This is a genomic window from Nitrospira sp. (assembly GCA_016873435.1).
GTDB lineage: Bacteria > Nitrospirota > Nitrospiria > Nitrospirales > Nitrospiraceae > VGXF01.
In genome coordinates, this window is record VGXF01000011.1 from 1 (window position 1) to 55,859 (window position 55,859).

General features: G+C 61.6%; 56 protein-coding genes, 3 tRNA genes and 1 pseudogene (1 of these 60 running past the window's edge). 28 read left to right on the forward strand and 32 right to left on the reverse strand.

All coding sequences use genetic code 11. The features are described from left to right. The first annotated feature begins 70 nt into the window (after nt 1-70). From rlmN to larE, 4 genes are all read left to right on the forward strand, one after another. Nucleotides 71-1,168, forward strand: a complete 1,098-nt coding sequence (rlmN, locus tag FJ248_07100; GenBank protein MBM4120648.1) for a 23S rRNA (adenine(2503)-C(2))-methyltransferase RlmN — start codon at nt 71-73, stop codon at nt 1,166-1,168. A 34-nt stretch (nt 1,169-1,202) separates the two neighbouring features. Next, complete coding sequence (locus FJ248_07105) at nt 1,203-2,540, forward strand: insulinase family protein (GenBank protein MBM4120649.1); 1,338 nt, start codon at nt 1,203-1,205, stop codon at nt 2,538-2,540. Continuing rightward, on the forward strand, nt 2,540-3,862 hold the full coding sequence (locus FJ248_07110) for an insulinase family protein (protein MBM4120650.1): 1,323 nt from the start codon (nt 2,540-2,542) through the stop codon (nt 3,860-3,862). The genes FJ248_07105 and FJ248_07110 overlap by 1 nt, the downstream gene beginning before the upstream one ends. 137 nt (nt 3,863-3,999) lie before the next feature. Next, nucleotides 4,000-4,758 carry an ATP-dependent sacrificial sulfur transferase LarE gene (larE, locus tag FJ248_07115; protein MBM4120651.1) on the forward strand — a complete coding sequence of 253 codons (759 nt, stop codon included), beginning with the start codon at nt 4,000-4,002 and terminating at the stop codon, nt 4,756-4,758. A gap of 86 nt (nt 4,759-4,844) precedes the next feature. On the opposite strand, the gene atpF is transcribed toward larE, so the two are convergent. From atpF to FJ248_07135, 4 genes are all read right to left on the reverse strand, one after another. Next, the gene (gene atpF, locus FJ248_07120) at nt 4,845-5,357 is read right to left on the reverse strand and encodes a F0F1 ATP synthase subunit B (GenBank protein MBM4120652.1); all 513 of its coding nucleotides are present in this window, start codon (nt 5,355-5,357) and stop codon (nt 4,845-4,847) included. A 25-nt stretch (nt 5,358-5,382) separates the two neighbouring features. After that, a complete protein-coding gene (gene atpE / locus FJ248_07125; protein MBM4120653.1) occupies nt 5,383-5,613 on the reverse strand; it encodes an ATP synthase F0 subunit C in 231 nt (76 codons plus the stop codon). Between the two features lie 100 nt (nt 5,614-5,713). Next, nucleotides 5,714-6,463: a F0F1 ATP synthase subunit A gene (locus FJ248_07130; GenBank protein ID MBM4120654.1), complete on the reverse strand. Its 750-nt coding sequence runs from the start codon at nt 6,461-6,463 to the stop codon at nt 5,714-5,716. A gap of 45 nt (nt 6,464-6,508) precedes the next feature. After that, nucleotides 6,509-6,769, reverse strand: a complete 261-nt coding sequence (locus FJ248_07135; GenBank protein ID MBM4120655.1) for a hypothetical protein — start codon at nt 6,767-6,769, stop codon at nt 6,509-6,511. A gap of 235 nt (nt 6,770-7,004) precedes the next feature. Here FJ248_07135 and FJ248_07140 point away from each other — a divergent pair, with 235 nt between their 5' ends. Next, nucleotides 7,005-8,507, forward strand: coding sequence for an anthranilate synthase component I family protein (locus FJ248_07140; GenBank protein MBM4120656.1), 1,503 nt, complete (start codon nt 7,005-7,007; stop codon nt 8,505-8,507). A 106-nt stretch (nt 8,508-8,613) separates the two neighbouring features. Then, nucleotides 8,614-9,474, forward strand: a complete 861-nt coding sequence (locus tag FJ248_07145; protein MBM4120657.1) for a branched-chain amino acid aminotransferase — start codon at nt 8,614-8,616, stop codon at nt 9,472-9,474. Between the two features lie 186 nt (nt 9,475-9,660). Here the strand turns inward: FJ248_07145 and nadB are convergent, their stop codons facing one another. Both nadB and FJ248_07155 read right to left on the reverse strand, forming a co-directional pair. Further along, on the reverse strand, nt 9,661-11,283 hold the full coding sequence (gene nadB / locus FJ248_07150; GenBank protein MBM4120658.1) for an L-aspartate oxidase: 1,623 nt from the start codon (nt 11,281-11,283) through the stop codon (nt 9,661-9,663). Continuing rightward, nucleotides 11,283-11,765, reverse strand: coding sequence for a hypothetical protein (locus FJ248_07155; protein ID MBM4120659.1), 483 nt, complete (start codon nt 11,763-11,765; stop codon nt 11,283-11,285). The genes nadB and FJ248_07155 overlap by 1 nt, the downstream gene beginning before the upstream one ends. A gap of 202 nt (nt 11,766-11,967) precedes the next feature. On the opposite strand from FJ248_07155, the gene FJ248_07160 reads away from it, so the two are divergent. Next, nucleotides 11,968-12,069 carry an AURKAIP1/COX24 domain-containing protein gene (locus FJ248_07160; protein ID MBM4120660.1) on the forward strand — a complete coding sequence of 34 codons (102 nt, stop codon included), beginning with the start codon at nt 11,968-11,970 and terminating at the stop codon, nt 12,067-12,069. Nucleotides 12,070-12,071: 2 nt separating this feature from the next. Here the strand turns inward: FJ248_07160 and FJ248_07165 are convergent, their stop codons facing one another. After that, entirely contained in the window at nt 12,072-12,371 is a 300-nt protein-coding gene (locus FJ248_07165; GenBank protein MBM4120661.1) for a hypothetical protein, read from the reverse strand. A 64-nt stretch (nt 12,372-12,435) separates the two neighbouring features. Between FJ248_07165 and FJ248_07170 the strand changes: the two genes are divergently transcribed. Continuing rightward, on the forward strand, nt 12,436-14,181 hold the full coding sequence (locus FJ248_07170) for an ABC transporter ATP-binding protein (GenBank protein MBM4120662.1): 1,746 nt from the start codon (nt 12,436-12,438) through the stop codon (nt 14,179-14,181). Between the two features lie 52 nt (nt 14,182-14,233). Here FJ248_07170 and FJ248_07175 read toward each other — a convergent pair whose 3' ends face one another. From FJ248_07175 to FJ248_07190, 4 genes are all read right to left on the reverse strand, one after another. Further along, on the reverse strand, nt 14,234-14,890 hold the full coding sequence (locus FJ248_07175; protein MBM4120663.1) for a hypothetical protein: 657 nt from the start codon (nt 14,888-14,890) through the stop codon (nt 14,234-14,236). 159 nt (nt 14,891-15,049) lie between these two features. Next, nucleotides 15,050-15,688: a septum formation protein Maf gene (gene maf, locus FJ248_07180; GenBank protein MBM4120664.1), complete on the reverse strand. Its 639-nt coding sequence runs from the start codon at nt 15,686-15,688 to the stop codon at nt 15,050-15,052. Then, nucleotides 15,688-16,857, reverse strand: coding sequence for a tRNA-dihydrouridine synthase (locus tag FJ248_07185; protein MBM4120665.1), 1,170 nt, complete (start codon nt 16,855-16,857; stop codon nt 15,688-15,690). Before FJ248_07185 ends, maf begins: the two co-directional genes overlap by 1 nt. Continuing rightward, nucleotides 16,841-18,319 carry a DUF692 domain-containing protein gene (locus tag FJ248_07190; GenBank protein ID MBM4120666.1) on the reverse strand — a complete coding sequence of 493 codons (1,479 nt, stop codon included), beginning with the start codon at nt 18,317-18,319 and terminating at the stop codon, nt 16,841-16,843. Before FJ248_07190 ends, FJ248_07185 begins: the two co-directional genes overlap by 17 nt. Before the next feature lie 108 nt (nt 18,320-18,427). Here FJ248_07190 and FJ248_07195 point away from each other — a divergent pair, with 108 nt between their 5' ends. The 3 genes and pseudogenes from FJ248_07195 (at nt 18,428) to FJ248_07205 (ending at nt 21,288) form a co-directional block, all read left to right on the forward strand. Then, the gene (locus FJ248_07195; protein ID MBM4120667.1) at nt 18,428-19,504 is read left to right on the forward strand and encodes an LOG family protein; all 1,077 of its coding nucleotides are present in this window, start codon (nt 18,428-18,430) and stop codon (nt 19,502-19,504) included. A 233-nt stretch (nt 19,505-19,737) separates the two neighbouring features. Then, a pseudogene (locus tag FJ248_07200) lies at nt 19,738-20,415 on the forward strand (phosphoesterase). A 150-nt stretch (nt 20,416-20,565) separates the two neighbouring features. Beyond that, on the forward strand, nt 20,566-21,288 hold the full coding sequence (locus FJ248_07205; protein ID MBM4120668.1) for a rhomboid family intramembrane serine protease: 723 nt from the start codon (nt 20,566-20,568) through the stop codon (nt 21,286-21,288). 75 nt (nt 21,289-21,363) lie between these two features. Here FJ248_07205 and FJ248_07210 read toward each other — a convergent pair whose 3' ends face one another. Both FJ248_07210 and purE read right to left on the reverse strand, forming a co-directional pair. After that, entirely contained in the window at nt 21,364-22,542 is a 1,179-nt protein-coding gene (locus tag FJ248_07210; protein MBM4120669.1) for a 5-(carboxyamino)imidazole ribonucleotide synthase, read from the reverse strand. A gap of 26 nt (nt 22,543-22,568) precedes the next feature. Further along, nucleotides 22,569-23,084 (reverse strand): 5-(carboxyamino)imidazole ribonucleotide mutase, encoded by a 516-nt coding sequence (purE, locus tag FJ248_07215; GenBank protein MBM4120670.1) that lies wholly within the window; start codon nt 23,082-23,084, stop codon nt 22,569-22,571. Between the two features lie 278 nt (nt 23,085-23,362). Here purE and FJ248_07220 point away from each other — a divergent pair, with 278 nt between their 5' ends. The 4 genes from FJ248_07220 (at nt 23,363) to FJ248_07235 (ending at nt 29,090) form a co-directional block, all read left to right on the forward strand. Beyond that, a complete protein-coding gene (locus FJ248_07220) occupies nt 23,363-24,805 on the forward strand; it encodes an HlyD family efflux transporter periplasmic adaptor subunit (protein MBM4120671.1) in 1,443 nt (480 codons plus the stop codon). Between the two features lie 105 nt (nt 24,806-24,910). Continuing rightward, nucleotides 24,911-26,422 carry a TolC family protein gene (locus tag FJ248_07225; protein ID MBM4120672.1) on the forward strand — a complete coding sequence of 504 codons (1,512 nt, stop codon included), beginning with the start codon at nt 24,911-24,913 and terminating at the stop codon, nt 26,420-26,422. Nucleotides 26,423-26,529: 107 nt separating this feature from the next. Continuing rightward, entirely contained in the window at nt 26,530-28,206 is a 1,677-nt protein-coding gene (locus tag FJ248_07230; GenBank protein ID MBM4120673.1) for an ATP-binding cassette domain-containing protein, read from the forward strand. Nucleotides 28,207-28,289: 83 nt separating this feature from the next. Further along, nucleotides 28,290-29,090: a hypothetical protein gene (locus FJ248_07235; protein ID MBM4120674.1), complete on the forward strand. Its 801-nt coding sequence runs from the start codon at nt 28,290-28,292 to the stop codon at nt 29,088-29,090. 34 nt (nt 29,091-29,124) lie between these two features. Here FJ248_07235 and FJ248_07240 read toward each other — a convergent pair whose 3' ends face one another. The 9 genes from FJ248_07240 to FJ248_07280 all read right to left on the reverse strand — a co-directional run bounded on the left by FJ248_07240 (nt 29,125) and on the right by FJ248_07280 (nt 36,102). Further along, on the reverse strand, nt 29,125-29,697 hold the full coding sequence (locus FJ248_07240; GenBank protein MBM4120675.1) for an LEA type 2 family protein: 573 nt from the start codon (nt 29,695-29,697) through the stop codon (nt 29,125-29,127). Continuing rightward, complete coding sequence (locus FJ248_07245; GenBank protein MBM4120676.1) at nt 29,616-30,326, reverse strand: pseudouridine synthase; 711 nt, start codon at nt 30,324-30,326, stop codon at nt 29,616-29,618. Before FJ248_07245 ends, FJ248_07240 begins: the two co-directional genes overlap by 82 nt. A gap of 123 nt (nt 30,327-30,449) precedes the next feature. Continuing rightward, nucleotides 30,450-31,406 (reverse strand): agmatinase, encoded by a 957-nt coding sequence (gene speB / locus FJ248_07250; GenBank protein ID MBM4120677.1) that lies wholly within the window; start codon nt 31,404-31,406, stop codon nt 30,450-30,452. 4 nt (nt 31,407-31,410) lie between these two features. Then, nucleotides 31,411-31,983 carry an arginine decarboxylase, pyruvoyl-dependent gene (locus tag FJ248_07255; protein ID MBM4120678.1) on the reverse strand — a complete coding sequence of 191 codons (573 nt, stop codon included), beginning with the start codon at nt 31,981-31,983 and terminating at the stop codon, nt 31,411-31,413. Between the two features lie 176 nt (nt 31,984-32,159). After that, on the reverse strand, nt 32,160-33,590 hold the full coding sequence (locus tag FJ248_07260) for an aldehyde dehydrogenase family protein (protein MBM4120679.1): 1,431 nt from the start codon (nt 33,588-33,590) through the stop codon (nt 32,160-32,162). A 25-nt stretch (nt 33,591-33,615) separates the two neighbouring features. Beyond that, complete coding sequence (locus FJ248_07265) at nt 33,616-33,894, reverse strand: hypothetical protein (protein MBM4120680.1); 279 nt, start codon at nt 33,892-33,894, stop codon at nt 33,616-33,618. A gap of 61 nt (nt 33,895-33,955) precedes the next feature. After that, nucleotides 33,956-34,693: a hypothetical protein gene (locus FJ248_07270; GenBank protein ID MBM4120681.1), complete on the reverse strand. Its 738-nt coding sequence runs from the start codon at nt 34,691-34,693 to the stop codon at nt 33,956-33,958. Between the two features lie 25 nt (nt 34,694-34,718). Next, entirely contained in the window at nt 34,719-35,822 is a 1,104-nt protein-coding gene (locus FJ248_07275; GenBank protein MBM4120682.1) for a deoxyhypusine synthase, read from the reverse strand. A gap of 202 nt (nt 35,823-36,024) precedes the next feature. Further along, nucleotides 36,025-36,102, reverse strand: a tRNA-Glu gene (locus tag FJ248_07280). Between the two features lie 121 nt (nt 36,103-36,223). Between FJ248_07280 and FJ248_07285 the strand changes: the two genes are divergently transcribed. Beyond that, complete coding sequence (locus tag FJ248_07285; protein ID MBM4120683.1) at nt 36,224-37,915, forward strand: glutamine--tRNA ligase/YqeY domain fusion protein; 1,692 nt, start codon at nt 36,224-36,226, stop codon at nt 37,913-37,915. Here FJ248_07285 and FJ248_07290 read toward each other — a convergent pair whose 3' ends face one another. After that, complete coding sequence (locus FJ248_07290) at nt 37,916-38,383, reverse strand: hypothetical protein (protein ID MBM4120684.1); 468 nt, start codon at nt 38,381-38,383, stop codon at nt 37,916-37,918. Between the two features lie 47 nt (nt 38,384-38,430). Between FJ248_07290 and ttcA the strand changes: the two genes are divergently transcribed. Beyond that, nucleotides 38,431-39,294: a tRNA 2-thiocytidine(32) synthetase TtcA gene (ttcA, locus tag FJ248_07295; GenBank protein MBM4120685.1), complete on the forward strand. Its 864-nt coding sequence runs from the start codon at nt 38,431-38,433 to the stop codon at nt 39,292-39,294. 1 nt (nt 39,295) lies between these two features. Here ttcA and msrA read toward each other — a convergent pair whose 3' ends face one another. The 5 genes from msrA to FJ248_07320 all read right to left on the reverse strand — a co-directional run bounded on the left by msrA (nt 39,296) and on the right by FJ248_07320 (nt 42,297). After that, entirely contained in the window at nt 39,296-39,892 is a 597-nt protein-coding gene (gene msrA, locus FJ248_07300) for a peptide-methionine (S)-S-oxide reductase MsrA (protein ID MBM4120686.1), read from the reverse strand. Between the two features lie 54 nt (nt 39,893-39,946). Further along, nucleotides 39,947-40,020 (reverse strand) — tRNA-Gln (locus FJ248_07305). Nucleotides 40,021-40,167: 147 nt separating this feature from the next. After that, nucleotides 40,168-40,241: transfer RNA gene (locus tag FJ248_07310), tRNA-Gln, on the reverse strand. Nucleotides 40,242-40,277: 36 nt separating this feature from the next. After that, nucleotides 40,278-41,744, reverse strand: coding sequence for a glutamate--tRNA ligase (gene gltX / locus FJ248_07315; protein ID MBM4120687.1), 1,467 nt, complete (start codon nt 41,742-41,744; stop codon nt 40,278-40,280). Between the two features lie 136 nt (nt 41,745-41,880). Continuing rightward, complete coding sequence (locus FJ248_07320; GenBank protein ID MBM4120688.1) at nt 41,881-42,297, reverse strand: 2Fe-2S iron-sulfur cluster binding domain-containing protein; 417 nt, start codon at nt 42,295-42,297, stop codon at nt 41,881-41,883. A gap of 205 nt (nt 42,298-42,502) precedes the next feature. Between FJ248_07320 and FJ248_07325 the strand changes: the two genes are divergently transcribed. From FJ248_07325 to iscX, 7 genes are all read left to right on the forward strand, one after another. Continuing rightward, nucleotides 42,503-42,988, forward strand: a complete 486-nt coding sequence (locus tag FJ248_07325; protein ID MBM4120689.1) for an Rrf2 family transcriptional regulator — start codon at nt 42,503-42,505, stop codon at nt 42,986-42,988. Further along, nucleotides 42,985-44,202 carry an IscS subfamily cysteine desulfurase gene (locus FJ248_07330; protein MBM4120690.1) on the forward strand — a complete coding sequence of 406 codons (1,218 nt, stop codon included), beginning with the start codon at nt 42,985-42,987 and terminating at the stop codon, nt 44,200-44,202. The genes FJ248_07325 and FJ248_07330 overlap by 4 nt, the downstream gene beginning before the upstream one ends. Nucleotides 44,203-44,274: 72 nt before the next feature. Next, nucleotides 44,275-44,658, forward strand: a complete 384-nt coding sequence (gene iscU, locus FJ248_07335) for a Fe-S cluster assembly scaffold IscU (protein MBM4120691.1) — start codon at nt 44,275-44,277, stop codon at nt 44,656-44,658. 11 nt (nt 44,659-44,669) lie between these two features. Continuing rightward, the gene (locus FJ248_07340; GenBank protein ID MBM4120692.1) at nt 44,670-45,023 is read left to right on the forward strand and encodes an iron-sulfur cluster assembly accessory protein; all 354 of its coding nucleotides are present in this window, start codon (nt 44,670-44,672) and stop codon (nt 45,021-45,023) included. Between the two features lie 15 nt (nt 45,024-45,038). Beyond that, a complete protein-coding gene (gene hscB / locus FJ248_07345) occupies nt 45,039-45,845 on the forward strand; it encodes a Fe-S protein assembly co-chaperone HscB (protein MBM4120693.1) in 807 nt (268 codons plus the stop codon). Further along, nucleotides 45,826-47,646, forward strand: a complete 1,821-nt coding sequence (gene dnaK, locus FJ248_07350) for a molecular chaperone DnaK (GenBank protein MBM4120694.1) — start codon at nt 45,826-45,828, stop codon at nt 47,644-47,646. Before hscB ends, dnaK begins: the two co-directional genes overlap by 20 nt. A 9-nt stretch (nt 47,647-47,655) precedes the next feature. Next, nucleotides 47,656-47,868: a Fe-S cluster assembly protein IscX gene (gene iscX, locus FJ248_07355; GenBank protein ID MBM4120695.1), complete on the forward strand. Its 213-nt coding sequence runs from the start codon at nt 47,656-47,658 to the stop codon at nt 47,866-47,868. Here iscX and FJ248_07360 read toward each other — a convergent pair. Continuing rightward, nucleotides 47,865-50,318 carry a PBP1A family penicillin-binding protein gene (locus FJ248_07360; protein MBM4120696.1) on the reverse strand — a complete coding sequence of 818 codons (2,454 nt, stop codon included), beginning with the start codon at nt 50,316-50,318 and terminating at the stop codon, nt 47,865-47,867. The genes iscX and FJ248_07360 overlap by 4 nt on opposite strands. 253 nt (nt 50,319-50,571) lie before the next feature. Here FJ248_07360 and typA point away from each other — a divergent pair, with 253 nt between their 5' ends. From typA to FJ248_07380, 4 genes are all read left to right on the forward strand, one after another. Further along, nucleotides 50,572-52,434, forward strand: a complete 1,863-nt coding sequence (gene typA, locus FJ248_07365) for a translational GTPase TypA (GenBank protein MBM4120697.1) — start codon at nt 50,572-50,574, stop codon at nt 52,432-52,434. Between the two features lie 19 nt (nt 52,435-52,453). Beyond that, a complete protein-coding gene (locus FJ248_07370; GenBank protein MBM4120698.1) occupies nt 52,454-53,200 on the forward strand; it encodes a hypothetical protein in 747 nt (248 codons plus the stop codon). A gap of 138 nt (nt 53,201-53,338) precedes the next feature. Then, nucleotides 53,339-53,809: a redoxin domain-containing protein gene (locus FJ248_07375; protein MBM4120699.1), complete on the forward strand. Its 471-nt coding sequence runs from the start codon at nt 53,339-53,341 to the stop codon at nt 53,807-53,809. Nucleotides 53,810-53,867: 58 nt separating this feature from the next. Continuing rightward, entirely contained in the window at nt 53,868-54,203 is a 336-nt protein-coding gene (locus FJ248_07380) for a thioredoxin family protein (GenBank protein ID MBM4120700.1), read from the forward strand. On the opposite strand, the gene FJ248_07385 is transcribed toward FJ248_07380, so the two are convergent. The 3 genes from FJ248_07385 to FJ248_07395 form a co-directional block, all read right to left on the reverse strand. Continuing rightward, on the reverse strand, nt 54,200-54,982 hold the full coding sequence (locus tag FJ248_07385; protein MBM4120701.1) for a 6-pyruvoyl tetrahydropterin synthase: 783 nt from the start codon (nt 54,980-54,982) through the stop codon (nt 54,200-54,202). The genes FJ248_07380 and FJ248_07385 overlap by 4 nt on opposite strands. A 204-nt stretch (nt 54,983-55,186) precedes the next feature. Next, complete coding sequence (gene erpA / locus FJ248_07390; GenBank protein ID MBM4120702.1) at nt 55,187-55,507, reverse strand: iron-sulfur cluster insertion protein ErpA; 321 nt, start codon at nt 55,505-55,507, stop codon at nt 55,187-55,189. Between the two features lie 158 nt (nt 55,508-55,665). Continuing rightward, nucleotides 55,666-55,859, reverse strand: partial view of a redoxin domain-containing protein gene (locus FJ248_07395; protein ID MBM4120703.1) — the end only. The gene runs 409 nt beyond the window's last position; only the last 194 of its 603 coding nucleotides appear in the window; its start codon lies beyond the right edge, outside the window; the stop codon is at nt 55,666-55,668.

Sequence of the window (55,859 nt, forward strand, 5' to 3'; positions counted from 1 at the left end):
TGCCCCAACAGGGAGACGGCCCCCCGGCAGCGGGGTGGCAGTCCCCCCAACCCTGTGTTAGGCTTCGCCCATGACCCGCCCGACCCGCCCCCGTGTGGCATCCACCGACACGCACGTCGATCTGCTCGTGCTCGATCAGTCGGCGCTCGAACAACTAGTGCAGGAATGGGGCTGGCCGAAATTCCGCGCACAGCAAATCCTGCGCTGGCTCTACCAGGAGCGGGCTACCCAGATTGCGCGCATGACGGACCTCTCCAAAGCTGAGCGCGCACAGCTCGAATCCACCGCGTCGATCGGCCGGCTGTCCGACGTCGAGGTGCTCCGCTCGAGCGACGGCACTAGAAAATTTCTCCTGCGCCTCGCCGACGGACTCACGATCGAAAGCGTGCTGATTCCCGACGCCGACCGGCTGACCCTCTGTCTCTCCACCCAGGTCGGCTGCACGCTGGATTGCGGTTTCTGCCTTACCGGAATGATGGGTTTGAAACGGAATCTCGCGGCGCACGAAATCGTCGAGCAGGCGCTCGCGGTGCAGGACCGGCTGGAATCCGGCGAACGACTCACGAACATTGTCCTCATGGGCATGGGGGAACCCCTCGCCAACATCGAGGCTGTTGCGGATGCGATCACACGCCTGACCAACATGCGCTGGGGCCTCGGTCTTTCAGCGCGACGCATCACCCTGTCCACCGCTGGCCTCGCCACGCGGCTGCAGGACGTTGCCGAACTCGGGGTGAACCTTGCCGTCTCGCTCAACGCCACCACTGAGGCACAGCGCGACCGCCTCATGCCGGCCGTGAACAAGCTGCACCCGCTCAAACGTCTATTGGCCGCCTGCCGGAGCTATCCCCTCCCGCCGCACCGGAAGCTCACGTTCGAATATGTGCTGCTGGCCGGCGAAAACGACGCAGAAGAAGACGCCAAACGGCTGGTGAAACTGCTGCGCGGCATCCGCTGCAAGGTCAATCTGATTCCCTTCAACCCCTTCCCTGGCAGTCCGTTCAAACGGCCGGCCGACCGTACCGTGCTGCGCTTTCAATCCGTGCTGCGGCAGGCCGGTTTCGATGCCCTCATACGAAAGAGCAAGGGCCGCGACGTACTCGGGGCCTGCGGTCAGTTGGGAGAATTGATCCAGCCGGCCCGCCGGAGCAGCTTGACACTTGTATAACTGATTGTTAGGGTGACGCATGCGTACTAATCGGATGTCTTTCGCGATCATTTCCCTTCTCACTGTCATTGGGCTCCTGAGCAGCAGCCCGTCCGCCTTCGCGCTGGAGGTCCAGGAGCATCTCCTCGCCAACGGCATGAAGGTGCTGCTGGTCGAATCCCCCAAAGCCCCGGTCGTCACCGTCCAGATCTGGTACAAGGTTGGCTCGCGCAACGAAGTTATGGGCCGCGCCGGGCTTTCGCATATGCTCGAGCATATGATGTTTAAGGGTACGCCCAAGTATCCAAAAGGAGAGTTCTCACGGCTCGTCAAGAAAAACGGCGGCCACGACAACGCCTTCACCGGCCAGGACTTCACCGCCTATTTTGAAAATCTCGCTGCCGACCGCGTCGAACTCGCGCTGGAATTGGAAGCGGACCGGCTGCGCGGCCTGCTCCTCGATGAGAAAGAATTTCAACTTGAGCGCGAAGTGGTAAAAGAGGAGCGACGCCTGCGGTCTGAGGACGATCCGCAGTCCTACCTGGCCGAGTCGCTGTTTGCACAGGCGTTTCAGATGCATCCCTATCACTGGCCCATCATCGGCTGGTTTCCCGATCTCAACGCGATGACGCGGGCGGATCTCAAAAAGCACTACGACACTTACTATGTTCCGAACAACGCCACGCTGATCGTCGTCGGCGATTTCATATCCGCGAAGCTGCTGCCGTTGATTAAGCACCATTTCGAAGCGATCCCAAAACGGCCGCTGCCACCGCAGGCCGCCGTGACCGAGCTAGAGCAGAAGGGTGAGCGCCGCTTTGTTGTCAAACGCGACGCGCAACTGCCTTTCGTCATGATCGGCTACAAGGTGCCTAATTACTCAAACGACGACGCCTACGCCCTGACGATTCTGGAATCCATCCTCTCGCACGGCAAGAGTTCACGGCTGTATCGCAATCTGGTGTATGAGCAGAAACTGGCGCTGGCCATTGGCGCCGACTACAGCCTGCTCCAGACCGATCCCGGCCTCCTCTATGTCTTCGGCACGGCGGCGCCGGGGCAGACACCTGAGCAGGTCGAGCGCGCCGTCTACGCCGAGATCGAGAAGCTGCAGCAGGCGCCGCCCACCGAGCAGGAATTGCAGCGTGCCCAAAATCAGGTGGAAGCCACCCACATTTTTGGGCAGGACTCCAACTTTCGGCAGGCGATGCTGATGGGCCAGGCGGAAACCACCGGCGCCGGCTGGAAGCAGATCGAGCTCTTTGTAAAAAAACTGCGTGACGTGAAGACGGAAGACGTCCAGCGCGTCGCCAAGAAGTATCTCGTCGAAGATACGCGGACCGTCGGCATTTTGATCCCCACGCCGATGAGCCGCATGGCGGAGGCAAACTGATGCGCCACGTGCTTGCCCTTCTTCTGCTGTTCATGATTCCGGCTGCGCCAGGCCACGCCGCAGATATCAAACCGCACCGTTTCGTGATGCCGAACGGCCTGACTGTCCTCGTCGTCGAGCAGCACGCGCTGCCGATGGTGCACCTCCAGGCGCTCGTCAAAACCGGCTCGGGACAAGACCAGCCGGACAAGGCCGGGCTGGCCAATCTCGTCGCCAGCCTGCTGGACGAGGGCACGACCACCCGCAGCGCAACCCAACTGGCTGAGCAGATTGAATTCGTCGGCGGCACCTTGGATGCCAAGGCATCCCACGATTTCACGACGGCCACGTCGCGCGTCCTCGCCAAGGACGCCGACCTCGGCTTTGAACTGCTGGCCGACATCCTGATCCGTCCGACATTTGCCGAGACCGAACTGGCGCGGGTGAAAAAACTGATCCTCGGAGAAATCACTGCGCAAAAAGATGACCCGGGCTCGGTGGCCGGCAAGGCTTTCAACCGGCTCGTCTTCAACAGCCATCCTTACAGCTGGCCCGTCAACGGCACGGAAGAGGCGCTGCCGGCCATCACGCGTGCCGACGTGCAGGCCTTTCATGCAAAGGAGTATTTGCCGAACCGGACAATCGTAGCCGTCGTGGGTGACGTGTCCACGGAGCAGGCCCGCGCGCTGGTCGACAAGCATTTTGGGGCGTGGCAAAAGGGCCCGGTACCGGAACGGACCCTGCCAGCGCCAGCCCCCATCGACAGGCCGGTCACCGAACTGATCGACAAGGACCTGACCCAGACGACACTGGTCCTCGGGCACCTCGGCATCAGCCGGACCAATCCCGATTTCTATGCTGTCAGCATCATGAATTACATCCTGGGCGCGGGGGGATTTTCGTCGCGGCTGATGGATTCCATCCGCGACAAGCAGGGGCTAGCGTACGGCGTGATGAGCCATTTCGACGCCCACGCCATGCCCGGCGCGTTTCTGGTCAGCCTGCAAACACGCAATGCCACCGCCGCCCAGGCGTTCGAAAGCGTGTTGAAGGAATTGAACGGGATGCAGACCTTGCCGGTCACGGCAAAGGAACTGGCCGAGGCTAAGGCTTATCTCATCGGAAGCTTTCCCATGCGGTTCGACACGACGAACAAGCTGGCCGAGATCCTCTGCCAGGTCGAGTTTTATGGATTGGGCCTGGAATATTTTTCGCAATACCCCAAGTGGATCGGCAAGGTGACGGCCGAGGACATCGTACGTATGGCCAAGCAGTACCTGCACCCGGACCGCTACGTCCTCGTCGCCGTTGGGAAACTGAGCGAGGCAAAACTTTCAAAATAATCCTGGGCGTTGGATGTTCGAAGTGCAACTAATCGGCCAGCCATTTACGATTCATCCTTGAAAATGCAAAAATTGATGTGCCTCGCGCAATTGCATTGACCGACAACTACCGGCAGCTGCGCGGCGCGATCGAGGACATGGGCTCGGTCCTCGTGGCATTCTCTGGCGGCATCGACAGCACACTTGTGCTCAAAGTCGCGCACGATGTGCTGGGCGACAAGGTATGGGCCGTCACGGCCGTCTCGCCGACCCTGCCGGCTTTCGAGCTTGAGGACACCAGACGACTCGCCGCCGAAATCGGCGCGCAGCACCGGATCGTCGCAACCGATCAGTTGCGAATGCCAGCTTTCGTGCAGAACGACGCGTCCCGCTGTTTTCACTGCAAGACGGACCTCTATCAGGCGCTGGCGCCGATTCAGCAGGAACTCAGGCTAGCTGCGATCGCGGACGGCACAAACCGCGACGACCTAGGGGACGACCGGCCCGGCTTCGCGGCCGCGCAACAATGGCGTGTGCGGAGTCCGTTGCTGGACGCAGGGCTGACCAAGCAGGATACGCGAGCGCTGGCGAAGGTGCTGGGCCTCTCCAACTGGGACAAGCCGGCGGCTGCCTGTCTGTCTTCCCGCATCCAGCGGGGCACGACGATCACGATCGACAAACTCTCGCGCGTGGAGCGGGCCGAGGCCTTTCTCCTGGCGCAGGGCTTCCGGCAGGTACGCGTGCGCGACACAAACGGTGCTGCGCGGGTGGAAGTGGAGGCCGTTGAGTTGTCTCGTCTCTTCGAGCCAGCCATGCAGCGGACGGTCAGCGTACGACTGCATGAGCTCGGCTTTGCGACCGTCACCCTCGACCCGGCTGGCTATCGCAAGGGCGGCGGGAACCAAATCAAGGAGTAGAGGGATAGGGGGAGGGTAACGAGATTAGTGGTGGGAGGCGAGAGGAGAAACAGCAACGGGGTTCGACGACGACTACCGTTAGCCCGTTACCTCTTAACTCCCTGGCCCTCCGCAACGGACGACAGCGCCTCGTCGGCCATCCGCTTGTGATCGGCGTCAGTGAGGCTCCGGCCCACGACCTTCTCGGCCACCAGCAGGGCCATCTCGGTTGTCTGATTGCGGATGTCCTGTACGGCCCGCCGGCGTTCTTGCTCGATCTCGCGGGTGGCGTCTTCCTTGGCCCGCTGCGTCTCCGTCTTGAGGCGCTGCTCGTTCTCCTCCATGATGCGCTGGGCCCGTTCCTTTGCGGCCGCCAGCACCGTCTCCGCCTCCTTTGAGGCGGCCTTGAGCTTGGCCTCGTACTCCCGCATCTTCTGCTCAGCCTCGGCCCGGTGCTTGTCCGCCTGCTCGAGGCTTTCCCTGATCTTGCGCTCGCGCTCTTCGAGGGTCTGCAGAATTGGCGGGAAGGCGTACTTCCACAGTACGAAGAACAGAATCCCAAAAGAGACAAACTCCCAGAAGATCAGCGACGAAAAGAAATGCGACTCAAATTGCGGCATGACCCCTCACCTCTCGGCGCAAGAACTACTTGCGGAGTCCCATAATAATGAAGGCAATGACCAGCCCGTACAGTGCGATGGCTTCCACCAAGGCGAAGCCGATCCACATGTACTTGCCGACGCGGCCTTCCGCTTCCGGCTGGCGGGCCACCGCCTCAATCATCTTGCCAAAAATGTACCCGATCCCGACGCCGGCCCCGGCAAAGCCCGCCGCCGCTAATCCCATGCCCACCAACGCTGCTGCTCCTGCATCCATCGTTTCCTCCAATTTCTAAATTTTGAACGTGTGCTGCTGAGTTTTTGTTCGGTCCAATGCGCTACTTCGTCACTTCACAATTCTTCATTCATTATTTTCGTTAATGCGCGTGCGCGTCGTGGCCGTGCAGGTGGAACGCATCCCCCAAATACACGCAGGCCAACGTGGTGAAAATGTACGCTTGAATGAACGCGATACCGACTTCCAGGCCGTTCATCGCAATCGTGAATGCGAAGGGCAGCCAGCCGATCAGCAGCCCCCCACCGATCGCCAGCCCGAACAGCACACCCAGAATCGTGTGGCCCGCTGTCATGTTTGCAAAAAGCCGCACGGCCAGCGAGATCGGCCGCGCAAGCTGGCTAACCAGCTCGATCGGAATCATCAGCGGGAGCAGCCAGCCCGGCGTCCCTGGGGGCACCAGGATGCCCAGAAACTTCGCGCCGTGCAGGATGAATCCCATCACGATACTCATCGCGTAAACCGCCAGCGCGAAGACCGCCGTCACGACGATCTGGCTCGTGACCGTGTAGGTGCCGGGAATCAACCCGAGCAGATTACAAAAGAGAATGAAGACGAAGAGCGTGGCAATGAACGGAAAGAACCGCATCCCGTCCTTGCCCATCGTGTCCATGATGATGTCGCGGATGAAGCCCACCAGCAATTCCCCCAGGCTCTGCAGCTTGGTCGGGACCATCTTGCGTGACCGCCCGGCCGTCACCAGGAGAAACGCCGACAGGCCGACCACCACCCACATCATGATCACGGCCTTGTTGATGGAAATGTCCATGCCAAACAGGGTGATCGGAATGTAATTGTGCAACTCGAAGGGATGAAGCGGACTTTCTTCCACAGCAGATCCTTTACTCACATGTTTCCGGCAGCCACGTTGCAAGCTTTAGAAATCGGATTCTGACTTGCCGCTTGTCAGCTTGTCAGCCGGACTTATCCACCTTTGTGCCGCGCGCATCGCGTTGCGGATGCCCGCCGCCACGCCGATCACCAGTCCCATCACCAGGCCCCAAGGGCCGGCATCGAACAGATAGGTGTCGGCAACCCAGCCGAGCCCGCCTCCTACGATTAGAGCCGCAAGCATCTCGGTCCCAATCCGGACCGCCTGCCCTAAGCCCGCATAAAACGGATCATTTGAGGGAGGCATGGTGACAGCGAACCCGGCGCATTTGAGCAAAACCCAAGGGAAAAAGTCAACCCTTCGCTCGCCCTCAAGGTTGACACTGCACAAAGTTGAAGCATCAACTGTGCAATGCTCGTGTCTGGATGACGAGAACACCTAGGGAACCCTTTGACGGAAACGAGTATGGCACCGGAGCGACCACTTTTGAAGCACCTTCCGGCTTTCGGTTGGGAGTGGACGCCCGCTGGCACCCCCTCCGATGCTGTGTTACAACATTTCCATGATCCGTCCGTCGCGCGCGCGGTTTTTGATGGCGGCGCAGCCGCTGATCCTGTCTCTGCCCCAGCCGGAGGCCGACGTTTTTGAACTCTACCGGCGCGCGACCGTCCCCGGCCGGCCGTCGTTTTTGTTCGAAAGCGGCAAAGGCGGGGGGGCAACGGCCCGCTGGTCTTTCTTCGGCAGTGACCCCTACCTCGAACTCTCCGGCAAGGATGCGTGTTACGAGCTGCGGACACGCGACGGTTCCGTCGTCCACAAGGGCGAACCCTTCGCCGCGCTGGCCGAGTTGCTGCGCGCCTCCCGCATGTCGCGCCCTGAGAAGGCCCCGCCCTTCATCGGCGGGGCGGTAGGCTATTTTGGCTATGACCTCATCCGGCGCTTCGAAAACCTGCCCACTCTCGCCACGGATGACCTGCGCCTTCCGGATCTCCTGTTCGCTTTCGTGGATTGCTTTGCAGCACTGGACCACCACACGCGCACGCTCCATCTGATCTATGCGCCGCCGCTGGACCGGGCGCAGGGCCAGTTGCGCGAGAAGCTCTATCGCGAAGGCTGCGACCGCTTGGCCGAGTTGCAGGCGCGCCTGCAGGCAAAGCGTAAGGGCGATGAAGGCGCCCTGCACATCGGCCGCCTGACGGTGACGCCCGAGCAGTCCCGGGCTGATTACGTGCAGCGCGCCGCGCAAGTGCAGGAGTTCATCCGATCCGGCGACATCTATCAGGCCAATCTCTCGCAGCGATTAACGATTGACCGCGCGCCCGGCTGGCCGCTCGAACATTTCCGGCAGCGCGCGGGCGAGGCGCTCTACAGCCGCGTGCGCGCAGTCAACCCCTCGCCCTTCGCCGGCCTGCTGGCCTTCGACAACATGACGCTAGTCAGTTCCTCGCCTGAGCGGTTAGTACGATTGGACGCCCGCCGCGTGGACACGCGGCCCATCGCCGGCACGCGCCCGCGCGGCGAGACCCCTGCCGACGACCGCCGCCTGGCAGAAGAGCTGATCACGAACCCGAAAGAGCGGGCCGAGCATCTGATGCTGGTCGATTTGGAGCGCAATGATCTGGGCCGCGTCTGCAAATACGGCTCGGTCCGCACGGACGAACTCATGGTCGTGGAGCGCTATTCCCACGTTTCGCACATCGTCTCCAACGTCACCGGCGAGCTGCGCGATGGATTGGATGGGTTCGACCTCCTCAAAGCCGTCTTTCCCGGAGGCACGATCACCGGCGTCCCGAAGATCCGCTGCATGGAAATTCTGGAAGGGCTCGAACCGGTCCGGCGCGGGCCGTACACCGGCGCGATGGGCTATCTCAGTTGGAGCGGCGACCTCGATCTGAACATCATCATCCGCACGATGCTCCTGGTCGGCGGACGCGGCTATCTTCAGGTCGGTGCTGGAATCGTTGCTGATTCCGAGCCCCTCAAGGAATATGAAGAGACCCTCTTCAAGGCCGAGGCCTTTTTAAAAGCGCTAAGCGAAACTTAGACTCGTCGTCCGTTCTCCGTTTACAGTTTTCAGGTGGAGGGATTGACAGAAACGTTTCTGTCCTTGACACTGATAACTGGCAACTGAAGACTGAATACAAGATCCTATGTGGGTATTCCTCAACGATAAATTCGTCGCGCGCGACGACGCATTAATCTCCGTCTTTGACCACGGGTTCCTCTACGGCGACGGCATCTACGAAACATTGCGGGCCTACGACGGTCGTGTCTTCATGCTAGCGCAGCACCTCGCTCGTCTGCAGCGTTCGGCGAAACTGATCGGGCTGGAACTACCCCTTCCGGAAAAAGACTGGCCCCATGTCGTCAACGATGCCATCGCGCGGAACAATCTGCGTGATGCTTATCTGCGTATCACCGTCTCACGCGGCACGGGCGAGATCGGCCTCGACCCGAGCCTCTGCCCAAAGCCGACCGTGGTCGTCATTGCCAAGCCGTTCCAGGCCTATCCGACACATCTATTTACGAAGGGGGTTAGCCTGATCACAACGACCGTGCGTCGTAACCTGGCCACAGCTCTCTCGCCGCAGATCAAGTCGCTCAACTTTTTGAACAACATTCTGGCCAAGCAGGAGGCAACGAAGGCCGACGCCTTCGACGGCGTAATGCTCAACGCTGAAGGGCATCTCACGGAATGCACGACGAGCAATATTTTTTTTGTGCAGGGCAAGCGCCTCTGTACGCCGTCCGTGGCCTGCGGCATCTTGGACGGCATCACGCGTGACGTGATCCTGACACTAGCCCGCGAGCAGGCATTGCTGACGGAGGAGCAGCACTATCTGCCGGAGGCCCTGCGGCAGGCTGACGAAGTGTTTCTGACCAACACGACCTTCGAGCTCATGCCCGTCCGCGAGGTGAATGGGCACGCGATCGGCGGCGGCCAGCCCGGTCCTGTCACCAAATCCCTGCACGAGGCATTCCGCACCAATCTCAGTCGCTTTCTGGCCTGAGCGCCGACCGGACAATTCCCCCCGCTCCAATTATTTTTCATCCGTATCTCAAGTGTTTTGATTTAGACCCGCGGGCGCTCCTTGAGAGCGGTTGTGTTCCGTTCGTGCACTGGGCGCCCTGATCACCCCGCTGCCCACCCTGCTCGGTGCGTCAACCGAGCAGAGCCGCTAACACGACCACCCTTCTCACTGCTTATTTCTTTTTACTTTTACCTTCTTGCTTCCCAACTGCACCAGGCTGTGCTGGGTCCCGCCGGGACGCTTGGCGGTCGGATAATCCGCGCGGTAGTGCGCACCGACGCTGTGGGTCCGCCAGAGCGCGGCTTCGGCCACGCAGTGCGCCACCTGCACCATGTTTTTGACTTCGAGCGCGAGGCGCGAGGTGAAGGGACGGTTCACGAGCCGCTCCCAGCGCGAGAGCTGCCCGAGCGCGGCGGCAAGCGAGTCGCCAGTGCGCGCCAAACCAACCTTCCCCCACATCAGTCGGCGGAGCGAGCTGCGCAGCTTTTCAGCATCTTCCAATGTGGCCGGATGGCCGCCGTCCAGCTCCTTCACTGATGGCAGCAGACCGGCCGCGCCCCGCTGCTTCCTGGCATAGGCTACGGCCGCCAGAGCCGCGCGTCTTCCAAAGACTAAGCCTTCGAGCAGCGAATTACTGGCCAGGCGGTTCGCCCCGTGCACGCCGCTGCAGGCCACCTCGCCCGCGGCGAACAGGCCCGGCAGGCTGGTCGCGCCGTGCGGGTCGGTGCGCACGCCGCCCATCATGTAGTGGGCGCTGGGCGAGACGGGAATCCATTCCTCCGTCATGTCGATGTCGTAACGGAGGCAGGTCGAATAGATTGTCGGAAACCGCTGCTTGATGAACGAGGCACTCAGGTGCGTTGCGTCCAGATAGACATGCCGCGAGCGCGTAGCCGCCATCTCGGACCAGATCGCGCGTGAGACGATGTCGCGCGGGGCCAACTCGGCGTCCGGATGGTAGCGGTTCATGAACAGCTCACCCTTCACATTGCGCAGCCGCCCGCCCTCGCCACGGATCGCTTCGGACAAGAGAAAGGGGGGACTGTTCGGCAAGTAGAGCGCGGTCGGGTGAAACTGCACGAACTCCATGTCCTCGAGCGCCGCTCCAGCCCGATAGGCCATGGCCATACCATCCCCGGTCGCATTGGGCGGATTGGTCGTCCGCGCATAGATCTGGCCAGCGCCGCCGGTCGAGAGGATCACGGCGCGCGCCGGCACCACAAAGCGCTCACCGGTCGCCTCGTCCAGCACGAGCCCGCCTCGGCATCGTCCGCCGGTGACGACCAGATCCACCGTAAAGTGGTGGCCAAGCCGTTGAATCTGTTTCTGCTTGCGGGCCTGGGCTGTGAGCGCGCGGACCATTTCATTGCCCGTCGCATCGCCACGCGCCCGCAGGATGCGGCTACGGCTGTGCGCCGCCTCGTGCGCGAAGGCAAACCGACTGCCGATCTTGTCGAAGCGCGCTCCCCAGCCGATCAGTTCGCGAATGCGCCCCGGCCCCTCCTCCACCAGTACGCGCACGGCGTCCCGCCGGCAGAAGCCATGGCCGGCCTTGAGCGTGTCGTTCAAATGGATGGAGACATCGTCTTCCTCGCTCAACGCGACGGCAACACCGCCCTGTGCGTAGATTGAGCTGCTTTCAAGGGGATGGCCCTTGGTGATGACCAGTACGCGGCCGTGGTGGCTCAATTCGATGGCCGCGCGAAGGCCCGCGACGCCGCTGCCGATGACGAGAAAATCCGCCTGCGGGATCTGAGGGAACGGGCGGAACCGCTGCGAGGAAGGCATCAGGGCTGGCCGGGACGCGGTGGCTCGGAGCCGGCGCGGCGCGTGGCCATGCCGAAGGGCAGGTCGCCATCCAGACCGTTCAACAGGATGGTCTTTTCACCGGCCAGCTTGAGCACGCCCTGGCCGCGCTCGTGGAAACCCTGGTCGGCCGGCGTCTTGCGCCACTGGCCGGCCCAGTTAACGACCACGTCGATCGTTTCGGCTTCGATCAGGACGCGGTCGAGGGTCCAGTCGAGGGAAATCTCCTGAAAGGTCGAAAAATCCTGCTGCATGTCGAGCACAACCTTCTCCAGCGCCTCCTTTGGCAGCATGAGCCCCTGGATGTCCGACAGATCCTTGCGGACATACGCCGTGCGCAGGGCTTCCACGGTCTTATCAATTTTCACGAACCGAGCGTGGTCTTCAGGATACCGGTTATCTTTGGAGGAACAGCCCGGCAGCACCGCGGCCAGCAGGGCGAGCAGGAGGATGAGTCCGCGCACGATGGGGCACCGCATGAGGCAGTATAGGAAGCGGCGCCGTGGGGCGTCAAGGCTAACAATGAACGCGGGGCGCGGCAGCAGGAAGTCCTGGCTTTGGCCCGCCTCGGTTCATTGTTCATCATTCATAGTTCATCGTTGACATCTGCGGCTTGCTTTTGCAGAAAAAACCCACTACACTCCGCCCCGCACAGGAGACAAAATTATGTCCAGCGTGTTGAAAAAGCGCCGCAAGAAAATGCGCAAGCACAAGTTCCGGAAGCTTCGCCGAAAGCAAAAATTTCTGCGTCGCAGAACGCAGGGCTAAGCTCAGGCCACCGGAAGGCGCCCATGTTCGAGATAAAGAAAGGCCGCGAACAGATCGCGGCCGTCAACGGCATGTCTATAGGGGGCAGCCGTCAGTCTGCCGATGCGCAACCGCCTGTCGGCTGTGCTCAACAAGGCATCGAGGCGGGCCATCAGCCTGCCCGTCGTGTCGATCACCGACCCGACACAGACAGATTGCGTCTCGCTGAACAAGAACCTGATCGCGTCCATCATGCAGATCGAGCGCAGCGGCGTCAGTTTGCGGTTGTCCGTCACTAGTTTCCTGTCCAGCCCTTCACCCATCACTGAATACCCCGTGTCTCCGCCCATCCTGATTACTGTGCACTGTTAACAGACAACTTCACTTATGTCCTACTACTCACGCTTTCTGCCGTTTCTAAAGCCCTATTTCCCGCGCATGGCCGCGGCCATGCTGCTCGTCGCCACCGCGGCCGCGCTGAACCTCGTCCTACTGCGGCTGGCCGGCAATTTGTGGGACGTCATCACGATTCACCGTGACATCCAGGCCATGACGACGCTCGTCTGGACCGTCCTTGCTCTAATGGTCGGCCAGGGCCTGCTGGCGATGGGGCACGGCTATCTCGTCGCCTGGGTGTCGCAACGGATCATGGCGGACTTCCGCACGCACCTCTTCGTGCACCTCCAGACCCTGTCGCTGGGATTTTTCGCAAAGCGCCGCACCGGCGAGATTCTTTCGCGCCTCATGAACGATGTCGGCGTGATCCAGACCACGGTAACGGAGACGCCCATCGATTCAGCTAAACACCTCGTCACCTTTGTCGGCGGCGTGGGCTTTCTCCTCATCATGAACTGGCGCCTCTGCCTGCTGATTCTGATCCTGCTGCCGTTGCTGGTCGTCGTGGCCAAGTTCTTCGGCCGAAAGCTCAAGGCGCTCTCAACGACGATCCAGGACAAGACCGCCAACACAACGACGATTGCGGAAGAAGTCTTCTCCGGCATCCGCGTCGTGAAATCCTTTGTGCAGACGACCCGCGAGGCGGCACGGTTCTCTTCGCAGATCCAGTCGAACATGGCGACCGCGCTGCGCCGCGCTGCGATCATGGCCGTCTTCGTGCCGGTGATCACAGTGCTGACCTTTGCCTCAGCGGCGGCGGTTTTGTGGTACGGCGGCCGCCAGGTCATCGAGGGGACGATTTCGCCCGGTGATCTGTTCGCCTTCGTACTCTTTGCCGGCATTCTGATCGGGCCCTTCGGATCCGCGGCGCGCGTCTTCTCGCAGATCAAGGAAGCGCAGGGCGCAATGCAGCGCGTCTTCGAGATTCTCGACACGCAGCCGGAGGTTCGTGATGCCCCGGACGCCGTTGAACTCCCGCTGATCAAGGGCGCGGTCACCGTATCACATGCCGGCTTCGCCTACGACCCACGCCAGCCGGTGCTCTCAGACGTGTCGTTCACGATGCAGCCGGGCCACATGGTTGCGCTCGTCGGACCGACTGGATCGGGCAAGACAACGCTGATTAACCTGCTGCACCGCTTCTACGATCCCGCCGAAGGTGCGATTGCGATCGACGGGCACGATCTACGCCGGGTTACACTCGACAGCCTCTACCGACAGATCGCGCTGGTACCGCAGGAGACAATTCTCTTTGGTGGCACCATCGCGGACAACATCCGCTACGGCCGCGACGGCGCGGCCGACGACGAGGTCATTGCCGCCAGCAAGGCCGCTAACGCGCATGAGTTCATCAGCGCCATGCCGGACGGCTACCGGACGATCGTCGGGGAGAAGGGCGTGAATCTCTCAGGCGGTCAGCGCCAACGGCTGGCCATCGCGCGCGCGGTGCTCAAGAATCCGCGCATCCTGATTTTAGACGAGGCGACCTCGGCGCTGGACGCTGAATCGGAGCGGCTGGTGCAGGAGGCGCTGGACCGACTCATGAAGGGGCGGACGAGTTTCGTGATTGCCCACCGGCTCACGACCGTGCAGCGGGCCGATCACATTTTGGTGCTGAACAAGGGCCGGATCGTCGAGGAAGGCACGCACGACCAGTTGATGGACCAGAAGGGACTCTACCAGTACCTCTACACGCTGCGATTGGCAGAAGGCAGGGGGCTGGAGTCGGGGGAGTAGATTTTCGTTTCAAACCTAGTGCGCCGCTGGCCGCTCGCCCTGGACCTCTCACCTATTTGACGTTCGAGAAATCCGCGTCGAATTCGATCTGCTTACCGTCCATGAAAAAGACGACGACCTTCGTCTTCCCGTTTGGATCAAAGGTGTCGTAGGCGAACCGGGCGGTGAAGCGGGTGCGGAAGGCCACCCCCCTGTCCGCGATGTCGATCTTACGCCCGCGGTCAGCGGGACTCACGTCCACCGGCTTGACGGTTTTTGAGCCCTGCTGGAAAGCCACCTGCACACCCTCCGCGAAATACTCGTCCTCGCCGCAGAGCTGCACTTCGATCTCCAGATTCGGCATGTCGAGGTACTTCTGGATCTTGTCGGCCGGCATGCGGATCTGCTGATTCTGCTTCCTGGACTCGGTGGCTTCCTTGCGGCCCCAGGACTCCAGCCAGAACCGCTTGGTCCGCAGCACAGCGCTGGTACCGCAAGCATCCTTCTCGGGGTCGGCGCCGATGCGCGTGACCATCGAGGCCTGCTGCATCAGCTTCTTGATCTCTTCATCCGGCTTGGCAGAATCCGCCGCCTTTTCCATCGGCGCGCGGCCAGCCTCGAGCGACTTCTTGGCCTCCTCCATCGTCAGCTTCACGTCGATGGCCCAGCCCGGAGCCGCCGCCAGCACTCCGCCGCACACCGCGAGGAATCCGATCATCCCTGCCCGCATTTGACACTCCTTCTAAACAAGTCCGTACCGCTGTAAACATATTGTAGGAAAACCTTTGAGGGGAAAGCAACGATTGCAGAAGGCATGGGGGAAAAGGCTATGGGCAACGGATGAAAAGGATACCTTGCGACCGCCCCTCTCTCCTCGCGCGGTTTGCCCCTAGCCTTCGCGTGAAAATGCGCTCCAATTCGGATAGGGCTTGGTGCAGTAAAGCTCGTCCACGGAGGCCCCGAGGGGCACCCCGTGGGCGGTCAGCAGCGAGGCGACGGTCTTCAGCGGTAGTCCAACAGCGGCGGTGAAATCGCCATCGATCCGTTCGATCAAATTACCGCCCTTTCCCTGGATCGAATAGGCCCCAGCCTTACCCTGCCATTCCCCGCCTTCCAAGTAGGCCACGAGGTCGGCGTCGCTGAACGATTTCATCCAGACCCGCACAGTATCCACGACCACGTGCTCAACGCACAGCGCAGCGTGGCAGAGCGCCACAGCCGTGAAAATGCGGTGCTCCCGCCCGCGCAGCTGCCGCAGCATAGTGCCGGCCTGCCCCTGGTCAGCCGGCTTGCCGAGAATCAGACTGCCCACGGCGAGCAGCGTGTCGCTCCCCAGCACCAGGCTCTCGGTGTGCGATCGTGCGCAGGACTGCGCCTTCCCCAGCGCGAAGGTCCCGGCCTGAGCCTCCGGCGGCACATCCGCCGTGATCTGCTCCTGGAAGTTGGGGGCGATCACCACGAAGGGAACGTTCAACAGCGCCAGAAGATCCTTGCGGCGCGGTGAAGTCGACGCGAGGATGAGCCGCATCAGAGGGACGGAACAACCGGCTCAAATACCAGCGTGGAAACGCGCGCGGCCTGATGCTCAGCCAGGAACCGCACGACGTCCGCGCTGCTCGAGGCCCGCATCATCGCGGCGCGTAGCGCGGCGGCACCGGGGAATCCCTTGCAGTACCAGCCCAGATGCTTACGCATGCGCGGAAATTGGCTGGCGTGGAGCAGCGTCTCGACCTGCCGGGCATGATCGAGCATGACCCGAAACCGTTCTTCCGGCGAAGGCGCTTCAGGCAGAATGACACTGGCAGGATCACCGACAGCCGCGCGGGCCGCGTCTTTTTGGCGAAACAGCCAGGGCTCGCCTAGAGCTCCGCGGCCGACCAGCACACCGTTGACACCGTACCGCCGCACGCGCTGCATGACGTCCTCCAACGACCGGACATCGCCGTTGCCCAGCAAGAGCGTGCCCGTGCCGCGGGCGAGCTGCACCGCCCGTTCGATCGCCGACCAGTCGGCCTCGCCGCGGTACATCTGCGCGAGCGTCCGCCCGTGCACCGAAATCGCCACCGGCCGTTCGGCCAGCAGATGCTCGATCCAACGCTCGACAATGACCGCATCATAGCCGATGCGCGTCTTGACCGAGAGTGGGATCGCGCGACGCACGATGGGCGGCCCGCCGCGGCGGGCGTTCATGGCACGGACGATCTCCGCCCGCGCATCTTTCAATCCGGCATCCGCCAGTGATTGTCCCGCCGCCCAGTCGGCGATGCCCTGCCGCGCGGAACGGATAATGTCGTGCGCCAGATCCGGCGTGCGGATCAAGCCCGCACCCGAGCCGGACGAGGCCACGTTCCGGGAGGGACAGCCCATATTGATGTCCAGTCCGTCAAACCCCAGCTCGCAGACCATCTGCGCGGCCTGATAAAACAGCTCCGGCTGCTTCCCGTACAACTGTGCGACGATCGGCCGCTCGCACTCGCTGTAGATGAGCGATGCCAGCAGATGGGACGGACCGCGGCAGACGTCCATCACGCTCGTGAACTCGGTGAACAGGACGTCGGGACGCCCCTGGTTTGCCACGGTCAGGCGGAACGGTGCATCGGTCACGCCGTCCATGGGGGCGAGGCCGATGATCGGACGCGGCAGGGCTTCCCAAAAGCCGTGATTCGTCAGCCGTGACTCGTCATTTGCAAGAGACATATTCGCTCGTTTGCCCGTTGACGGTTGACGTGCCAGTCGGTTGGCAGGCTGCGTGATACGCGTCGCGCAATTTGGCGGCCTCCCGCTGCACCGTGTCTATGGCCGCAGGCAGCACGTCGCAGACAAATGCGACGAAACGGGTGATTTTGAGCAGGAAGAAATCGTAGGACTCCTCCGCCTTGCGCCTGCGCCCTCGCTCGTCGGCGCACGGGTCGCGGAACCAGAACCAGACAAAAGCACGGACATCCACGCCCGCCCCATCCAGCAGGCGGCAGGCTTCCGGAAACATATCCTGGACAGCCCCGCCCCACTCCAGAATTTCGTGCGGAAGATAATGGTTCACATACAACGGGAGATTCGCCGCCTCCCCGCCGAGCACCGGCAGGCCAGCGGTCGTCTGTCCCGTTACGATCTGCGCGTACCGCTCGTACTGCTCCGTCAGAATCTCCGCGTCCGTGACCAAAGCCATGGTGTGCTGAGAAGGAACTGCACCCGCTGGCTGTTCGTACGGGACAACCCTTTTCCCGAATTGCTCGCGCGTCCGTGCAAATTCTTCAACAATCGTTGGAATGGGCTTCGTATCCACTTCCAGCGCCACCCCCTTTAGATGCGTTAGCCCCTTGTGATCGAGCACCTGCGCCAGCATATCCGTGAGTACTTCCGGAATGGGCTCGCCGTGGGCATCGAGCCATAGGGGCAGCTCACCAGCAGCGTGCCGGGCGGGCACGCTTGGGTGGAGCGCCAGTCCAGCTATGTGGATCTCGATCACCCGCTCGAGCGGTAACGCATCCAGAAACTCGGCCAGGAATTGCTCGACCGAACGGTGTCGCCAGGCCCCCGTGTAGCGATAGACCGTCCAGACATGGCCGACATCCAGCACGACGCCACAGGGCGTCTGCGCTGTCACCAGGCGAAAATACTCCGGCATGGAAAGATCGCCAAATCCAATATAGGTCAGCGGCGGCGTCTCCAACAAAAACAGCGGCCCCATTCCATCGCGTCCATCGCGGTCCAGCCGCTGCTGCGCCCGAGCAATGTTCTCCGCCGTCACCCCCGCGCTCGCGCGCGTGAAGAGCGCGGGCAGATAGGTCCCGAAGGTGTAGCCCGCCATCTGCTTGGCCGCGCACTCGTGATTGAGCCAGTGGCTGCCAAGGATGGCGAGCTGGTCGGCCGCGTCGTTGAGATCGGCGGCGAAGGGCGCCACCCGTTCGGGATACGGCTGTGTCACCCAAAGTCCTTCGGCATGGTACGCGAACAGCACGTCAGGCAGGCGACGACGGACCGATTCGAGCGCGCCTGGCGCCGCTTTGAAGATTTCGAAATAGCCACCAGGCAGTCCGCGCCGGTCCAGGGCCTCAACCAGTTCGAAGAGGTCGGGCTGGTAGACGTCTACAGACAGACCGAGTCCGTGATGCGGAATACGTCCAGCCCGCTCATGAAACTGCTGTGCGATTGTGTTCATGTGTCGTGCTTGCGCAACACCGGTGGAAGAATACGGCACCCTGCGTCACTTTGACAAGCAAACAAGCCCTGTTTTGACCACCTCCATGCAATGGAGTAAGCTCCGCTCATGACGGGTCCCTCTCCCGCACAAAAATCCTCGCGTGGGCACCCCGCGCTGACCAACGAACAAATTATTGAGCAGGTCCAGGCGCTGTTGGCGGCGCCCGCGGACGATCTGTCCAAAACACTGGTCCGGGAAATGCTCGCAACCGTGCTCCGCCTAAACGATCCGAGCTTCGACACGCTCGACCTGAAAATTCTCAACCGCACGCTGCGCGAGTTGCGCTACGCCTTCAAAGTCTTCGGCCGATACCGCGACCGCCCCAAGGTCAGCATCTTCGGCTCCGCGCGTACGCGCCCGTGCGAGCCGGACTATCAGCTGGCCACCGAGTTCGGCAAACGAATCGTCGAGGCTGGCTACATGGTCATCACTGGTGCAGCTGATGGCATCATGGGCGCAGCGCAGGAAGGGGCTGGCCGCGAGCAGAGCTTCGGCGTCAACATCATGCTGCCTTTCGAACAGGGCACCAACGCAACGATTACCGACGATCCCAAGCTCGTGACATTTAAATATTTCTTTACGCGCAAACTGATGTTTCTGAAGGAGGCGCAGGCCGTGGCGCTGTTTCCCGGTGGCTTCGGCACGCACGACGAGGGCTTTGAGGTGCTCACGCTGGTGCAGACCGGCAAGGCGCCGCCGCAGCCCATCGTCTGTCTCCACGTGCCCGGTAGCGACTACTGGCACGAGTGGAACCGGTTCGTGACCGGCCAGTTGCGTGCGCGCAAGCTGATCAACGACGAGGATACGGCGCTCTACAAAATCTTCACCTCGACCGAAGCTGCAGTCAACGAGATTGTCACGTTTTATCGCATCTACCATTCGCTCCGGTTCGTGGACCGCCGGCTCGTCCTGAGGCTTAAGCGGCGCTTAACGGACGGACAAGTGAGCACGCTCAACACGGAATTCGCCGATCTGCTGGATGCGGGTGCATTTGAACAACGGGCGGCCTTCCCCGACGAGGCCGACGAGCCAGAACTGGCCGAGCTGCCGCGCCTCGCCTGTCGCTATCACCGCCGTCGCCCCGCTCGGCTCCGGCAGCTTATCGACCGGATCAATGGGTTCCCCGATCAGTCTGACGCATGAATGATGACCGCTGACCGCAGGAGGGAACGGCTTGCGCCGTCTCCTGTTATTCACCATTCATAGGTCCTCGTTCCTCGTTTACCGTCTCGACAACAACGTGTTATGCTGCCTCTCTCATGACGCTTGCTCCACACACCCCCCTCGCGCCCGACGTCGTGCTCTACCATGCCGAGTGCCTTGACGGATTCGGCGCGGCCTGGGCCATCTGGAAAAAATTTCCCACGGCCACCTTCATACCCGTGAAGCATGGCCTGCCGCCCCCGGACGGACTGGCCGGGAAACAGATCGTCATCGTGGATTTCAGCTACCCCCGTCCTATTCTCGAGAGTGTGGCCAAGGACGCCGCGAGCTTGCTGGTACTGGACCATCACATCACGGCGGAAAAAGCTCTGGCTGGCCTGCCTTATGCCCATTTCGATCAAAAAAAATCAGGCGCGGTGCTGGCCTGGGAATGGGCGCATCAGCAACCGGCGCCCCAACTCCTACTCTACGTCCAAGACAAGGACCTCTGGACCTGGGCGCTGCCGGGCAGCCGCGAGGTCAATGCCGCGCTCGCCGCTCATCCCTATGACTTCCGACTCTGGGACAGCTTTACGGAGGAGACACTGATCGCGGAAGGTCGCGCCATTTTGCGTTACGAGCACGAGATGATCAGCAAGCTGGTCAAGGGACTGGTGATGGTGAAGTTTCAGGGGAAGACCGTGCCCGCCGTGCAGAGCGCGATTCTCAGCAGCCAGATTGGCGAGCGGCTGTCAGGCCAGCATCCCTTCGTCATCATCTGGCACGATCGTGACGGCCGCCGCTACTTCAGCCTGCGCTCGCGCGGGGACGGACCAGATGTCGAGGCCATTGCCAAGCAATACGACGGCGGTGGGCATACGCACGCAGCGGGTTTCTCCATACCGCTCGGCGCGCACGCTCATGCACCGCTAGCTCCGCTGTCTCGACAACGCGTGCGACGCGGGAAGGCTGCCGTGCGACGTAAAAAGACGGGAGGGAAAAGAAAACACTAGTACGACACACAACTGTTCACTTCAAACTTCCTGCTTCATGCTTGATTTATGATTCCGCTCTACGACGACAACTCGACCGAGATCAACCCGATCGTCACGATCGCGCTGATCGTCATGTGCTCCCTGGTCTTTCTCTACCAAGCTGCCTTGCCTGATAAAATCGGCGAAGACTTTGTCTTGCACTATGGCGCAATTCCTGCCGCGATCTTTGGGCACGAGAAAACGATGCCGGATATCGATGTTGGATTTCCCGCTTCTCTTGCACTTTTCACGAGCATGTTCCTGCACGGTGGCTGGATGCACCTGATCGGCAACATGCTCTATCTTTGGATCTTCGGAAACAACATTGAAGACGTGATGGGACACGTGAAATTTGTCATTTTCTACATCTCCTGCGGCGTGATCGCGGCTATGAGCCACGCGCTGACCGATCCTGCGTCGGGCGTGCCGATGGTTGGCGCGAGCGGCGCCATCTCTGGCGTGCTCGGCGCCTATCTGTTACTGTTTCCGCGGGCGCAGGTGCTGGTGCTCATTCCCCTGGGCATCTTCACGCGCACGATGTATGTGCCGGCCGGGATCGTGCTCGGCTTCTGGTTCGTGCTGCAACTGCTGAGCGGCGGGATGAGCCTGGGACAGGGTGGCGGAGGCGTGGCGTGGTTCGCGCACGTGGGCGGCTTCGTCGCGGGCATGGTATTGATCGGATTGTTCAAGGATCCCTCCGTGCGGTTCTTCGCGCCCGCGCGGCAGCGGGGCTGGCAGCGCTGGGACTGAAAAGCGCGCGGGGCAAGATGGCCTCTTGCTCCTGCCCGCTTGAAGCGATTTGTCCGTATCCGTCGTGCGGCCTTTTCAACCAAGCATCTGCGTAAGGGTGTCCGCCGATGTCCGTGCAGCATCAGCGGTCATCCCCAAGAACGTCACGTGCCCCATTTTTCGACTGGGACGGACGGATTTTTTCCCGTAGATGTGCAGCTTGGCGCCAGCATCTCGGAGAAATGTTTTAATCTTTGCGTCGGTCGTGGCTTTTGTAAAATTCTCGCCGATCAAATTCACCATCACAGTCTGATGCGTCAGTTTCGTCTCGCCCAGCGGCAGACCACAGACCGCTCGCACTTGCTGCTCAAACTGTGAGACGGTGCAGGCATCGAGCGTATAGTGCCCAGAGTTATGTGGGCGCGGGGCCACCTCATTGACGAACAGCCGGCCATCTTTCATCAGGAACAGCTCCACACAGAAGACGCCAATTCCATTGAGTGCGTCAACGACTGACCCTGCCAGGGCCGCGGCCCTCGTTGCAGTTTTGTCGTCAATGCCTGCTGGCACGCGGGTCGTTTTTAGAATGCCGTCTTCGTGGACGTTTTCGACGACCGGATAGAGCCGTCGATCCCCATCTGCTCCCCGCACCACCAGCACCGAGAGTTCTTTTTCGAACGGCAGAAACTGTTCGATGATCCACCGCGGCTGTGGTTGCCCCTTCAGCTCCTGCTGGACACGGCGGACATCATCCTGAGAGGACAGTCGCCACTGGCCCTTACCGTCATAGCCCAGCGTGGCGGTCTTGCAGAGCGCGGGGAAACCGATAGCATCTGGCACGGTCAATTCATCCAGCGACGTCACGGCCTGAAACGGGGCAACGGGAATCTTCTTGCCGGCCAGAAAGGTTTTCTGCTGGAGACGATTTTGGATGACCTGCAGAATACGGGCGGATGGATGAACGGGCATCCTCTGCTCCAGCGCCTGCACCGTGGCGATGGGAATGTTTTCCCATTCATAGGTCGCGGCACTGATCGCAGCTGAAAATGTGTCGAGTGCGGTTTGATCGGTCAGCGGCGCGGCGAGCGGCAGGTCGCCCAGCTTCAATGCGGGGGCATCGGCGTCCGGGTCCCAGACAGCTACACGATAGCCAAGCGTTTTGGCCGCCGCCGTGAAGAAAGCCCCAAGCTGGCCGCCGCCGAGGATGCCAAGCATGGCACCGGGGTGTATCGCGTGATGCGTGAACCGTGCAGCGTCAGGCGTAGGGGAACTCATCGCCGGGTCTTTCCCCCTTTATCCCGCTACCCCTTATATTCAGGAGACGATTCGAGGGCAGCTTTCGTCTGTGCGGCGCGGAACTTGATTAGCCGCTCGCGAATGGTGCGGTTGCGGCCGGCGAGAATCTGCGCCGCCAAGAGACCGGCGTTTTCCGCACCTCCGATGGCCACGGTGGCGACAGGAATGCCCTTGGGCATCTGAACAATGGAAAGCAACGAATCCAGGCCACGGAGATTTTCAGTCGGCACCGGCACGCCGATCACGGGCAGATGCGTCTTGGCCGCCAGCATGCCCGGCAGATGCGCCGCGCCGCCGGCACCGGCGATGATCACGGCGAGACCGCGCCCTTCCGCTTGTTCCGCATATGTGAAGAGCCGGTCCGGCGTGCGATGGGCGGAGACGACGCGCAGTTCGTTGGGGATGCCCAGTTGGTTGAGGACCGCCACGGCTTTTTCGAGGACGGGGAAATCCGTCTTACTGCCGCCAACGATGCCAACGACCGGCTTATTCGCCGTCTTGCCCGTCCGCCGTACCGCCATTGCCTCCCCCTAACGAGATCCCAAAATGGTTAGTGATTTACGATCCATGCCCGACGGTGCCGTGCTCTTTCCTGTCTGCGCCTGCCGTCCCCCATGAACCAGAGCCCATCGTGTTCGCCGTCTCGGGAGCCCCACCTTATCGTTGTCGCCCTTCGAGGTCAAGTTTGCCGTCAAGCTTTGTGCGCAACCAGAATTTGCCCGCAATTTGACGGACTTGGGATATTCCCGTATGATAAAAAGAAATAGGGTTGCGTGGAGACAGGGGCACAGGAACTACCATGCCGTTCTTCATCGAACGATTTGCCGAAACCCTCAAAGGCAGCAGCGCGGTCGAGTCAACCGGCTTGGAGCCGCTGCTGACCATTGACGATCTGGCGACATCGCGGAAATTGCAGGCTTGGGAGATGGCGCAGATTCCCGAGTATCTGCGATCCTGGTCCCGCAAGGCCATCCGCATTCTCAGCATCTTTTTCCTCGCCCTCGCGTTCGCGCCTTGGACCCAGACCGTCACGGCCAGAGGACAACTCTCCGCCTACTCGCCCTACGAGCGTCCGCAGGACATCGAGGCCCAGATCACCGGCCGCATCAAGAAATGGCACGTCCTCGAAGGCGTGCGCGTCAAGCAGGGCGAGCTGATTCTCGAGTTGGCCGACATCGATCCGAATTTCATGGCGCCGGAACTGCTGGCGCTCATGGAGCAGCAGAAGGTCGCGCTGGAAACCAAACGCAAGGCGGCGATCGACCGCGCGGCGCAACTCGAAAAACGCATCACCGAAATGGAAAACCTCGTCAAAGCGGCCGTCCCCTCCGCCGAAGCGCGTGTCGTGGAGGCGGAGAACAAGGTCCGCGCCGCCGAGCAGCGTATCGTCGCCGCCAAGATCGCCTACGACACGGCCGAATTGAACGTGGACCGGCACCGACAACTGGTCACGCGGGGGCTGGTGTCCCAACGTGAACTGGAAGTCACGATTCAGGCGGCGATCGCCAGCAAGGCGGAACTCAAGGCCGCCGAAGCGCAACTCAAGGAAGCGCAGCAGCACATGAAGGCATTGAGCTTCGGCCGCGACCAGATCAGTGCGGAGGTGCTGCAGCAACTGCTGAACGCGGAGGGGCAGCGCGCCGGCGCCCTCGCCGACGCCAGCCACGCGGCCGACGAACTGGCGCGGGTGAGCCTGAACCTGTCCAATGCGACCCAGCGTCGCCTCTATAGCCGCATCACAGCGCCGACCGACGGCACCGTGGTGAAGATGGCGGAGGTCGGTCCGGGCGAAACGATCCGGCAGGGCGACAAGCTGGTCAAGATCTCTCCGATCAGCTCGGACAAGGCGGTGGAAATGACGGCGGAAGGCCTCGACGCCCCGCTGCTCAACCCCGGCCGAAAAGTCCGCCTGCTCTTTTACGGCATTCCGGCCATTCCGCTCCCCGCCTGGCCCGAACTGATGGCTGGCACGTTCGGCGGCATCATCAAGGTGGTGGATCAGGTGGACGACGGCAAGGGTAATTTCCGGTTCTGGGTCGTGCCGGACCCGGACGACCGCCCCTGGCCGGACCAATCCCACGTCCGGCAGGGCACCAAGGTTATGGGCTGGGTGCTCCTAAACCGCGTGCCGCTCTGGTACGAGCTGTGGCGCCGGTTCAACCTGTTCCCGCCGGACTATCAGGAAGGACCTCCGTCTCTCATGGACACCCTGCTGCCCAAGGCGGGACGGGGCGCGAAATAGCCACGCACACGCCATCGCCACACCGTTGCCGAATCCGCCGATGGCGCACCGCCGTCGGATGCTCGTCATCATCGCAGTTGTCTGACGTCTAGAATGGAGCCTGCCATGACACGTCTCGTCCTCATCGTTTTTGTGCTGCTCGGTCTGCTGGTCGGCCAGGCGCCCGTGCCGGCCGGCGCGGCGCCCGACGAGCCCAAAACGGCCAGGCCGCTGCCGCCGATTCCGCTCAGCCTCAACGAAGTACTGGCCTGGGTGGACCGGTCCCATCCGCTGTTGAAGGGGGCCGGCACGGAAAAAATCGCCGCCCGCGGCAAGCTGCTCAAAGCCCTCGGTGCGTTCGAACCGGTCCTCGGCAACGCGCTGGAGGTCGAACGGTTCACGCCGTCCGCGCAGGCCCAGGCCGGCATCAGAAACACGCAGACGGCCGGGTTCAACGATACGTTTCTCGAAATGCTGCACCCCTCCGGCTTCAAGGGCCTCGCCGGTTTCCGTCAGGGGTTCGGCACCACGGCGATCACGGTTCCCGACTTGAGTCTCGGCAACGGCGGCCAGCTGTTGATGGGCGCCAGCATGCCCCTGCTGCGCGGATTCATGGTGAACCCCGAAAACGCCGAGCTGCAGCGTTCCGGATTGGCCGATCCACGCGCCGAAATCGAAATCGCGCAGACCCGCCAGGATCTGTTCCTGGCCGCGGCCGGACAATACTGGGACTGGGTGGCCGCGTGGAAATTGGTGGACGTGCAGCAACGGGCCCTCAAGGTGGCCGAGGACCGCTTCAAGCAGATCGAGGAACGCGCCAAGACGGGTCTTTCCGCCCCGCTGGACGCCGTCGAGGCGAACCAGGAAGTGCAGCGCCGGCGGGAAATCCTCATCGCCGCGACGCGCGGCGTTGAACAGGAACAATATAAATTGTCGCTCTTCCTCTGGGAGAACGGCGCGCCGATGGCGCCGGCGGGCAGGCGCGTGCCGGACTTCCAGAAACCGGTCCCGCTCCCGATGCCTGAAGCCGTCAAGGCCGACAGGCTGGCCGCACGGGCGCGCCGGCCGGAAGTGCTGGCCGTGGGCGTCGAAGCCAAGATCAACAACATCGATCTTGAATTGGCGAAGAACAATCTGCTGCCCAGCCTGGATCTGACGGCACAGCCGGTCCGGCAGCCCCAGCAATACGTGCTCGGATTGGGCTACTCGGGAGAAGCGGTCCTGCGGATTCCGTTCCTGCAACGCAAGGCCCGCGGCGAGGTGCTCGAGGCGCAGGGCAAGGCCGACCGGCTGGTGCTGACCCAGTTGTTTCGCGAACAACAAGTACTCGTGGACGTAGACAACGCGCTCTCCGCCGTGGAACGCGCCAAGCAGCGCATTGATGCCGCGCAGCAGTCGTTGCAACTGGCAAAAACGCTGGAGGAGGGCGAGCGGTTCCGGTTCGGCCTCGGCGCCACCAGCGTGCTGTTCGTGAATTTGCGTGAGCGGCTGGCGGTGGATTCTGAAAACCAGTATCTCCGCGCACTGGCCGATTACCAGAAGGCCCTGGCCCTGTATCAGTGGGCCATCGGCGCCTGGAGCCCGGTGAATGCCTCGGCTACCATGCCGGTCACGTATCGGCCGATGTCGCAGCCCTAACGGTCGCGCATGGAATTTTCTTGGTCGGTTTGCTAGGCTACGGGCCCGTCGGCGCCGTTTCACGCGGAAACGGCGGCCGGGCGTTGCTCACCTAGGTGGAGAATTCGATGGAATCATCGGACGCGCACACGCCGCTTACCGCCCGCGGGCTGTTTCAGTCGACGCTGTCCCGCGTGTGGTTTTATTACGGGATCGAGCGGAAATTTCTGGTCCTGCTCTTCACCTACGCCCTGGCCATCGGCATCTTCAACCTGATCGTGCCCCTGACGGTCCAGGAACTGGTCAACACCTTCGCCTATGCCGTCCAGCCTCTCATGGCCTTGACGCTGGCAACGGTCATGGTCGTGACCCTCCTGTTCATCGGCATGTTCCGTGTCCGGCAGACCGACGCGTTGGAGAACCACGGGCAGCGCCTGTTCAGCCGCACGATGCTGGCGCTGGCGAAGGAACTGCCGTACCTCCGCGACACCAACCGCATCTCGAAATCCGTGAACTACCTGCTGGAAGCCGAATATTTCGACCGGGCGTTGTACGCCTTTCTGATCGACTTCATGAACATGGTGGTGGGCGGATTCGTCGGCGTGGCGTTGTTGACCACCTATCACCCCTTCTTTCTCCTGTACAGCATGATCGTCATCGCCGGATTCACCGGCGTGCTGACGATCATGACGCGCGGGGGGCTGCGCGTCACGCTGGCCATGTCCGATCACAAATACGAGGTGCTCCACTGGTTCCAGGACCTGGCCCGGAACATTCTCCACCTCAGAAGTTCCGCGAGCCCGACGTTCCTCGCGCAGCGCGCGAACGAGCTGCTCGTCCCCTACCTACACGCCCGCAAGATGCGGACCAACATCCTCACCTACACGCAGTTCAAGTCGGCCGTCATCTGGCAGGCCGTCGTCCACAGCGGCATGATCGCCCTCGGCGGCTACCTGCTGTCCTCCGGCCAGATCACGCTCGGACAATTCGTCGCCTCGGAAGTCATCATCACGGGCATGGTCAACAATTCCGAAACGGTCGCCCGGCGGATGTATTCCGTGTTCTACGCGTTCACTGCGCTCCACAAACTGGGAGCCCTCTTCTCCACCCCGCGGGACACGCATTTCGAACAGGCGCATCTCAGCCTGCCGGACGTCGGGATCCACGGCATCCGGCTGACGTGCAAGGGCGTGGGCTTCGCCTACCCGAATTCGCCGCCGGTCTTCCGGGACTTCACCCTGGAGGTGGCGCCGGGAGAAAAGGTGGCCGTCATCGCCGCCAACAGCGTCGGGAAAACCACGCTGGCCTGCGTGCTGGCCGGCTTGCACACGCCGACCAGTGGATTCATCCAGTACAACGGCGTGGACTTGCGCGACTTGGACATCCACGCCCTGAACAACTGCCGCGGCCTGATTCTGGATTCGCAGCTCACCCTGTTGGACGGCACGCTGGAGGATAACATCGCCATGGGCCGCCCGGTGTCCTACGACGACATCAAATGGGCGCTGCGATTCGTCGACATGGAGGACGAAGTGGAAGCCCTTCCGCTGGCGCTGCGCACGCCGACCCACGGAGGGGGCAAGGAATTCACGAGCAGCCAGATGCTGCGCCTGCTCGTCGCGCGCGCGATCGTGACGCGGCCTCAGTTGCTGATCCTCGACGGCACCCTGCACAACATGCTTCCCGTGCTTCGTGAAACCATTTTGCGCCGTCTCTGCAGCAAGGAAGAGCCCTGGTCGGTGATCTTCGTCTCCAACGATCCGACGCTTTCGGCCCACGTGGACCGGCGGATCGTCATGGAGTGACCCATGGGCCTCCATTGCGCCAATCGCTTCTTCTCCGCGCCGCAATCTGGTATAGTCAACGCGAACATAATGGGAAGAGGGTCGTGGAAGCCACACGCATGAAAGGGTTCCCCCGTCCATCCTGGAAACAGCTCGCGGTCAGCATCCTGATCGCGAGCCTGGGCCTGCTGAGCGGCCGCGCCCTCAGCCAGGTCAATCAGGACATCACGCTGATGTACACCGAGTACACGCTGGGCGCCACCGAGGTGGCCCATATCTCTGCGGACGTCATTCGCTACCGCGTCACTATCATCCGCTCCCTCGAAGCCCAGACACGGCAGGACTTCGAGCGAATCATAGCGCCTCTGGCCGAGCAGCGCGCCGCCATCCAGCATGCCGTGGACCGCTATGCCGCCGCGAGCCTGCGGGTCTCCCGCAGCGGCCGCAGCGAGGCCGACGATCTCCGTGCGGTCAAGGACAGCCTCGACGCTTATTTCCAGGCCGCCAGCAAAACCATCAGTTTGATGACGCAGGCCTGGGTGGTGGGCACACCGAAGGAAGCGGCGGCGCTCCGGCGGCAGGCGGAACTGCACGCCGCCGACAACGCGGGTCCCAAGTTGGTCCAGATCAGTCTGGCGCTCGACCGGCTGGTCGACACCATCGCCGATGTTGCCAAGGATATGCGCAACGACGGCACCGCGGAGCTGCGCGCAACCAGCAGCCTGCTGGTCTTCGGCAGCTTGTTCGTCGCGATAGTGAATTTGTTCAGCGGCCGCGCGGCCGCACCGTCGCCAGAGCCACGCCCGGCCGACATCCCCACCTTGGACGGCGACAACGGCCCTGCCAAGGTCCACCCGTCCCGACGTCAAGAAACCTACGCCGATCCGGCGCTCCGCCGCGGCTGACCCACTTCAATTATGTCGCTGTGCGCGGGCGGGGTTACTGAGAACTCCGGCAGGACGGCTTGCCCGTTGGAAGCAGCGGCAGGCAGCCGTCTTTTTTGAGAGGCACCCGGAACGTCCCGACGGGTGTCTCGATGAGCAGCGAAAGCGCCAGCGTGTAGGCGGCGGCGCCGCGGCCCGTGAGCCGCGCCAGCGTGTTCTGCAGATCGGCCCAGACCAGTTCGACAGGGACCACCACGCGCGCGGTGCCCCGCGGGCGCAGCTCGACCCGCTCGTGGGATTGGCCTGAGACAAACGGCTGGCCTTCGAGCTGCACGGCGTACTCATAGCCGTCGATCGTGAGCTCGCCCTCGCCAGGATTCTTCAGGGCGACATCGAGGCGCAGGGTCATCCCGCGCAGATCGACTCCGGTGACGACGACGGTCACCGATTGCACCTCCGGCTTCGTCGTCAGGCCTTCCACCGTCCGGCAACCGGATACCAGCGCCAGGGCGAGCAGCGCCGTGGTCGTGCAACGAACGAGTCGCCTCATGCGTCGTCCTTCCGGACGGCCGTCTTCTTCAATGTCAGGGATAGCTCCTGCCACTCGCGCTCGCTGAGATTTTTCCATTGCCCAACGGCCAACCCCTCGATCGTGATGTTCATGACACGGATGCGATGCAGTGCTGTGACGCGATAGCCCAGCGCCTCGCACATGCGGCGGATCTGCCGGTTGCGCCCCTCCGTAAGAATGATGCGGAACTCCCGCGGCCCACGCCGGGTGATCGTACAGGGTTTGGTCTTTTTATCCAGGATCACCACGCCCGCGGCCATGCGCGCGAGCAATGTCTGATCGAACGGCCGGTCGACCTGCACGAGGTATTCCTTCTCATGCCCGTGCTCGGCCCGGAGGATTTGATTGACGATCTGGCCGTCGTTCGTGAGTAGAATGAGCCCGGAGGAATCTTTGTCGAGCCGCCCGATGGGGAAAATCCGCTGCACGTGCCCAATGTAGGCGATGATGTTATCCGGCACGTCTCGCTCGCAGGTGGTAGTCACGCCAAGGGGCTTGTGGAATTTGATGTAGACCGGTTTGTTGCCCCACGGGATGACCGTGCCGTCTCGGAGAACAGTGTCCCCGGGCTGGACGCGGTCGCCGAGTTTGGCCACACGGCCGTTGATCGTGACGCGCCCCGATTCGATCCACTGGTCGGCCTCGCGCCGCGAGGCGATGCCCTGTTGCGTGAAGAACTTGTTGATCCGGCAGCTGGCTTCGTCGGCGCGGGGCGAAGCAGAAGATTGCGACGTGGTAGGAACGGCCACGCCGGAGGATGACGGGTGTTTCTTCCTGACGAATATCGGTTTGCGGTCACCCGTCACGCGTCACCGCGCGCGCTTGGCGCCCCGCGTCCGCTGCTGGCCGGCACGAATGCGGCCGAGGATGCGATAGATCAGCCGCGCGATGGCGAACTGCGGCGCGGCGAAGCCGTCGATCGGCGCGATCTCGCTGACATCCATACCGACGATGCCAGGCCCCTCGGCCAATGCTGTTACTAGCGCCAGCGTCTCGTACCACCCGAGGCCGCCTGGCTCCGGCGTGCCCAGCGCGGGAATCAGCGAGGCGTCGAGCCCGTCGCAGTCGAAGGTGAGATAGACTGGCCGCCCCTGGCAAGCCTTGACGACCGCTGGCACCCATCTCGCCGCCTGCCCCTTGTACGGCCCGCCCGGATCACAAATCTGCCAGGCGAAAAACGTGCTGATGGTTTTGGTGTGGCGGATGGTCTGCATTTCCTCTGGCGAAATGGAGCGGATGCCGACCTGCACAAGCGGCAAGCCATCCTGCACGACACGGGCCATCACGCTCGCGTGGCTGTAGGGATTGTCCTGGTAGGCCTTGCGCAGATCGCCGTGCGCGTCGATTTGCACGACACAGAGATCCGGCCACTGTTTCGCGTGCGCACGGATTGCGCCGAGCGCGCCGGTGTGCTCGCCCGTGAGCGTGACGAGCAGTCGGCCCGGCTTTACGTGTGGCGCAACGTAGGCCTCAATGGCGTCCACCGCCGCCTTGTCCACCTTGCCCGCGAGATCGAGCGGCGCCTTTGTCGCAACGCCACCCCACTTCTGATAGATCTCCGTGTCGAGGATTTCATCATAGAGCTCGACCTGCTGGGAGGCTTCGATGATCGCGGAGGGGCCTTTGTCCGATCCGAGAATGTAGCTGGACGTGTGTTCGTAGGGCGCCGGCAGCACGTAGACCCCGGCCTGCGCGGGATCGCACCAGGGGTCGCCGATGCCGAGAAAGTTCCGATCCTGGCCAAGCCAGCCAGCCGGCACCGACATGCAGTTACCTCTTGCGCGCGGTCTGCGGAAGATTCTCCAGCGGAATGAACACAGCCAGCGCGACGACGGTCGTCCACCGGTTGGCCTTGCCGATCGCGGACTGGGTAATGTTCACCGAGCGCACGATCTTGCCGCCCATCTTGAACACCTGCTCGCGTTCCTTCCAGGCGATGTCGGGATCGAACTCGATGCCTAGCGTGGTCGCCAGCATCTGTGCGGCCAGGTCTTCCGTGTACTCGCCCGACTCCTCGTCCGTCTCACCGTAGGCGTGATGCTCCGACAGATAGCCGTAGGTGCGTCGGTCGGTCGGAATGGCCAGACCGATGGAGGCGGAGATGAGCCGGTTGCGTTCGTTGGTTTCCGAGCGCGCCATCACGCAATGCGTGATTTCGCCGGGGTTGAGCAATTTTTCGCCTCGGCTGCGCGGAATGATTTTGCAATTGGGCGGATAAATGGAGGACACGCTGACGAGGTTGCAGTAGGCCACACCCGCGCTGCGCAACGCTTCCTCGAATGACGCCAACTTTTCCCGGTGGACGCCCACCCCTCTGGTCAGGAACATATGCGTAGGAACCATCTCTCCTCCTCTAACTTTGGTGCCGGGTGATCAGTGATACAGACTGAGCCGAAGCACGCCGCGGCTCACGCTTAGCACGAATCGGCCAGTCACTCATCACTATCACGTCAGGGTCGCAGTTGTATCAAGTTATGGACTTTTCTGCAATATGCTCGGAGTTTTGGCCAGGCTGTCGGTCAGACATCCCGCAGATTCAGTACCAGCATTTTCAGCTCCGTCATTTCCTCGATCGCGTAGCGAACGCCCTCGCGCCCCAGCCCGGAGTTCTTCACGCCGCCATAGGGCATGTGGTCGGCGCGGAAGGTCGGAATTTCGTTCGCCAGCACCGCGCCGACCTCCAGGTCGCAGTAGGCACGGAAGATCCGATCGACATTGTGCGTGAACACGCCGGCCTGGAGTCCGTAGTCCGAGTCGTTGAGGGAGGCCAGCGCGGACGCAAACGTCTTGTAGCGCGACACGGTGACCACCGGCCCGAACACTTCCCGGCAGGACACCTTCATCGCTGGCGTCACGTCTACGAGCACCGTCGCCTCGACAACGCTGCCGGCCCGCCGCCCGCCCGTGAGCAAGCGCGCCCCCTGCGCCACCGCTTCCTGAATCCACTGCTCCACGCGCTTGGCAGCCGCCTCGTCGATCAACGGTCCAATCACCGTTGCCTCCTGCGCCGGATCGCCGGATGGCAGCGCCTGGACCTTTGCCACCAACGAGTCGACGAATCGGTCATAGACCGATTCGTGCGCGAAGATGCGCTGGACGGAAATGCAGGTCTGGCCCGAATAGGCGTAGCCACCGACGGCGCACCGGGCCGCCGCGAGTTCGACGTCCGCATCCGGCTCCACGATCACGCCGGCGTTGCCGCCCAGCTCAAGCAGCACGCGCTTCTTACCACTCTTCGCCTTGAGCATCCAGCCGACCGCTGCGCTGCCGGTGAAACTGACAACCTTGAACCGCTCATCCGCCACCATCTGCTCGGCCACCGCATTCTCGCAGGGCACGACGCTCAATACGCCCGGCGGCAAGTCCGTTTCCAGAACGATCTCGGCCAGCAGCAGCGCCGTGAGCGGCGTCTGCGGAGCCGGCTTGAGCACCATCGGATTGCCAGCGGCGAAACAGGGCGCAATTTTGTGCGCGACGAGATTGAGCGGAAAATTAAACGGCGTGATGCCGAGCACCGGGCCGATGGGCACACGGCGGCTGATGCCTACATGCCGCTCCATCCCGGGCGTCAGATCCATTGGGATCACATCGCCCGACAGCCGCTTGGCCTCCTCCGCAGCGATCGTAAAGGTCTGCCCCGCGCGGCCCACTTCGCGTCGCGCGTCGGTGATCGGCTTGCCGGATTCTGCTGTCATCGTGCGCGCAATCTCCTCCTGACGAGCGGTCAGCAACTGGGCAATTTTCAGCAACGCGGCCGCACGCACGTGCGCCGGCAGCGCGCGCATCACCGGCGCGGCGGCCGCGGCCGCGGCAATGGCGTCGTCCGCCTCAGTCTTGCCGGCCAGGCAGATGTCGGCGATCGCCTGTCCATGATACGGATTGCGGATGGTGGCAGTAGTTGCCGTGCTGCGCCACTGGGCGCCGATTAGAAAGGGGCGTGCAGATCCCACGGGAATCGGCCTCTGCGGAGAGTGATTATTCGGTGGACAGTTGGACGCGAGCGGCCAGCGCGGACGCGACCGGCTGGTCAGCCTCGGCGGAGGCGCGCTGGGCTTGCTCGATCAACTGCTCGGTGCCCCAGTCGCGGATCGCCTCCAGCGTGAAGGCCTCGTAGGTCGAGACGCCGTGGCACGTAGGGCAGTCCGGCATCGGCACCTTGCGCTTGTAGACTTCGCCGAGACAGGACATGCAGACAAACAGATCGGGCTCGCCCGCTTCGCAGTCAACCGGCCAGAACGTTTGTGGCTTCGACATGATAATTCCTTTTGCTAGCAAGACGTGTACGGCCAAGAATAGGCTTTCTCGGCAGTGGAATTCAACCCTTCGCTGCGGCACCAGACGGTTGCAGGAGTTTCTCAATTTCCTCTTCAAACACGGCGGCGGGAAATGCGCCGGGCAGGCCAATGGGTTTTTCCTTCCCCCCCTGTGCCGTTCGCAGCAGGATGAACCCAGGCGTGCCGACGAAGCCGAGTGTCATGCCGTCTTCTTTCTCGCGCAGGATCGCCTGCCGAAAGGTTGCGTCGCGCAGGCACGCGTCGAACTTCGCGCGGTCGAGACCGAGCGCCTTAGCATGCTCCGACAGCGGCGCCGTATCCATGCCCTGGGCAAAGAGCCGGTCATGCATCGGCCAGTATTGGCCCTGGGCGCCCGCACAGCGCGCGGCGATGGCGCCGGCCATGCCCGCCCCCTCGGGATCACGCGGGTAGTCGCGATAGAGAAAGCGGAGCTTCCCTGTCTCCACGTATTTCTTCGATAGGATCGGCCAGGTTTCCCTGAAAAACTTCCCGCAATAGCCACACGTAAAATCCGAATATTCGATCAGCGTCACGGGCGCGGTGACATCGCCACGGAGCCGGTTGTCGGCCTGCCAGAGACGGTCCGGCAACGGCTCCCGCTGGGCGGCCTCCGGATTCAAATCCATGATGGACGTCTCGTGTCCACGCAGCGACAGCCATGCCGCGGCCGCCAGCCCCAGCACGATGACCACGCTGATTGCGGTCGGGACCAGGCGGGACGGAGGCGATGACGACGAGGTCTGGATCTTGGATTCCATGGGTGCGTAGGTGGGCAAAAAAAACTTAGGAGGGTTTACGCTTCGTGCCGAATTTTTCCAGCAGGCCCATCAACAGCAGCGGCCAGACCACCGTGGCGTCGCTCAGCACTTCCGCAAAGCGGCCGCCTTCCTCTGCAGGAATGAATTTGCCCCAGGAGATGCCTTCTTTATACGTGCAGCCGCTCAGCCCGCCCCAATAGTCTGGCTCGGGGCAGATGCGTACGCAGTACTGGAAGCGCGGTGGCTTGACGTCCAGGCCAAGTCGCAGATTGCCGATCTCCACGTAGGGGGCCACCTGCTGCGCCCAGTTGCGCGGCACGCCGCCGCCGATCGTGAAAATCCCAAGCCGCTTTGCAGAAAGCAGTTTCTCCGTGTAGCTGTTGAGGTCGAGGAACGGATTGAACTGCGGCCGGTGGGTATGCAGCGCGCGTAGCACGCCGAGGTCACCGCCCGTCTTACTCTCGCTACGAGCCCGATCGAGATTCTGTTGCATGGCCCAGGTCGCCACATCGAGCCCCATCTCAGAGTCGGTGAAAGCCGGGATGTAGACAGGCACTTTCTTCTGATACGCGCTCTTGAGAATCCCAATGCCCTCGAACTCATCCACCAGCGTCTTGCCGACTTCGCGCGTGAGCAGTTCCGAGGACATGGGCTGGGTCGTGTCGATGCGCTTGAGTGTCTGCCCAACGACGTGCTCGACATAGTTGAGATTTGCTTCCATCTCGAGCGTGTCGTAGACGCGGTTGTAGCCTTTCTCAAACAGCTCTTCGTCGCTGACGTCCGGATCGTAGCGGTAATGCGTTTTCCCCACCGATTCGCTGAGCCCGTGGGCGATGAGCGCGCCGGTGGAGACGATCACGTGCACCATGCCGCGGTCGATCATCGTGGCGATGATCCGGCCCATCTTGGCGATGGTCATCGCGCCAGACAGCGTCATGACAACGGTGCAGTCCGGATCCTCGATCATCGCGCTGAGCACCTCGTAGGCCTCGCCCACGCGGCGGCCGCCAAACGCGGTCTTGCGCATCGCGCCCAGCAGATCGGCAAAGGTTTTGATGTTGTCTGGGTTGAGCGGTTCGAGGGCTTCGAGGCCATCCTCGGCGCCGTCATGAAACTCACGTGGCTTCATTGCCCACCGATGTGCAAGTGATGTGTCAAACGATGTGCCCGTTATACACAAACTAGCGGAGACGCGTCAATCACGAGGAGGCACATGGGGAGGAACGTGACCCCGCGGTACGCACGCATGAGGATTGGATGACCCCAAATAACTGGAGGGGCTTCGCCCGTCATGCCAAGCACTAGCACGACGCACTACAGCAAGCTGGGGGTGGTGGTCCCAACGGGATTCGAACCCGTGTTTAAGCCTTGAGAGGGCTCCGTCCTGGGCCGGGCTAGACGATGGGACCATCCATGCAGCACTTGAGAAGCGCGGCAGACTCTAACACAGGGCGCCGGCGTTTTCAAAGCGACGCGTTTCGTTTCCCCGTCTATTCCTGTCCGCCTTATTTATGCTAGATTTCCTGTGCGATGACGACGCCCGACTCCACCGCACCGACGAATTTCATCCGCGAGATCGTCGCGCAGGACCTCGCATCCGGCCGGTGCACGCGCGTCGTCACGCGCTTTCCGCCGGAGCCGAACGGTTATCTGCACATCGGCCACGCGAAGTCCATCTGCCTGAACTTCGGCCTCGCGATCGAGTACAAGGGCATCTGCTATCTGCGCTTCGACGACACGAATCCCGAAACCGAAGATCCGGAATACGTGCAGGCCATTCAGGACGACGTGCGCTGGCTGGGTTTCGCCTGGCCCGGCAAGATGCTTTACGCCTCAAACTACTTCGACACGCTCTACGCGTTTGCCGTCACGCTGATCAACAAGGGCAAGGCTTACGTGGACAGCTCATCGGCGGAGGATATTCGCACGCACCGGGGCACGCTCACCGAGCCGGGCCAGGACAGCCCGCACCGCACCCGCTCGGTCGAGGAAAACCTGGACTTGTTCCAGCGTATGAAGGCCGGCGAATTCGTTGACGGCGCCCACGTCCTGCGCGCGAAAATCGACATGGCCTCACCGAACATCAACCTGCGCGATCCGGTGCTGTACCGCATCCGCAAGGCCGTACATTACCGGACCGGTAATCAATGGTGCATCTATCCGTCCTATGATTTTGCGCATCCGCTCTCGGATGCGCTGGAAGGGATCACCCATTCCATTTGCACGCTAGAGTTCGAGGATCACCGGCCGCTCTACAACTGGGTGGTGGCTGAATGCGAGGCGCCGAGCTGCCCGCAGCAAATCGAGTTCGCGCGACTGAATCTCCCCGGCACCGTCATGAGCAAACGGCGGCTGCTGGAACTGGTTGGCAAGAAACTGGTCAGCGGGTGGGATGATCCGCGCCTGCCCACGATCAAGGGTCTGCGCCGGCGCGGCTACACGCCAGAAGCCCTCCGGACGTTTTGCGAGCATATCGGCGTGGCCAAACGCGATGCGACCATCGAGATGGCCCTGCTCGAACATTTTATCCGCACAGACCTCAATAAGCGCGCCCTGCGCGTCATGGCCGTGCTCAAACCGCTGAAAATCGTGATTGAAAATTACCCCGAAGGTCAAGTCGAGGAGCTGGAGGCAGTGAACAACCCGGAAGATGCACGCGCCGGCACGCGAAAGGTCCCCTTCGCCCGCACCATTTACATTGAGCAGGAGGATTTCCGAGAAGTCCCGCCACCGAAATATTTTCGTCTATCCCCCGGCACAGAAGTGCGTCTCCGTTACGCTTACATTATTAAATGCGAGAGCCTGGTGACGAACGAGCGCGGCGAGGTCATCGAAGTTCGGTGCACCTACGATCCAGGCACGAGGAGCGGAGGCCCACAGGCGAACCGCAAGGTCAAGGCGACCATTCACTGGGTATCGGCCAAGCATGCACTCGACGCTGAGATTCGGCTCTACGACACGCTGCTCAAGACCGATCTCGCCAAGGTCCCGCCAGACCATGATTTGACGCTCTATCTTAATCCCCAATCATTAGAGAAACTGACCGGCTGCAAAGTCGAACCAAGTCTCTTGAATGGAAAAATCGGCGACCGGTATCAGTTTGAACGGCAGGGGTACTTTTGTGTGGATTCAGATACGACAAAAGGCCTGCTCACCTTCAACCGCACCGTGCCCCTCCGCGATACCTGGGCAAAAATCGAAAAGACGCAGCAGGACGGCTGATCACCGTCTGGGGAGCCTCGCCAACAGAGCGGGCGCCGAATCCCAAATGTGATCAACGACTGATTTCACGTAGGCTCGGGCCGCGGCCATGTCCTCCAGCCAGTTTGGCAGCACCTCGTGCACATCCAACACCGGCTCTTCTTTTTCAAAACAGACCTGATTAAAGAGCGGCACGGCGCGGCCGAATTGCTCACGGATGAAGTCACGGTGGTCGAACCCCATGGCAACGGCCAGATCGGCGCTTTCCAATAATTCGCGTGTGAGTTTCCGTTGAATGTGAGCCGAGGGATCAGTCCCCTTGGCGCGCAGATACTCGATGATCATGGGATGCACCGGCTGCGGCTTGGCCTCAATGCCGGCTGAGCCAACAATGAGTTTGGTCCCGGGGCCAAGTCTGGCCTTCAGTGCATACTCTGCCGTCACACTGCGAAAGACGTTACCAGTGCAGATAAACAAGATGGTCGGCATGCTCCCATATTACCAAGACCTCCCTTTTTGTAGCGACTCTAGGTAGAATGCCCACCATGAAACTGCCCCCCGCGCTGGAGAAACTCCAGACACGCCTCTGCCGGCTGGTTGGCCAGGCCATCGCTGACTATCGCATGATTGAAGACGGCGACACGGTCATGGTCTGCCTCTCCGGGGGCAAGGACAGTTACGGCCTGCTAGACATCCTCATGATCCTGCAGCAGCGCGCGCCGATCCGGTTCGAATTGGTTGCGGTAAATCTTGATCAGAAGCAGCCGGGATTTCCCGCCCACGTGCTGCCAGATTATCTGACGAAGCGCGGGGTCCCCTTTCATATTGAAACGCGCGATACCTATTCCGTCGTCAAACGATTGATTCCGGAAGGCCAGACCACCTGCTCGCTCTGCTCACGGCTCCGGCGGGGGCACCTCTACCGCGTGGCCGCGGACCTGGGGGCGACCAAGATCGCGCTCGGCCACCATCGCGATGACATCATCGAAACGCTGTTTTTAAATTTGTTCTATACCGGCAAGCTCAAGACCATGCCGCCGAAGCTGCGCTCAAAGGACGGACGGCATTTGGTGATTCGTCCGCTGGCGGCCGTGCCGGAGGCAGATCTGGCCCGCTACGCGGACCTGCGGGAGTTTCCGATTATCCCCTGCGATCTCTGCGGCTCACAGGAGAATCTCAAGCGAAAAGAAGTCAAGGCGATGGTCCGCAAGTGGGAACAGACGATGCCCGGTTCTACCGACAGCATCTTCGCCGCACTCTCGAATGTCGCCCCGTCGCTGCTGATGGATCGCAAGCTGTTTGATTTCTCGAATCTGCGGCCAGGCGGAACGACCAATGCGTCCATACACACCCTCGGCCATCCCGCCTTTGCCGAAGAGGAACTGGAAGGGGTTCCCTAGCCTACGGCTTCCCCCACAACAGCTCTAAGCGATTCACACGCCCGCAGCTGGTCTTGTAGAACTTGTAGCGGATGGGATTCTTCTTATAGAAGTCCTGGTGGTACTCCTCCGCCGGGTAGAACTGCGCCGCCATCGCGACTTCGGTCACGATCGGCTCCTGGAACCGTTTGGACTGTACGAGCGCCTGTTTGGACGCCGCGGCCTGCTGTTTCTCCTGATCGTTGCCATAGAAAATCACCGCCCGGTACTGTGAACCGTGATCGCAGAACTGCGCATTCGATGTGATGGGATCCACGTTCTTCCAAAAATGGTCGAGCAGTTTCTGATAGGTGACTTTCGACGGATCGTAGAGGACTTCCACCGACTCGGCATGGCCGGTGCCCCCGGCTGAGACTTCCTCATAGGTCGGGGCTGCCGTTTTCCCGCCCATGTAGCCGGACGTGACGGAGACCACGCCCTCGACCTTCTCGAAGGCCTCCTCCATGCACCAAAAGCAGCCGCCGGCGAAGACAGCCTTGGCCGGCTCAGCTGAATGCCCGCTGCTTCCAGCAGCCACCAGCAAAATCGTCACCAGCGCGCGCAGTGCGATAGCGTGCATAGGCCGCGCCGGGGATCTTTCAGTAAGAAAATTCATTGTCGCGCCGAAGGTAGTTGGCTGGGGGACTAGGATTCGAACCTAGGTAGCCGGCTCCAAAGGCCGGCGTCCTGCCACTAGACGATCCCCCAGCGCGACCGGACCCGGGATCTAAAGACAGGCTACTTTATAATGAGAACTGACGAATCACAAGGAAAGCCGTCCGAACACGGGGACCCAAGCCAACTGGACCGGCCCTTGCACAGGCGTCAGTCCTGGTGAAACCGGAAAGCAAAAGTTGGCTGGGGGACTAGGAATCGAACCTAGGTAGTCAGATCCAGAGACTGACGTCCTACCGCTAGACGATCCCCCAACCGAGGGTAAGCCTAATATATGGATGCGGCGGAGGTCAAGCCGAGCCCTGCGCCCGCGCGAGACCTTTTTTGAGGCGCGCGAGCGTCCGGTCGCGCCCCAATACGTCCATCACATCGAAAAGGCCTGGGCTGGCCGTGCGGCCGGTGAGTGCGACACGAACCGGCTGGGCAAGCTGGCCCATCTTCATCCCCTGTTCTTCCACCACCTGCTTGAAGATCGTCTCCCACTGCGCCTTGTGAAAGGTCGGCTCGGCTTCGAACCGGGCGATCAAGACGGCGAGGGCCGGTACGATGGTGGGCGTGAGCTGCTTTTTCACCGCCTCCTCGTCCATCGCCGCGTCCGGACCGAAATAGGGCGTGACCCACGTGACCATTTCAGTAAGCGTTTTTGTCCGCTCCCGCACCATCACAACCAGTTTGGCCAGCCAGTCGGCTGGAGCTGCTCTCGCCTGCTCTTTGAATCCGGCCTGCTCCAGAAACGGAACCAGCAATGTAGCCACATGCGCCGGATCGTTTTGCTTGAGGTACTGCTCGTTCACCCAGAGCATCTTCTCCGGATTGAACACGGCTGAGGAGGCCTGCACATGCTCGAAGTTGAATTTTTCGATCAGCTCCTGGCGCGTGAAGAGCTCCTGATCACCATACGACCAGCCGAGCCGCACCAGATAGTTGACCACCGCCTCAGACAAATACCCCATGTCGCGATAGGCCAGCACGGAGGTAGCGCCGTGCCGCTTGGAGAGGCGCGTCTTGTCGGAACCGAGAATCATTGACAGATGCCCGAAGATCGGTACGGCAAATCCCAGCGCCTGAAACATGGGAATCTGGCGCGGCGTGTTGGTCAGGTGGTCGTCCCCCCGAATGACGTGGGTGATGCCCATGAGCGCGTCGTCCACGACGACGGAAAAGTTGTAGGTCGGATAGCCGTTGGAGCGGAGAATAATCAGATCGTCCACCGCGCTGTTGTCAAAGACGACCCGACCCTTCACGAGATCGTCAATAACGATCTCTCCCTCCTGCGGCGCCTTGAACCGCAGCGCCGCGTCGCCCGACGGTTTCCTGAGGCCCTTGTTGCGGCAGCGGCCGTCGTATTTCTGGCTGAGCCCCTTTGCCAATTGTTCCTTGCGACGCGCCTCCAGTTCGTCGGGCGTGCAGACGCACCAGTACGCCTGGCCCTGATCGAGCAGCTTCGTCGCATGCTCCCGATAGAGGTCCATACGCTCGGTCTGGCGGAAGGGGCCTTCATCCCAGTCCAATCCAACCCATTTCATGCCCTTGAGAATAGCGGTAATGGCCTCGTCGGTGGAGCGGTCCTGGTCCGTGTCTTCAATGCGGAGGATAAAGGCGCCGCCATGGCGCCGCGCGAAGAGCCAGTTGAAGAGGGCCGTACGGACGCCGCCGATGTGGAGATAGCCGGTCGGACTCGGCGCAAACCGCACGCGGACTTTCCCCGCTGGCCCGCCTGCACCGGACTTACTCACCGCATCTGAATCGCGAAACATGAGCGGTATCTATAGCATGCGATCTGGGGGATGTATAGGGAGCGGACCCTAAACCATGCATGAAGGAGGAACGCGGCACGATGATCTGAAGATCGATCAGTTCATCAATTAGCGTTCATCGTTTATAGGTTTGCAGTCAGTGGCTTTCCTTGACCCGGTTGATGTTCACGGTGGGGATTTCGACGAGGATGTCCTTCGTTCCGTTCGGCACGCACTGGCAGCCGAGCCGTGAATTCAGCGTCACGGCCGGCGCCTCCTCAAGCTGGTCGAACTCGTCGTCCGTGCCGTCGCTGCAGGTGTCCAAGCCCTGCTTGACGATCACGTGGCAGGTCGAGCAGGCGCAAACGCCGCCGCAGACATGCTCCAGCTCGATGCCGTTGCCCATCGCGATGTCGAGGATGCTGCCCGGCTGGCCAGTTTCGCCATAGGGAATCTTCGCCGGGTCGACCTGCACTCTGTGCTCGGTCTTGTCCGGCATAATGAATGTGACCGTGAAGGACTTGGTTGGCCGTTCAAAGCCCGCTTTTTCGATGTAAGGGTTCGTTCCACCCATCGCTATCCACAGATTATTTTACGCTAGAGGTGGCTAACATTAACACAGCGACATGCGTTTTTTCATCACTTATTTTTTAACGCAATATATTGTTTTCTAAAGACTTATTATCTGTTGACAATACGCGAGATCTGCTTATATCATGTGTCCGACCAGAATGATCGGAGATTAAAAGAGTCTCCGATCCCCCTTGTTGGAGAATGCCATGTTGAAGCTTTCGAAAAAAGCGGACTATGGGTTGATGGCCCTGCAGTACATCGCCTCCGTGCAGTTCGGCGACCTGCACAAGGCGCGTGTTGTCAACACCAAGGAGATCGCGGAGGAGTACCACATCCCCGCCGAACTGCTCGCCAAGGTACTGCAGACGCTGGCCAAGCAGGGCCTTGTCGAAAGTCAGAACGGGCCAAAAGGCGGCTATCTGCTGGCCCGCAATGCCCGCGAGATTACGATCGCGCAGGTGCTGGAAGCCATCGAGGGCCCGCTCGGCATCACCGACTGCCACCAGGAACAGGACGACAAGTCCCCCTCCTGTTCCTGCTTCAATCACTGCAACATTCGCACGCCCCTCCTGAAAGTACAGGACAGCATTTATCAACTGTTGAACAACATGACCGTCGCCGACATGCTGGGCGGCACGCCGCTAATCACCGTGCAATCGCTCTCGACAGCCGGAGAAGGAGTGTCCTCATGAAGTTTCCGATCTTTCTCGACAACCATTCGACCACGCCGATGGACCCACGCGTCCTGGAGGCGATGCTACCCTATTTCTGCGAAAAGTTCGGCAACGCGGCCAGCCGCAACCACGCCTTCGGCTGGGAGGCCGAGGAGGCTGTTGAGACCGCCCGCAAGCAGATCGCCAAGCTGATCCATGCCGACGCGAAGGAAATTGTCTTCACCAGCGGCGCCACAGAATCCAACAACCTGGCCCTTAAGGGCGTCATTGAGATGTATCACGAGAAGGGCAACCACATCATCACGTCCTCAACCGAGCACCGGGCCGTGCTGGACACCGCCAAGGCGCTGGAAGCCAAGGGCAAGGCCACGGTGACCTATCTCCCCGTGGACAAGCACGGCATGGTGAACCCGGAGGATGTACGCAACGCCCTCACTGACAAAACCGTCCTGATCTCGATCATGCAAGCCAACAACGAGATCGGCACGATCAACCCGGTTGCAGAGATCGGCAAAATCGCCAAGGAAAAGGGCGTCCTGTTCCACTGCGATGCCACGCAGGGCGTCGGCAAGATTCCGGTGAACGTACAGGAGATGGGCGTCGATCTCCTGTCCTTCACAGGGCATAAAATTTACGGCCCGAAGGGCATCGGCGCGCTCTACGTGCGCAAGAAGGCCCCGCGCGTCCGCATCACCGCACAGATGGACGGCGGCGGGCACGAGCGCGGCATGCGCTCCGGCACGCTGGCCGTGCCGCTGATCGTGGGCTTCGGCAAGGCCTGCGAGCTGGGCGGGCAGGAAATGGAAGCCGAAGGCCGGAGACTTTCGGCCATGCGGGACCGGATGCAGAACAGCATTATGAAAGCGCTGGAGGAGACCTATCTCAACGGGCATCCGACCAAGCGGCTGCCGGGCAATCTGAACATTTCCTTCGCCTACGTCGAGGGCGAGTCCATGTTGATGGGGTTGAAGGAAATTGCGCTGTCGTCCGGCTCGGCCTGCACTTCGGCCACGCTGGAGCCGTCGTACGTATTGCGGGCACTGGGTGTGGGCTCGGACTTGGCTCACTCCTCGCTCCGGTTCGGTCTGGGCCGGTTCACCACGGACGAGCAGGTGGACTATACGATCAAGCGCATTGTCGAAATCGTGACCAAGCTCCGGGAGATGTCCCCCCTTTACGAAATGGCAAAGGAAGGCATTGATTTGAAATCCGTTCAATGGGCTGCACACTGAGCGCGTGCCTCGCCGAAGGGGCGGGGCCCCCTGCAGCAGCGGACAACGTGCAACGAAGGCAAGGAGGAAGTCATGGCATACAGCGATAAGGTCGTCGATCATTTCAATAATCCGCGCAACATGGGCAGCCTGCCCAAGGACGACAAGCACGTGGGTACCGGCATTGTCGGCGCGCCCGAGTGCGGCGACGTCATGAAGCTGCAGATCAAGGTCGAAGGCGAGAAGATCGTGGACGCGAAGTTCAAGACCTTCGGCTGCGGCTCGGCGATCGCCAGCTCGAGCCTCGCGACCGAATGGCTCAAGGGTAAGACGATCGACGAGGCCCAGCAGATCAAGAACACGGACATCGTGCAGGAGCTCAACCTGCCGCCCGTGAAGATTCACTGCTCCGTCCTGGCCGAGGACGCCATCAAGGCGGCGCTGGCCGATTACAAGAAGAAGGGCGACGGCAAGTAAGGAGACCTGTCATGGAGACGACACAGACTCCGCAGACCCCGGCCATCACGCTGACCGACGCGGCGCTCACGGAACTCAAGCGCCTGATAAACGTGCAGGGCCTCACCGAGGGCGGCCTGCGGGTGGGCGTCAAGGGCGGTGGCTGCTCGGGGCTCAGCTATACGATCAATTTTGACGAGAAGATCGGCCCGCACGACACCGTCTGCGAGTTCGACGGCGTCAAGGTGATCGTGGACATGAAGAGCGCCATCTATCTGCAGGGTACGCAGCTCGACTTCCAGAAGGACCTGATGAGTGGCTCGTTCAAGTTCATCAATCCAAACGCGCAGAAAACCTGCGGCTGCGGGGAGTCCTTTTCAGCCTGAATCGGAGGCCGGCCGATGACGACGCGTACGGCGGCTGCCTCAGTTGCCCTGCCCGTCGTATCAAAAACCATAACCATGGAACACCCTCCGTCACAAACATCTAAACACACCGAACTGCCGATGGCTCGCAGCATGTGCTGGCACTGCCAGTCGGAAATCACGGGCGAGTACTACTGCGGCCAATGCGTGAAGGTGCAGCCCCTGTCGAAGGACATGGATTACTTCTCCTGCCTGGGTCTGCCACCCCGACTCCATCTCAATCCGAAGGCGCTGGAAGAAACCTATTACGAGTTGAGCCGGGCGTTTCATCCGGACTTTTTCCAGACCAAGACTGAGACGGAGAAACAGATCAGCCTGAATAATTCGGCCCTGCTCAACACGGCCTACCGCACGCTAAAAGATCCCGTGCAGCGAGCCGAGTATCTGTTGAAGCTTCAAGCCGGCGCGGCCAAGGACATCCGCAACTCCCCGCCGGCGGATCTCTTTGAGGAAATTCTCGAATTACAGGAAGACCTCGACGCCTATCGCGAGGCGGACGCTGCGCACGATCCAAAAGGTCTCGAGATCCAGAAGGCCAAGCTCCAGAAGGACCGCATCCATCTGGAAGAACGGTTTGTCGGCATGGACGCGTGGCTGTCGGACCTCTTCACCAAGTGGGACGCCCTTCAAGTGCGGGCTCCGCAGGCGGACGCGCTGAGGGCTGAGAAGGACGCGGCGCTCAAGGAGCTGCGCGAGCTGCTCTCGAACCGGACCTACCTGCGCAATATTTTAAACGATGTCGTGGCGACCATCGAAGGCGAGCATGCGGATCGTCGGCATTGACCTCGGCACCACCAACTCCCTGATCGCCTACATGGAGCGCGGCGCTCCACGCGTCATCGCCGGCGCCAACGAACGCACAATGGTGCCCTCCGTCGTCGCCATGACGGACAATGGTCTGATCGTCGGCGATCCGGCCAAAGCACATCTCCTCCACGATCCGGCGCGCACGGTCTATTCCGTCAAGCGCTTCATGGGCAAGGGCCTGGCCGACGTGGCCGCGGAACTAAACTATTTCCCGTACACTCTGTCCGAACAGGGCGGCGTGATCCGCATCAAGGTTGGTGAGAAGACCTATTCGCCGCCGCAAATCTCGGCCATGATCCTCAAGGAACTCAAGCGCCGCGCTGAGGAAGTTCTGCGCGAGGATATCGCCCAGGCCGTCATCACCGTCCCGGCCTATTTCAACGACAGCCAGCGGCAGGCCACGAAGGACGCGGGCACGATCGCGGGGCTGGACGTCGTCCGCATCATCAACGAGCCGACGGCCGCTGCGCTCGCCTACGGCCTGCAGCAGCGCACGCAGGGCACGATCGCCGTGTACGACCTGGGAGGCGGCACTTTCGACATTTCCATTTTGAAACTCAAAGACGGCATCTTCGAGGTGCTATCCACCAACGGGAACACCCACCTTGGTGGCGACGACTTTGACCGGACGGTGGCGGACGTGCTGCTTGAGGAAGTGCGCGCGCGGCACAGCCTTGATCTCGCGAAACACCCGGACGCGATGCAGGCACTGCGGCTGGAAGCGGAACAGGTAAAAATCCGCCTCTCCAACAGCACCAGCACCACGGCCACGCTGACGCTGCCGGGCGGCGAGGGCACCTTTACGCGTGATTTCACCCGTGCGCAACTGGAAACGCTGACGAAGGCCCTCGTGGAACGCACGATCGCGCCCTGCCGCCAGGCGCTCAAGGATGCCGGCCTGCAAGCCAGCGAGATTGACGAGGTGGTGCTGGTGGGCGGCTCTACGCGCATGCCGCTCGTGCGCCGCCGCGTTGAGGAGCTCTTCGGCAAGGCTCCACACAGCCATTTGAATCCTGACGAAGTTGTCGCGCTTGGGGCCGCCGTGCAGGCGGATATCCTAAGCGGCGGCACACAGGGCATGTTGCTCCTGGACGTGACGCCCCTCTCGCTGGGGATTGAAACGATGGGCGGCGTCATGAGCCCGCTCATCCGACGCAACACGACCATTCCGGCAAGCGCCAAGGAAATGTTCACAACCTACGTGGACGGCCAGACCGGCGTGGACATCCACATTCTTCAGGGTGAGCGCGAGCTGGGGCGGGACAACCGGAGCCTCGCGCGGTTCCGGCTCAGGATGCTGCCCCTGCCCGCCGGCGTGCCACGCATCGAGGTGACGTTTTTGATCGATGCGAACGGCATCTTAAACGTGACCGCCAGAGACATGCGGACCGGCCAGAGCCAGTCCATTGAGGTGAAGCCCTCCTACGGCCTGTCGGACGAGGAAGTCGAACGGATGATCGGTGATTCATTCAAGTTCGCCGTTGAGGACATCACCGCCCGCCGTTTGATCGAAGCACGGCTGGATGCGGGGGCGCTGATCACGGCCACGGAAAAAACGCTGTCGCAGGGCGGCCATCTCATCCCGTCTGAAGAAGTCGCCGCAATCCGCACGGCGCTGACCGCCCTGGCGGCCGCTAAGGACGGGAACGATCCCAAGGGCATTCGCGCCTGCATGACCAACATCGAACAGGCCGCACACCATCTGACTGCCAGCCTGATGGATGACTCGCTTAAGCAGGCGTTGCAGAACAAAACTGTCTCAGACGTACTGAAATAGGAGCCGTTGATGAATCTGACGTGGCAGGATGCAGAAGAAATTGCGCTCAGGCTGGTGGAGACTCATCCCGAAACCGACCCGCTGACCGTCCGCTTCACCGACATGCACGCCTGGATCACCGCGCTGCCTGAATTCAAGGACGATCCCAAGAAGTCCAATGAAAAACTCCTTGAAGTCATCCAGATGGCCTGGCACGAGGAATACCAGGATGCGAAGGGCTAACGCGTCGTCGCCGGTTGGCGCACAGGTGCTGAGGATGGCGAGGGGATCGGAGCTGCAGGTGCCGGGAGCGGCGCCGCATAGGCCTCCGGAATCTGATCTAACCGATAGAAATCCGCCGGGCTCACGGTCTCCGGAGCCGTCTCGGTCGGCTCCATTCCCTTGTTGAACACTTCCACCATGCCCAGGTCACTCGGCTCCGGCGCCAGCAGGCCGGTCTTCGGGTCCACCCGCACGTAGCGGATGTCCTCCGGAATCTCGAACGGCATGGCTGGCAGCAGCGGCAGGGCCGCCTGCATGAACTTCAGCCAGATCGGCAGCGCCGCATGCGCGCCCGATTCCGTCTCCCCCAGCGTCCGAATGTCGTCGAAGCCAACCCAGACGGCCGCGACTAGGTTGGGCGTATAGCCGATGAACCAGGCGTCCGTGAAATCGTTGGTGGTCCCGGTCTTGCCCGCCACGGACCGCTCAATGGATTTGGCCAGCTGCCCAGTCCCCTTCTGGATCACGTCCTCGAGCACGTTCGTGATGAGATAGGCCGTCTCCTTCTGAATCACCTGCTGCGGCTCGAAGAGAATTTGCTCCAACACCTCGCCCGTGGCATTCTGCACGGTCGAGACCGCATAGGGCTGGAGTTTGTAGCCCTGGTTGGCGAAGACCGCATAGGCCGTGACCATCTCGAGCGGCGTGATCCCGGAAGAGCCCAGCGCGAGCGACAGGTCCTGGTTGATCGGACTGGTGATACCGAGAATCCGCGCGAACTCGACCACGGGCTTGATGCCGACCCGTTCCAGTAGCTTGACCGTGGCGACATTGTGCGAATGGATGAGGGCCTCGCGCAGACTGACCGGCCCATAGAAGCGGTGGCCGTAGTTCTCCGGTTTCCAGGTCTTTTCTGGGTCCTCCTCGTTTTCGTAGATGATGGGCGCATCGATGACCACCGTGGCGGGGCTCAACCCCTCGTTGAAGGCCGTGGCATAGATGATCGGCTTGAAGGCCGAGCCGGGCTGGCGGCGCGCCGTGAGCACGCGGTTGTATTCGCTGCGGGCGAAGTCGTAGCCGCCGACCATGGCCCGGATTGACCCGTTGCGCGGGTCGAGCGCAATGAGCCCACCTTCGACGATAGGCGTCTGTTCGAGCTGAAACCAGATCGCGTTTTTCTCGACCTTCTTGAGGCTGACCTCGATCACGTCGCCCTGCTTCAGCAAATTCTTCACTGTGGGCAGTGTGACGGCGTCCTTCACTGGATCGCGCCCCTTCAGTCGGCGCTTGGCCCAGTTCATGTCCTCGAAGAGCATCAGTCCGACCACCGATCCCACCTGCACGTGCACGGCGTCGCGCCCGAGTTTCATAACGACCCCTCGGACGATTTCACCGGGCACGAGCGGCTTGTCCTGCGGCAGGGCCACCCCTGGCGGCGGGAGCGTCGTGATGTCCTGTGTGCCGATTGGCCCGCGCCAGCCCTGCCGTTTGTCCAGCTCGCGCAGGCCGTGGTTGAGCGCCTGCTCCGCCGCCTGCTGTATGGTGACATTGAGCGTGGTGAAAATTTCCAGCCCGCCCTTGTAGACCATCGTCTCGCCGTATTTGTTCACCACGTGCTGCCGGACGGTTTCGATGAAGTAGGGCCCCACGTGCTCAGCCCCCGCCCGCTTAAGGAGCAGCGGCTTGGTGAGCGCGGCCAAACGGTCCTCTACTTTGATGAAGCCCACTTCCTCCATCCGTGTCAGCACGTGCTCCTGGCGCTTTTTGGCTTTGTCGAGATTTTTATAGGGTGAGTAATTGGTGGGCGACTTGGGGAGGCCGGCTAGGATGGCCGCCTCGCCAAGGGTCACCTCCGAGAGGTTTTTGCCAAAATAGGTCTGGGCCGCCGCCGCCACGCCGTAGGCGCCCTGCCCGAAGTAAATCTGATTGAGATAGAGCTCAAGGATCTCCTCCTTGCTGAGGATCAGCTCCATTTGATAAGCCAGAATCAGTTCGCGGACTTTCCTCATGTACGTCCGCTCGGTGGACAGAAACAACGACCGAGCGAGTTGCTGTGTAATGGTGCTGGCGCCCTCAACCTTGCCGCCGCGCCGCAGGTTGGTCCAGACGGCACGCCCGATGCCGATGATGTCCAGCCCGGGATGCTCGAAGAAGCGCGCATCCTCGACGGCGATGACGGCATTGATCAGATCTTGCGGCACGTCGGCCAGCTGCACCTTGAGCCGCCGCTCGATGTAGAATTGCCCGACGACCTGGCGGTCGTCCGAATAGACGCGACTCACCTGGCTGGGCTGGTACTCGGACAGCTGGTCCAGCGGTGGCAACTCCTGCGAGGCCCACCAGAAGATGGCACTGACCATAACGATGCCCAGCACGGCCAACGCCCCGGTGGCAGCGAGCAGAGTTTTCCATCGGGGCCAACGGGCCAGGTCCGGCGCGCGCAATTCCGTGAAGCGGTCATTAAAGGCCATCGCCGATGCGTCTTATCCGGGTGGGCTGCACAGAGAGCACCTTACCGCGCACCCTTTCCAAACACAAGAGCAGAAGATGGAGACGAAGGCCCGGTGTGCGCAGAAAATTTGGCTCCTTGCCCAGCGTGGCCAGAACCGCAGCCTCGACCTAGTTTTTTGCGCAGTCCTTGTCTTTTCGGCCGGCGCTCCGTTATACTGGCTCCGACGCTGATTTGACGGCGTCTTTTTTTTTGGCCGTATAAAGAACAATCTCATGAGCGGCACGACATTGAAAGCCCCGTCCGCACGACGGACGAATATCCGGAATATCGCCATCATCGCGCACGTGGACCACGGCAAGACCACGCTCGTGGACGCGCTGCTGCGCCAGACACACGTCCATCGCAAGATCAACGACATGGGCGAGCGCATCATGGACTCGATGGACCAGGAGCGCGAGCGGGGCATCACGATCCGCGCGAAGAATGCGAGCATCACCTACCAGGACGTCAAGATCAACATCGTGGACACGCCGGGGCACGCCGACTTCGGCGGCGAGGTCGAACGCACGCTGCGTATGGTCGATGGCGTGCTGCTGCTGGTGGACGCCAAAGAAGGCCCCATGCCGCAGACAACTTTCGTGCTCCGCAAGGCCCTGGCGCTGGGCCTCAAGGCCATCGTCGTGATCAACAAGATCGACCGGCCGGATGCCGTAATCGACGACGTCGTGAACCGGACCTTCGATCTCTTCGTCGCGCTGGGTGCAACCGACGAGCAGCTTGATTTTCCCATTGTCTATGCGTCGGCCCTCAACGGAGTGGCCACCCTTGACATCAACAAGCCCGGCACCGAGATCACGCCCCTGCTGGACACGATCCTGACCCATGTGCCGGCACCAGCCATTCTGAAGGACGCGCCGCTCCAGATTCTGGTCCTAGCCCTCACCTATGATTCCTACAAGGGCAAGCAGGGCATTGGCAAAATTCACGCTGGCGCGATCGCACGTCGCCAGAACGTCGTGCGGATTGCCCGGGACGGCGCGCCCGCGGGTGGAAAAGTCTCCGACCTCTCGGTGTTTTCGGGTCTGGAACGGATGGATGTCGAACAGGCCGAGGCAGGTGAAATCGTCGTCGTCTCCGGGCTGCCCGACATCGGCATCGGAGAAACAATCGCTGACGCCACCGAACCAATCGCGCTGCCGCCGGTCACGATCGACGAGCCGACCGTCCAGATGACCTTTGCCGTGAACACAAGCCCCTTCGCCGGACGCGAGGGCAAGTTCCTCACCTCCCGCCATCTGCGCGAGCGACTTTTTAAAGAACTGGAAACGAACGTCTCGCTGCGCGCGGAAGAGACCGACAGCCCCGACCGCTTTCTCGTCGCGGGCCGTGGTGAGCTACACCTGGCCGTGTTGATTGAGCAGATGCGGCGCGAGGGCTACGAGTTGCAAGTCTCGCAGCCGGAGGTGATTCTGCACCGCGAGGGCAGTGTGGTTACGGAACCCTACGAAGAGCTCACGATTACCGTGCCGACCGAGTACCAGGGCGTGGTGATCGAAGAAATCGGAGGCCGGCGCGGCGAGCTGCGGCACATGAAGCTCGTGCATGCTGACGCGGGCTCAGGCGAAATTCATCTCGAGTATCACATTCCGACGCGCGGCGTGATCGGCCTGAAGGGGATCTTGCTCACGAAGACCCGCGGCACCGTCATCATGCACCACGTCTTTAAGGAATACGGCCCTTGCGACGAGCGGACGCTTGTCACCGCGCCGCACGGCTCGCTGGTCGCCCACGAGGACGGCACGAGCAACGCCTACGGCCTCTTCATGATGCAGGAACGCGGGGCGCTGTTCCTTGCTCCCGGCGTCGAGGTCTACCGGGGCATGGTTGTCGGGCAGAACAGTCGCGACGAGGATCTGGACGTGAATGTCTGCAAGGCCAAGCAACTGACAAACATGCGCGCCTCTGGATCCGACGAGGCGCTGACGCTCACGCCGCCCCGGCAGATGACGCTCGAGTTTGCGTTGGAATACATCGGCGCCGATGAGCTGGTGGAGGTCACGCCCTCCAGCATCCGTATCCGCAAGCGCATGCTAAATCCGGAAGATCGCCGCAAGGCCCGCAAGCACAAGGCCTGAGACCCCTCCGGTTTCCTCGATGAAAATCCGAAAGAAGCGTCCGAAACCCTCCGGTGGCGGGTTGCCGTTCTATGTCGTCGGTTATTCCCCACCGGCGCCTTCGCTCACCGAGCTACAACTCTGGTTCGATCTAGAATATGGCGGGCCGCTCAAAGTCACCGGCTCAGAGCCGACCCTGTTGACGCACGGTCCGTGGACTGCCTGGGCAAAGATTCCACTGCCCGAAGCCGCGGCGGAGGATTGGGCGATGCAATTGGACTGGCGCCATCGGGCGGCGGCGCTCATCCTGCGCCCCGCCGTCACCCCGCAACAGGCCTGCGATACAATCTTGCATTCAGCCCGCCTTGCCCGCGGCCTCGGCCTGCTCACGCAGGGTACGGCCTACGATCTGGGCACCCACACGTTCCTCAATCCGTCCGACTGGCAGGACCGCCCGCTTGACCGATTTTGCCCGTCCCATCACATCCTGACGATGCAGAGCGAATCGCCCGATCCGATGACCGGCTGGTTTCACACGCTTGGCCTGAGCAAGTTCGGGCTGGACGAACTGGAGACCTTCCGGCCGACCGGGCTGCCGGCGCAACCGGTGTTGGACACGTTGCATGAAATTGCTGGCGAGCTGCTGCGGATCGGCCGCTCGCCGTCTGTCGGCACGACGCTTTCCTTGCCGCTTCAGGGGCTCATTGTCTCCGTTATCCGCCATCGGACTGCTGCTCCGGCTGGCCGCTCCATGCCGTTTCGAGAAATTACCTGGCCGTCAAAATAGTCAGTCGTTTCAACATTTTGCGTATGGGCCAAGAGGGCACTGGTTAGGCCTTCTGTCCAATTGACAAGCTTTCCGGCACCGTGTTACCACACTGGCCGACCCGGATTTCGATCCCAATCTATCCTAAGGAGGCCGGACATGTCTGATGTGAAACCCGAAGTCAAAGTGGGAGATGCGGCGCCAGATTTTACGCTGAAGGATCAAGATCAGAAGGACGTCAAGCTCAGCGACTACCAGGGCAAGAAGAACGTCGTCCTCTGTTTCTATCCGCTGGACTGGAGTCCCGTTTGCCAGGGCGAGAACAAGTGCCTGACGGACGACTTCCCCAGCTTCCAGGGCGCCAATGCCGAGGTCTTCGGCATCAGCTGCGACAGTTTCTTCTCGCACAAGGCCTGGGCCGATTCGCTGGACCTCAAGCACCGCCTGCTGGCCGACATGCACCGGACGGTGTCCAAATCCTACGGCCTCTATTTCGAGCCGCTGAACTGCTCCAAGCGCGCCACGGTCATTGTGGACAAGCAGGGCAAGGTGGCCTACGCCAAGGTGCAGGAGATCAAGGTCGCGCGGGATGACAAAGAGATCCTCGCCGCGCTGAAGAAGTTGAGCTAAGTTTCCCTTCGCGACCGGGGACCGGCAACGGCTCCCCGGTCACGTTGCGAGTCCCGCCATGAGCGCACAGGTCCTCGACGTCAGCGATGCCAACTACAGGGAGTTTACGGACGCCCCGGCGGCCGTTGTCGCCTACGGGCTAGCCACCTGTGAGCCCTGCAAGCAATACGATGCGATTCTGGAGGCAACGGCGGCGAAGTTCGCAGGCGTGAAAGTCGGCAAGGCCAAAATGCACGTCCCCGGCCGGTGCCGCGAGATCAAGCGGACCCACACGTTCGAGACTTATCCAACCACCCACCTGTTTTCGAAGGGACAGCTGCTGCTGACGCGGGAAGGCGTGATTGATGCGGCCGAATTAGCCGCGCTGATCAACGATCATCTGCTGAAGGGCTAGTGCTCAGCGTATTCGTAGAAACAGTTGTCTGATTCGACCAGCCTGAGTTTTTGCAACCGTCCAGTGGGAATGGCTTTGGCCAGCAGCGACCAGAGCAAGCGCGCGAAGGTGGCGCCCGTGAGGGGCTGGGCGGCAAAGGCTGGATCCTTGTCCAAGTTCCGGTCGGCAAACCGGGCGACGACGAGTTCCTGGATGGTTTTATCCAGTGTGACCAGATCGGTGACCATTCCCGTCTCCGGATGGATGTCTCCCTCAATTGTGACTTCCACCGCGTAGTTGTGCCCAGTATAGCCCTGCCCGCGTGAAGCTGCGGGTAGCGCGGCAGCAAATCCAGCGCGTCGCGTGAGGCGCGCTCGATTGGCCTTGTAATCGTTTGCCGTGAGATCTACCCAGAGCGTTTCGTCTTCATGAAGCCGGATGCGTTCGAGCCGGCCGATGGACGATTGCCCGGCCAGCTTTGCCCACAGCAGGCGCGCGATGTTTTCGGTTGTTGGAATGGTCTGTTTGAAATAGGGCGTATCTAGATTGAGATGCTTGTGGTCGAACTCCTCCAGCATCTTCACCAGTACACCCTTTAGCTCGAACAGATTGACGACCATGCCGATGCGGCGATCCACTGGCCCGGCCACCGTCACCTCGAGCAGGTAGTTGTGTCCGTGGCCCGGCTCGTTGTTGCAGGCGCCGAACACCCGCCGGTTGGTCGCGGCATCCCAGGCAGCATGGTGATAGCGGTGCGCCGCTGCAAATTCGATCAGTTTGGTCAGGAGGGGTTCGGGCATGGAGCAGTCCTGAAAAAACACGAGGCCGGGATCATGATGACCCCGGCCCCCTTAACTGTGCAAGCCAGCGGCCCGTTCTCAGAACATTCACAAAGGCTGTTTCACTAGACCGCAGCGAGCATGCAGGCGACGGCGTACACGGTGCGGTACGGTGAGCCTTCGCGCGATGCCAGAACGAGGCAGGGAGCCTTTTGCAACGTTCGGCTAGGCGCTGAAGGAGCTGCCGCAGCCGCACGTCGTCTTCGCCTGCGGATTTTTGATCGCGAAGCCGGAGCCCTGCAGACTGTCCACGTAATCCACTTCGGCGCCCTGGAGCAACGGCGCACTCTGAGAATCCATAATGACCTGGACGCCACCCTTCTCGATCACTGTGTCGTCGTCGGCGACCTTGGATTCGAAGGCCATCCCGTACTGATAGCCATGGCAGCCTCCGCCCTTGACGTAGATCCGGAGCCCGACCGCGTCCTTTTCCTCGACGATGAGTTCTTTGATCTTCTTTTCCGCGCCTTCCGAAATCGTTACCATGTCATCCTCCCTTTGGTCTTTCTCGGCACCCCTGGCACGAGGCCGCCCAACTGATGGCCTCCACTATACGACCCCCGTTGGCCGAAGTCAACGAAGGTCAGAGAAATACTCCTTAATTGTTGAGGGGATAAGCCCTTTGCTCACTCTGCTGATGCAGCTTACTTTTTGAGGGCTTCCGCCACACGCCCCACCATGCTCGCGCCAGGTTTCAGAGCCTTCTTCCCCTGGCTCCAATTAGCCGGACAGGCCTCGTCCGGATGCGCCGCGCAGTGAATGCTGGCCGTGACCTTCCGGACCATTTCAGCCGCGCTCCGGCCGACGTTGTAGAAGTTGACCTCCGAGCAGACCAACT

Bases quoted from the DNA above. Each gene is read 5' to 3' on its own strand.
- rlmN (MBM4120648.1), top strand. From the start codon at position 71: ATGACCCGCCCGACCCGCCCCCGTGTGGCATCCACCGACACGCACGTC.
- FJ248_07105 (MBM4120649.1), top strand. From the start codon at position 1,203: ATGTCTTTCGCGATCATTTCCCTTCTCACTGTCATTGGGCTCCTGAGC.
- FJ248_07110 (MBM4120650.1), top strand. From the start codon at position 2,540: ATGCGCCACGTGCTTGCCCTTCTTCTGCTGTTCATGATTCCGGCTGCG.
- larE (MBM4120651.1), top strand. From the start codon at position 4,000: ATGGGCTCGGTCCTCGTGGCATTCTCTGGCGGCATCGACAGCACACTT.
- atpF (MBM4120652.1), bottom strand. From the start codon at position 5,357: ATGCCGCAATTTGAGTCGCATTTCTTTTCGTCGCTGATCTTCTGGGAG.
- atpE (MBM4120653.1), bottom strand. From the start codon at position 5,613: ATGGATGCAGGAGCAGCAGCGTTGGTGGGCATGGGATTAGCGGCGGCG.
- FJ248_07135 (MBM4120655.1), bottom strand. From the start codon at position 6,769: ATGCCTCCCTCAAATGATCCGTTTTATGCGGGCTTAGGGCAGGCGGTC.
- FJ248_07140 (MBM4120656.1), top strand. From the start codon at position 7,005: ATGCTGTGTTACAACATTTCCATGATCCGTCCGTCGCGCGCGCGGTTT.
- FJ248_07145 (MBM4120657.1), top strand. From the start codon at position 8,614: ATGTGGGTATTCCTCAACGATAAATTCGTCGCGCGCGACGACGCATTA.
- nadB (MBM4120658.1), bottom strand. From the start codon at position 11,283: ATGCCTTCCTCGCAGCGGTTCCGCCCGTTCCCTCAGATCCCGCAGGCG.
- FJ248_07160 (MBM4120660.1), top strand. From the start codon at position 11,968: ATGTCCAGCGTGTTGAAAAAGCGCCGCAAGAAAATGCGCAAGCACAAG.
- FJ248_07165 (MBM4120661.1), bottom strand. From the start codon at position 12,371: ATGGGTGAAGGGCTGGACAGGAAACTAGTGACGGACAACCGCAAACTG.
- FJ248_07170 (MBM4120662.1), top strand. From the start codon at position 12,436: ATGTCCTACTACTCACGCTTTCTGCCGTTTCTAAAGCCCTATTTCCCG.
- FJ248_07175 (MBM4120663.1), bottom strand. From the start codon at position 14,890: ATGCGGGCAGGGATGATCGGATTCCTCGCGGTGTGCGGCGGAGTGCTG.
- maf (MBM4120664.1), bottom strand. From the start codon at position 15,688: ATGCGGCTCATCCTCGCGTCGACTTCACCGCGCCGCAAGGATCTTCTG.
- FJ248_07185 (MBM4120665.1), bottom strand. From the start codon at position 16,857: ATGTCTCTTGCAAATGACGAGTCACGGCTGACGAATCACGGCTTTTGG.
- FJ248_07190 (MBM4120666.1), bottom strand. From the start codon at position 18,319: ATGAACACAATCGCACAGCAGTTTCATGAGCGGGCTGGACGTATTCCG.
- FJ248_07195 (MBM4120667.1), top strand. From the start codon at position 18,428: ATGACGGGTCCCTCTCCCGCACAAAAATCCTCGCGTGGGCACCCCGCG.
- FJ248_07205 (MBM4120668.1), top strand. From the start codon at position 20,566: ATGATTCCGCTCTACGACGACAACTCGACCGAGATCAACCCGATCGTC.
- FJ248_07210 (MBM4120669.1), bottom strand. From the start codon at position 22,542: ATGAGTTCCCCTACGCCTGACGCTGCACGGTTCACGCATCACGCGATA.
- purE (MBM4120670.1), bottom strand. From the start codon at position 23,084: ATGGCGGTACGGCGGACGGGCAAGACGGCGAATAAGCCGGTCGTTGGC.
- FJ248_07220 (MBM4120671.1), top strand. From the start codon at position 23,363: ATGCCGTTCTTCATCGAACGATTTGCCGAAACCCTCAAAGGCAGCAGC.
- FJ248_07225 (MBM4120672.1), top strand. From the start codon at position 24,911: ATGACACGTCTCGTCCTCATCGTTTTTGTGCTGCTCGGTCTGCTGGTC.
- FJ248_07230 (MBM4120673.1), top strand. From the start codon at position 26,530: ATGGAATCATCGGACGCGCACACGCCGCTTACCGCCCGCGGGCTGTTT.
- FJ248_07240 (MBM4120675.1), bottom strand. From the start codon at position 29,697: ATGGAAAAATCTCAGCGAGCGCGAGTGGCAGGAGCTATCCCTGACATT.
- speB (MBM4120677.1), bottom strand. From the start codon at position 31,406: ATGTCGGTGCCGGCTGGCTGGCTTGGCCAGGATCGGAACTTTCTCGGC.
- FJ248_07255 (MBM4120678.1), bottom strand. From the start codon at position 31,983: ATGGTTCCTACGCATATGTTCCTGACCAGAGGGGTGGGCGTCCACCGG.
- FJ248_07265 (MBM4120680.1), bottom strand. From the start codon at position 33,894: ATGTCGAAGCCACAAACGTTCTGGCCGGTTGACTGCGAAGCGGGCGAG.
- FJ248_07270 (MBM4120681.1), bottom strand. From the start codon at position 34,693: ATGGAATCCAAGATCCAGACCTCGTCGTCATCGCCTCCGTCCCGCCTG.
- FJ248_07275 (MBM4120682.1), bottom strand. From the start codon at position 35,822: ATGAAGCCACGTGAGTTTCATGACGGCGCCGAGGATGGCCTCGAAGCC.
- FJ248_07285 (MBM4120683.1), top strand. From the start codon at position 36,224: ATGACGACGCCCGACTCCACCGCACCGACGAATTTCATCCGCGAGATC.
- FJ248_07290 (MBM4120684.1), bottom strand. From the start codon at position 38,383: ATGCCGACCATCTTGTTTATCTGCACTGGTAACGTCTTTCGCAGTGTG.
- ttcA (MBM4120685.1), top strand. From the start codon at position 38,431: ATGCCCACCATGAAACTGCCCCCCGCGCTGGAGAAACTCCAGACACGC.
- msrA (MBM4120686.1), bottom strand. From the start codon at position 39,892: ATGCACGCTATCGCACTGCGCGCGCTGGTGACGATTTTGCTGGTGGCT.
- gltX (MBM4120687.1), bottom strand. From the start codon at position 41,744: ATGTTTCGCGATTCAGATGCGGTGAGTAAGTCCGGTGCAGGCGGGCCA.
- FJ248_07320 (MBM4120688.1), bottom strand. From the start codon at position 42,297: ATGGGTGGAACGAACCCTTACATCGAAAAAGCGGGCTTTGAACGGCCA.
- FJ248_07325 (MBM4120689.1), top strand. From the start codon at position 42,503: ATGTTGAAGCTTTCGAAAAAAGCGGACTATGGGTTGATGGCCCTGCAG.
- FJ248_07330 (MBM4120690.1), top strand. From the start codon at position 42,985: ATGAAGTTTCCGATCTTTCTCGACAACCATTCGACCACGCCGATGGAC.
- iscU (MBM4120691.1), top strand. From the start codon at position 44,275: ATGGCATACAGCGATAAGGTCGTCGATCATTTCAATAATCCGCGCAAC.
- FJ248_07340 (MBM4120692.1), top strand. From the start codon at position 44,670: ATGGAGACGACACAGACTCCGCAGACCCCGGCCATCACGCTGACCGAC.
- hscB (MBM4120693.1), top strand. From the start codon at position 45,039: ATGACGACGCGTACGGCGGCTGCCTCAGTTGCCCTGCCCGTCGTATCA.
- dnaK (MBM4120694.1), top strand. From the start codon at position 45,826: ATGCGGATCGTCGGCATTGACCTCGGCACCACCAACTCCCTGATCGCC.
- iscX (MBM4120695.1), top strand. From the start codon at position 47,656: ATGAATCTGACGTGGCAGGATGCAGAAGAAATTGCGCTCAGGCTGGTG.
- FJ248_07360 (MBM4120696.1), bottom strand. From the start codon at position 50,318: ATGGCCTTTAATGACCGCTTCACGGAATTGCGCGCGCCGGACCTGGCC.
- typA (MBM4120697.1), top strand. From the start codon at position 50,572: ATGAGCGGCACGACATTGAAAGCCCCGTCCGCACGACGGACGAATATC.
- FJ248_07370 (MBM4120698.1), top strand. From the start codon at position 52,454: ATGAAAATCCGAAAGAAGCGTCCGAAACCCTCCGGTGGCGGGTTGCCG.
- FJ248_07375 (MBM4120699.1), top strand. From the start codon at position 53,339: ATGTCTGATGTGAAACCCGAAGTCAAAGTGGGAGATGCGGCGCCAGAT.
- FJ248_07380 (MBM4120700.1), top strand. From the start codon at position 53,868: ATGAGCGCACAGGTCCTCGACGTCAGCGATGCCAACTACAGGGAGTTT.
- FJ248_07385 (MBM4120701.1), bottom strand. From the start codon at position 54,982: ATGCCCGAACCCCTCCTGACCAAACTGATCGAATTTGCAGCGGCGCAC.
- erpA (MBM4120702.1), bottom strand. From the start codon at position 55,507: ATGGTAACGATTTCGGAAGGCGCGGAAAAGAAGATCAAAGAACTCATC.